General features: G+C 63.1%; 52 protein-coding genes and 4 tRNA genes (2 of these 56 running past the window's edge). 19 read left to right on the top strand and 37 right to left on the bottom strand.

Annotated features, from left to right (window positions below; genetic code table 11):
* The 10 genes from BLW56_RS06520 to BLW56_RS20355 all read right to left on the bottom strand — a co-directional run.
* Positions 1–399, bottom strand: partial view of a FecR family protein gene (locus BLW56_RS06520; RefSeq protein WP_093509775.1) — the beginning only. It extends 720 nt beyond the left edge of the window; the window shows 399 of its 1119 coding nt (coding positions 1–399); its start codon is at positions 397–399; its stop codon lies off the left edge, out of view.
* Positions 399–971, bottom strand: a complete 573-nt coding sequence (locus tag BLW56_RS06515; protein WP_177175857.1) for an RNA polymerase sigma factor — start codon at positions 969–971, stop codon at positions 399–401. The genes BLW56_RS06520 and BLW56_RS06515 overlap by 1 nt, the downstream gene beginning before the upstream one ends.
* A gap of 265 nt (positions 972–1236) precedes the next feature.
* A complete protein-coding gene (locus BLW56_RS06510; RefSeq protein ID WP_093509773.1) occupies positions 1237–2190 on the bottom strand; it encodes a LysR family transcriptional regulator in 954 nt (317 codons plus the stop codon).
* 18 nt (positions 2191–2208) lie between these two features.
* Positions 2209–2706 (bottom strand): hypothetical protein, encoded by a 498-nt coding sequence (locus tag BLW56_RS06505; RefSeq protein WP_177175856.1) that lies wholly within the window; start codon positions 2704–2706, stop codon positions 2209–2211.
* Positions 2707–2753: 47 nt separating this feature from the next.
* Positions 2754–3104, bottom strand: coding sequence for a hypothetical protein (locus BLW56_RS06500; protein WP_093509772.1), 351 nt, complete (start codon positions 3102–3104; stop codon positions 2754–2756).
* Positions 3105–3138: 34 nt separating this feature from the next.
* Positions 3139–3594, bottom strand: a complete 456-nt coding sequence (locus BLW56_RS06495; protein ID WP_093509771.1) for a helix-turn-helix domain-containing protein — start codon at positions 3592–3594, stop codon at positions 3139–3141.
* A 198-nt stretch (positions 3595–3792) separates the two neighbouring features.
* Complete coding sequence (locus BLW56_RS06490; RefSeq protein ID WP_256203326.1) at positions 3793–5526, bottom strand: type IV secretion system DNA-binding domain-containing protein; 1734 nt, start codon at positions 5524–5526, stop codon at positions 3793–3795.
* Between the two features lie 77 nt (positions 5527–5603).
* Positions 5604–5679, bottom strand: a tRNA-Ile gene (locus BLW56_RS06485).
* Between the two features lie 9 nt (positions 5680–5688).
* A tRNA-Ser gene (locus BLW56_RS06480) sits at positions 5689–5773 on the bottom strand.
* 66 nt (positions 5774–5839) lie between these two features.
* Entirely contained in the window at positions 5840–6031 is a 192-nt protein-coding gene (locus tag BLW56_RS20355) for a hypothetical protein (RefSeq protein WP_143043398.1), read from the bottom strand.
* 56 nt (positions 6032–6087) lie between these two features.
* On the opposite strand from BLW56_RS20355, the gene BLW56_RS06475 reads away from it, so the two are divergent.
* On the top strand, positions 6088–6345 hold the full coding sequence (locus BLW56_RS06475) for a helix-turn-helix domain-containing protein (protein ID WP_143043397.1): 258 nt from the start codon (positions 6088–6090) through the stop codon (positions 6343–6345).
* Positions 6346–6412: 67 nt separating this feature from the next.
* Here BLW56_RS06475 and BLW56_RS06470 read toward each other — a convergent pair whose 3' ends face one another.
* Complete coding sequence (locus tag BLW56_RS06470; protein WP_177175855.1) at positions 6413–6898, bottom strand: hypothetical protein; 486 nt, start codon at positions 6896–6898, stop codon at positions 6413–6415.
* 38 nt (positions 6899–6936) lie between these two features.
* Complete coding sequence (traA, locus tag BLW56_RS06465; protein WP_093509768.1) at positions 6937–9366, bottom strand: Ti-type conjugative transfer relaxase TraA; 2430 nt, start codon at positions 9364–9366, stop codon at positions 6937–6939.
* Positions 9367–9533: 167 nt separating this feature from the next.
* Between traA and BLW56_RS06460 the strand changes: the two genes are divergently transcribed.
* The 3 genes from BLW56_RS06460 to BLW56_RS06450 all read left to right on the top strand — a co-directional run bounded on the left by BLW56_RS06460 (position 9534) and on the right by BLW56_RS06450 (position 11463).
* Positions 9534–10730, top strand: coding sequence for a DUF6161 domain-containing protein (locus BLW56_RS06460; RefSeq protein WP_143043395.1), 1197 nt, complete (start codon positions 9534–9536; stop codon positions 10728–10730).
* A 147-nt stretch (positions 10731–10877) separates the two neighbouring features.
* Positions 10878–11174 carry a conjugal transfer protein TraD gene (locus BLW56_RS06455; RefSeq protein ID WP_093509766.1) on the top strand — a complete coding sequence of 99 codons (297 nt, stop codon included), beginning with the start codon at positions 10878–10880 and terminating at the stop codon, positions 11172–11174.
* Between the two features lie 46 nt (positions 11175–11220).
* Complete coding sequence (locus BLW56_RS06450) at positions 11221–11463, top strand: conjugal transfer protein TraD (protein WP_093509765.1); 243 nt, start codon at positions 11221–11223, stop codon at positions 11461–11463.
* A 354-nt stretch (positions 11464–11817) separates the two neighbouring features.
* Here the strand turns inward: BLW56_RS06450 and BLW56_RS06445 are convergent, their stop codons facing one another.
* The 10 genes from BLW56_RS06445 to BLW56_RS06405 all read right to left on the bottom strand — a co-directional run bounded on the left by BLW56_RS06445 (position 11818) and on the right by BLW56_RS06405 (position 18866).
* Positions 11818–12516, bottom strand: coding sequence for a lytic transglycosylase domain-containing protein (locus BLW56_RS06445; RefSeq protein WP_256203325.1), 699 nt, complete (start codon positions 12514–12516; stop codon positions 11818–11820).
* Entirely contained in the window at positions 12501–13073 is a 573-nt protein-coding gene (locus BLW56_RS06440) for a S26 family signal peptidase (protein ID WP_256203324.1), read from the bottom strand. Before BLW56_RS06440 ends, BLW56_RS06445 begins: the two co-directional genes overlap by 16 nt.
* Positions 13070–13339 carry a helix-turn-helix transcriptional regulator gene (locus BLW56_RS06435; RefSeq protein ID WP_093509764.1) on the bottom strand — a complete coding sequence of 90 codons (270 nt, stop codon included), beginning with the start codon at positions 13337–13339 and terminating at the stop codon, positions 13070–13072. Before BLW56_RS06435 ends, BLW56_RS06440 begins: the two co-directional genes overlap by 4 nt.
* A gap of 208 nt (positions 13340–13547) precedes the next feature.
* Positions 13548–14087 (bottom strand): DNA -binding domain-containing protein, encoded by a 540-nt coding sequence (locus tag BLW56_RS20600; RefSeq protein ID WP_218140494.1) that lies wholly within the window; start codon positions 14085–14087, stop codon positions 13548–13550.
* Positions 14002–14367, bottom strand: a complete 366-nt coding sequence (locus tag BLW56_RS21040; RefSeq protein WP_371262208.1) for a transcriptional regulator domain-containing protein — start codon at positions 14365–14367, stop codon at positions 14002–14004. Before BLW56_RS21040 ends, BLW56_RS20600 begins: the two co-directional genes overlap by 86 nt.
* Positions 14368–14484: 117 nt before the next feature.
* On the bottom strand, positions 14485–14778 hold the full coding sequence (locus tag BLW56_RS06425) for a hypothetical protein (protein WP_143043393.1): 294 nt from the start codon (positions 14776–14778) through the stop codon (positions 14485–14487).
* Between the two features lie 186 nt (positions 14779–14964).
* Positions 14965–15441, bottom strand: coding sequence for a MucR family transcriptional regulator (locus BLW56_RS06420; RefSeq protein WP_093509761.1), 477 nt, complete (start codon positions 15439–15441; stop codon positions 14965–14967).
* A 181-nt stretch (positions 15442–15622) separates the two neighbouring features.
* A complete protein-coding gene (locus BLW56_RS06415; protein WP_093510821.1) occupies positions 15623–17356 on the bottom strand; it encodes a ParB/RepB/Spo0J family partition protein in 1734 nt (577 codons plus the stop codon).
* Positions 17357–17460: 104 nt separating this feature from the next.
* Positions 17461–17877 (bottom strand): DUF2958 domain-containing protein, encoded by a 417-nt coding sequence (locus BLW56_RS06410; RefSeq protein WP_093509760.1) that lies wholly within the window; start codon positions 17875–17877, stop codon positions 17461–17463.
* Complete coding sequence (locus BLW56_RS06405; RefSeq protein ID WP_093509759.1) at positions 17874–18866, bottom strand: ArdC family protein; 993 nt, start codon at positions 18864–18866, stop codon at positions 17874–17876. Before BLW56_RS06405 ends, BLW56_RS06410 begins: the two co-directional genes overlap by 4 nt.
* Positions 18867–19566: 700 nt before the next feature.
* On the opposite strand from BLW56_RS06405, the gene BLW56_RS06400 reads away from it, so the two are divergent.
* Positions 19567–19827, top strand: coding sequence for an HNH endonuclease signature motif containing protein (locus BLW56_RS06400; RefSeq protein WP_218140493.1), 261 nt, complete (start codon positions 19567–19569; stop codon positions 19825–19827).
* A gap of 39 nt (positions 19828–19866) precedes the next feature.
* Here the strand turns inward: BLW56_RS06400 and BLW56_RS06395 are convergent, their stop codons facing one another.
* Together BLW56_RS06395 and BLW56_RS06390 are read right to left on the bottom strand one after the other, a co-directional pair.
* Positions 19867–20289, bottom strand: coding sequence for a sigma factor-like helix-turn-helix DNA-binding protein (locus tag BLW56_RS06395; protein ID WP_093509757.1), 423 nt, complete (start codon positions 20287–20289; stop codon positions 19867–19869).
* A gap of 84 nt (positions 20290–20373) precedes the next feature.
* A complete protein-coding gene (locus BLW56_RS06390; protein ID WP_305809695.1) occupies positions 20374–20838 on the bottom strand; it encodes an Lrp/AsnC family transcriptional regulator in 465 nt (154 codons plus the stop codon).
* A gap of 108 nt (positions 20839–20946) precedes the next feature.
* Between BLW56_RS06390 and BLW56_RS06385 the strand changes: the two genes are divergently transcribed.
* Complete coding sequence (locus BLW56_RS06385) at positions 20947–21183, top strand: DUF6356 family protein (RefSeq protein WP_093509755.1); 237 nt, start codon at positions 20947–20949, stop codon at positions 21181–21183.
* Here BLW56_RS06385 and BLW56_RS06380 read toward each other — a convergent pair.
* On the bottom strand, positions 21176–21712 hold the full coding sequence (locus BLW56_RS06380; RefSeq protein WP_177175853.1) for a hypothetical protein: 537 nt from the start codon (positions 21710–21712) through the stop codon (positions 21176–21178). The genes BLW56_RS06385 and BLW56_RS06380 overlap by 8 nt on opposite strands.
* A 16-nt stretch (positions 21713–21728) precedes the next feature.
* Here BLW56_RS06380 and BLW56_RS06375 point away from each other — a divergent pair, with 16 nt between their 5' ends.
* Positions 21729–23414, top strand: a complete 1686-nt coding sequence (locus tag BLW56_RS06375; protein ID WP_177175852.1) for a recombinase family protein — start codon at positions 21729–21731, stop codon at positions 23412–23414.
* Positions 23415–23667: 253 nt separating this feature from the next.
* On the opposite strand, the gene BLW56_RS06370 is transcribed toward BLW56_RS06375, so the two are convergent.
* Positions 23668–23742, bottom strand: a tRNA-Gly gene (locus BLW56_RS06370).
* A gap of 159 nt (positions 23743–23901) precedes the next feature.
* Here BLW56_RS06370 and BLW56_RS06365 point away from each other — a divergent pair.
* Together BLW56_RS06365 and BLW56_RS06360 are read left to right on the top strand one after the other, a co-directional pair.
* Positions 23902–24813, top strand: coding sequence for a tetratricopeptide repeat protein (locus BLW56_RS06365; RefSeq protein WP_093509752.1), 912 nt, complete (start codon positions 23902–23904; stop codon positions 24811–24813).
* Between the two features lie 7 nt (positions 24814–24820).
* Complete coding sequence (locus tag BLW56_RS06360) at positions 24821–25471, top strand: LON peptidase substrate-binding domain-containing protein (RefSeq protein WP_093509751.1); 651 nt, start codon at positions 24821–24823, stop codon at positions 25469–25471.
* 4 nt (positions 25472–25475) lie between these two features.
* Here the strand turns inward: BLW56_RS06360 and BLW56_RS06355 are convergent, their stop codons facing one another.
* Together BLW56_RS06355 and BLW56_RS06350 are read right to left on the bottom strand one after the other, a co-directional pair.
* Complete coding sequence (locus BLW56_RS06355) at positions 25476–26141, bottom strand: sigma factor (protein WP_256203323.1); 666 nt, start codon at positions 26139–26141, stop codon at positions 25476–25478.
* Positions 26142–26269: 128 nt separating this feature from the next.
* On the bottom strand, positions 26270–27511 hold the full coding sequence (locus BLW56_RS06350; protein ID WP_093509750.1) for an FAD-dependent monooxygenase: 1242 nt from the start codon (positions 27509–27511) through the stop codon (positions 26270–26272).
* A gap of 124 nt (positions 27512–27635) precedes the next feature.
* Here BLW56_RS06350 and BLW56_RS06345 point away from each other — a divergent pair, with 124 nt between their 5' ends.
* The 4 genes from BLW56_RS06345 (at position 27636) to ribA (ending at position 32908) form a co-directional block, all read left to right on the top strand.
* On the top strand, positions 27636–29948 hold the full coding sequence (locus BLW56_RS06345; RefSeq protein WP_093509749.1) for an FtsK/SpoIIIE family DNA translocase: 2313 nt from the start codon (positions 27636–27638) through the stop codon (positions 29946–29948).
* A 107-nt stretch (positions 29949–30055) separates the two neighbouring features.
* The gene (locus tag BLW56_RS06340) at positions 30056–30706 is read left to right on the top strand and encodes a LolA family protein (RefSeq protein WP_371262207.1); all 651 of its coding nucleotides are present in this window, start codon (positions 30056–30058) and stop codon (positions 30704–30706) included.
* Between the two features lie 355 nt (positions 30707–31061).
* Positions 31062–31856, top strand: coding sequence for an exodeoxyribonuclease III (gene xth / locus BLW56_RS06335; protein ID WP_093509748.1), 795 nt, complete (start codon positions 31062–31064; stop codon positions 31854–31856).
* On the top strand, positions 31853–32908 hold the full coding sequence (gene ribA / locus BLW56_RS06330; RefSeq protein ID WP_093509747.1) for a GTP cyclohydrolase II: 1056 nt from the start codon (positions 31853–31855) through the stop codon (positions 32906–32908). Before xth ends, ribA begins: the two co-directional genes overlap by 4 nt.
* Positions 32909–32946: 38 nt before the next feature.
* Here the strand turns inward: ribA and BLW56_RS06325 are convergent, their stop codons facing one another.
* The 3 genes from BLW56_RS06325 to BLW56_RS06315 all read right to left on the bottom strand — a co-directional run bounded on the left by BLW56_RS06325 (position 32947) and on the right by BLW56_RS06315 (position 35460).
* Positions 32947–33753: a LytR/AlgR family response regulator transcription factor gene (locus tag BLW56_RS06325; protein WP_093509746.1), complete on the bottom strand. Its 807-nt coding sequence runs from the start codon at positions 33751–33753 to the stop codon at positions 32947–32949.
* Entirely contained in the window at positions 33750–34874 is a 1125-nt protein-coding gene (locus BLW56_RS06320; RefSeq protein ID WP_093509745.1) for a sensor histidine kinase, read from the bottom strand. Before BLW56_RS06320 ends, BLW56_RS06325 begins: the two co-directional genes overlap by 4 nt.
* A 64-nt stretch (positions 34875–34938) precedes the next feature.
* Positions 34939–35460 carry a winged helix-turn-helix transcriptional regulator gene (locus BLW56_RS06315; RefSeq protein WP_093509744.1) on the bottom strand — a complete coding sequence of 174 codons (522 nt, stop codon included), beginning with the start codon at positions 35458–35460 and terminating at the stop codon, positions 34939–34941.
* A gap of 125 nt (positions 35461–35585) precedes the next feature.
* Here BLW56_RS06315 and BLW56_RS06310 point away from each other — a divergent pair, with 125 nt between their 5' ends.
* Both BLW56_RS06310 and BLW56_RS06305 read left to right on the top strand, forming a co-directional pair.
* Entirely contained in the window at positions 35586–35921 is a 336-nt protein-coding gene (locus BLW56_RS06310; protein WP_093509743.1) for a CC_3452 family protein, read from the top strand.
* A gap of 190 nt (positions 35922–36111) precedes the next feature.
* Positions 36112–38205: a RelA/SpoT family protein gene (locus tag BLW56_RS06305; RefSeq protein ID WP_093510818.1), complete on the top strand. Its 2094-nt coding sequence runs from the start codon at positions 36112–36114 to the stop codon at positions 38203–38205.
* A gap of 3 nt (positions 38206–38208) precedes the next feature.
* Here the strand turns inward: BLW56_RS06305 and BLW56_RS06300 are convergent, their stop codons facing one another.
* The 5 genes from BLW56_RS06300 to gdhA are packed head-to-tail and all read right to left on the bottom strand — an operon-like array spanning position 38209 to position 49285.
* Positions 38209–42537 carry a hypothetical protein gene (locus BLW56_RS06300; RefSeq protein WP_093509742.1) on the bottom strand — a complete coding sequence of 1443 codons (4329 nt, stop codon included), beginning with the start codon at positions 42535–42537 and terminating at the stop codon, positions 38209–38211.
* Positions 42537–44468: a hypothetical protein gene (locus tag BLW56_RS06295; protein ID WP_256203322.1), complete on the bottom strand. Its 1932-nt coding sequence runs from the start codon at positions 44466–44468 to the stop codon at positions 42537–42539. Before BLW56_RS06295 ends, BLW56_RS06300 begins: the two co-directional genes overlap by 1 nt.
* A gap of 3 nt (positions 44469–44471) precedes the next feature.
* Positions 44472–46442, bottom strand: a complete 1971-nt coding sequence (locus BLW56_RS06290; RefSeq protein WP_093509741.1) for a heme-binding protein — start codon at positions 46440–46442, stop codon at positions 44472–44474.
* Between the two features lie 4 nt (positions 46443–46446).
* A complete protein-coding gene (locus BLW56_RS06285) occupies positions 46447–47880 on the bottom strand; it encodes a multiheme c-type cytochrome (RefSeq protein WP_093509740.1) in 1434 nt (477 codons plus the stop codon).
* 49 nt (positions 47881–47929) lie between these two features.
* Entirely contained in the window at positions 47930–49285 is a 1356-nt protein-coding gene (gene gdhA / locus BLW56_RS06280) for an NADP-specific glutamate dehydrogenase (RefSeq protein ID WP_093509739.1), read from the bottom strand.
* Between the two features lie 158 nt (positions 49286–49443).
* On the opposite strand from gdhA, the gene BLW56_RS06275 reads away from it, so the two are divergent.
* A complete protein-coding gene (locus tag BLW56_RS06275) occupies positions 49444–50394 on the top strand; it encodes a tetratricopeptide repeat protein (protein WP_093509738.1) in 951 nt (316 codons plus the stop codon).
* Between the two features lie 195 nt (positions 50395–50589).
* Here BLW56_RS06275 and putA read toward each other — a convergent pair whose 3' ends face one another.
* Positions 50590–53685 (bottom strand): bifunctional proline dehydrogenase/L-glutamate gamma-semialdehyde dehydrogenase PutA, encoded by a 3096-nt coding sequence (gene putA / locus BLW56_RS06270; RefSeq protein WP_093509737.1) that lies wholly within the window; start codon positions 53683–53685, stop codon positions 50590–50592.
* A gap of 97 nt (positions 53686–53782) precedes the next feature.
* On the opposite strand from putA, the gene BLW56_RS06265 reads away from it, so the two are divergent.
* The 3 genes from BLW56_RS06265 to BLW56_RS06255 all read left to right on the top strand — a co-directional run.
* Positions 53783–54253 carry an Lrp/AsnC family transcriptional regulator gene (locus tag BLW56_RS06265; RefSeq protein WP_093509736.1) on the top strand — a complete coding sequence of 157 codons (471 nt, stop codon included), beginning with the start codon at positions 53783–53785 and terminating at the stop codon, positions 54251–54253.
* A gap of 72 nt (positions 54254–54325) precedes the next feature.
* A tRNA-Gly gene (locus tag BLW56_RS06260) sits at positions 54326–54399 on the top strand.
* 548 nt (positions 54400–54947) lie between these two features.
* Positions 54948–56972: the start of an autotransporter-associated beta strand repeat-containing protein gene (locus BLW56_RS06255; protein WP_093509735.1), read on the top strand. It continues 13506 nt past the right edge of the window; only the first 2025 of its 15531 coding nucleotides appear in the window; its start codon is at positions 54948–54950; its stop codon lies off the right edge, out of view.

The following is a 56972-nucleotide window of genomic DNA, read 5'->3' as shown; positions in this document are numbered from 1 at the left end:
CAACGCGCTCATCGCGGCCCAGCGGACGCGCGGACGCGGGAACACACGAGGCTTCCCTTGCACCACCGCCTCATTTTCATTCGCGATCGCCGAACTTTCGAAAGCCGGAGATCCCGTGAATGGAACGACATTCGATACATCGCCCTCAACGGACGTCTCCGCAACCCGGACGGCCTCGGAACCGGACAAAGCCACCAATCGAGCCCGGAGCGAACCTTCACCAAGCTGGCGCGCGGTGCGCGCGGTGAGATCGAATGCGCTTTCATGACGCGGGTCTGCGTCAAGCCACACCTCAAGCGCGTCGAGGTCTGCGCCCGTCACCTCATCGCTCAGCGACAGCGCATACCATTCGCCGGCCTGCACGAGGATGGAATCATCAAGATGGAGCGACCGCGCCATTATTCCGTATCACTTTCATTGACCGCGTTGATCGCGATCGTACAGAGCGAGAGAGCCGAGGCCATCAGCTGACGCACCCGCGTTTCCGAGACACCCATGCGCCGCGAGATTTCGGCATAGGGGAGGCCATCAATGACATGCATCGTCATCACTTCGCGCCTCCTTTCATCCATCGCATCAAGCGTCGTCGCAACGATCGCCAGATGCTCTCTACCTATATAGACGCGCTCAGTATCGTAATTCGCAGGGGCGTCCCCCTCTTCCATTAATTCAACAATATCCAATGCGGAGTTTCTTACAGCCGTTCGGCGGCGTTGATCTAAAACATAATTGCGCGCGGAGACGTAAAGATAGGATTGGGGATCGGCGACATCTTCAGGCTTTGCGAGCTTGGAGAATTTCTCGAAGGCCGCCTGCACGGCTTCTTCGGGATCCGGCGGCCCCGCGCCGAACTGCCGTCCGACGCTGTTGACAAGGCTTTTCCACCATTGGCGGTAGGCAGCATCAATGGTTCGCTGCGACTGACTGTCGTGCGGCTCAGGCTCGAGCGGTTTCGAGTCCGGATTGCTCACCTCTGGTCCCTCCATCGCCTAGAAAGCCGATTTCGTCCACTTTGGCAATCAATCCGTAACAATTGAAACCAGTTTTGCCACATTTCCGCAACAGTGATGCCGCGATGCAACATTTCAAACAGCGAGCACTGGACCCACGACGTCGGGCATATTCAAGTCGCGCCGGTCTATTCGAGCCAGATCGAAAACGGCCATATGAATTGACGCTGCTTGGAGTGAATGACTTCGCACAGGCGCTGGGCGTCCTGCCGGAACTCCTATTTGCTCAAGCGGTTGCCGAAGCGGAATAAGCCTTAGCCCGATCTCGGATATTTCGGACAAGCCGGTGGCGGATCGGATTGTTGTCTCCTTGGTGCCAAATTGCTTCGATCGGAACGACAGCGCTGTCATCGGCAATGGGGACCGCAACCGTCCCCGCCGTGACGAGCATAGCAGATGGAAATGTCACCGTGACACCGAGTCCCATCGTTACGAGTTGGAACAGCGCGCCACGAGTCACCGCATGATGCCTGCAATCCAAAGGACGGTCACCCATACGGGACGATATAGCGCGGTAGCCGGTCATCTCGCCTTTGGATGACCCAAGAATGATGCGCTGCGTCGCGACTTCATCCCAAGTGAGTTGCTCGCGCTGCGCGAAGTGATGCGCGTCAGAAAGCAAGACGACCAATCGCTCCGACCAAAGACCCTCTTGAACCAGTGCAGGGTTACGAAGGTCGGTTAGAAAGGCTGTGAAGATGATATCGAGGTCGCCAGCGTTGAGTTGGCGATGGAGTTCCCCCGCCGAACTTTCGACCAAGCGCAGCGCGATGTCGGGGCATTCACGGATGAAATCGGACATCCCTTCTCTCAGCGGTCCGGAACAGATACCCGGATAGAATCCGATCGACAGCCGGCCGATCTGGCTCAGTGCAGCCGCAGCGGCGCGGGACGATTGATGATCAATAGTATGGAGCAGAGCGCGGGCCGTCGGCAGTACCGCTTCGGCGACTGGCGTCAGGCTCAACGGCGCGTTGCGACGCCGCATGAAGAGAGCAGCGTCGTATAATTCTTCCATCTTCGCAATCGCCTGACTGACTGCGGGTTGCGAGATTCCTAGCAAACGCGCGGCAGCAACGAAACTGCGGGTCTCGACCACTTTCAGGAATATCTCGATCTGCTGGAAGGTAGGTCGCAGTGGCGCTTGGACAGATGCGGGTTCATCGCGACTGGCACTCATGCTCCACTGCCTGCATAATCAAGCGCGCTCTCGTCCGAAAGGATGCCACAGCGATGTCCGATGCTGCGGTTCAAGAGGATGGCTCCAGTCAAGGTCACACCCTTGAGAACCGACGCGTAGCCGATGGCGGAAAGTTCCCACCGCTAGCGCAATGACCATAGGCCAACTCCAGGCGGTTACCATCACAACATAGGTCACGCGAATGATGTCGGGCTGAATGAGCTTCACGGCATGGGCGCCAACAGTTGCCAAATGAAGCGCAGTAACGAAAATTGGCCAACCACGATCGGCTCTCAAAGCTACGCCGAACAGAACGGCGAGCAAAAGAAGATCGATCAGGAAAATCCCGACCTCCATTTGGGAGAAGCGCAAGTCGGCATCGCTCCGTACCAGCGCTGACCCAAAGCAAGCCGCAAGCATAGCGCCCGCGGCGATGCGTTCGGGAGCGCCGCCCCGCCACAAGGCATAAGCGCAGGTTCCAACCAGCAGGATGAGAAAGATCGCGATGCGTAGCACCCTTTATCCCCTCCCTGCCGGTCGAACAGCGGAACGGCGCCATTCCGTCAAGCCGCGAAAGCTTGGGGGACGACAGTGAGTTCGCCGTTCGCGCGCGTTCGCGGACACGGATGAATGTCGCCGAACGCCTTCTCGAGTCCGATTTCCTTGACTACCGTGGGGGTCAAAGCATGCGCCTCGATGAAATGCTTGCGCGCATCGACACCGGCGGCGAGCGCCTGCACCATCTTGTCGAGCATTTCGGTGCCCACACTCATTGGCAAGTTCGCATCCTGCCGCGCCTTCAGCATTTCGGCGATGCAGACGGCGGTATCGGTCGCAGCCTGGTCGGTCGCCTGTTCGGCGGCCTGAAACAACGGCTGGATGGTGTCGAATGCGGCTTTCCTTTTGACGAACATATTATTCTCCTCGCCGCCTCCGGCGAGGAGGCGGCTATTTCCTGTACGGGGGGTCGGAAATGTCGATCCCATATCCGACGAAGATGCGGTTGATCGCGTCGGCGCCCACGAGGAGCGCGCCGGCGAGCGCTACCGCAGCGAAGGCTGTCGCCACGGTGAGTCCGATCCTCTGGAGGATGGTGAGATTGTAACGATTCCGAACGGCGCCGGTGGCGTCCGCCGAATCGGTATTGCTGTCGAGAACTGTGAACTCGACCCCAATTTGGTCGAGTACAATCGAATTGTCTGCTTCCGATACCGCGAGCAGGCGCGCTGCTTGGCGACTTGTCGTCACACCCAAGAGCCGCCGCGCACTTCGCAAATGTTCGTTGACGGTGTTGTATGAGAGCCCAAGATCGGACGCGATCTCCTTGGCCTGAAGGCCTCGCGCTATGCCGCGAAGGCATTGCCGCTGTCGCTCGCTCAAATCGATCACGCGATGGCGGTTCATGACCGGAAAAACACCGGCACGACCAAGTGGACGATCAACCCTTCAGATGCAGGTTCACTAGGGACGCCGGTTTCAGCAGGCAAAATATTCCCCACGGCCATGAGCCAGTAAATACATAGGATCCCCGAAAGAAGTCTGCGCCTGTTATTAATGACGCGCGGCAAGCAGAAATCAGAAGTCCTCAAATCTCGGCCCATATCAATTCATTGAATAGGGGAAGCGCACTCGGCGCCAGACCGGCGACCCCGCCCGTTTCAGGAATCCCTCCCTATCGGGAAGCTGCATGATCTCGCTCGGGAGCACGACCTCCTCAACCACTCGGCGCGGTTGCGTCGTCATCGACCGGCTAGTGTAGCGTCCCCACGATCGCGACCGGCTGATGTCCTGCCGCTCGACCTCGCGGCTGCCGATCAGGCGCGACGCCAGCTTCGCAGTGCCGCCATCGTCGCTGAGCCCCGAACGCAGCAGCAAGAAATTCCCGATATTCTCGACGATCGCCTCGGCACCATCGCCGTAAATCTGGCGAAGCTGCGCATAGGACTGGAAACCGATCGCGATGCACCCGCCAAATTTGCGGAGCCGGGCAAGCCCGTCCTTGAGCCCCTCGATCCGGCCCAGCGCATCAAGCTCGTCGATCTGGAACCAGATGCGGCGTTCGCTGGACGGTTCGAGCGACAACGTCTCGAGGATCGCAATATTCATCCAGCAGGAGGCGAGCCCCCGCAGCGCCGCGATCTGATTCGCCTGATAGGGAATCCAGAGCGAGCCTTGTCCCTCGCGTATCCATCGCCGGACCGAGAAAGGCTCGCCGCCCCGCTCGGCGATCAGGCGGAGATGTCCGACCGCTGGCGCGAGCGTCCCCAAGATAGACGCGAGCATCCGCTCGCCGCCGTCCTCGAAATAGCGCGCCGCCGGCGTCCCGGCACAAAGGTTACGCAATTCTCTGATCGGAGCCGACGAGAGCATTGTCACGAAGTCGTCCGAACTGCCGAGCTTCAGTGTCCAGAAATTCTCCATCGCACCGGCCAGCAATTGCTGCGCGTAGCTGATCCACTGGTCATGGTCGCCCTGTCCCATATGCGGAAGCAAGGATCCTGCGATGAAGGCGAAGTCGCTCGGCCGCTCGATCTCGCCGAGCAAATCCCATTTGGCGCAGCGCGGATCGAACGGGTTGAGGACGATATCTCCCGCCGCCCAATGGGCCTCCATCGCTGCTCCATCGGGATCAGCAACCAGATGGCGATCACCGCGGCGAAGGCTATCCGCCATCAAGGCGCGCAGCGCAGTCGACTTGCCTGAACCCGTCGCTCCGATCGCTGCGACATGCATGGCTTCGTCAACGCGACTCAACGTAATTCCCGCGAGCGCGACGTCGCTCCGCCTTCGCCAAAGATGCTGAAGGAGCCGTCCCGACCATCCGATCCCGAGCCGCGTGCCGCGCAAATGTTTTGGTTTCCGTGCCAGCGACGTCATGCGAGACCCGATCGCACCGCCGAGAAATCCAAGGGTCGCGGGCATCATCACCGCCAGCGGCCAGCTATATTCCCTGAAGTCTAGAAACAGCACGTATCCGAGCAGGCCTCCGCCACCCCACCCGAGCCCGGCATGCACAAAAGGCAAGACGCTTCGCTTATCGAACGCCTGGACAAGACCAATGGCAATTGCGCCGGGCAAGGTGGAGATCGCGAACCATCCGTGATAATTATGTGCTGCCAGCCAAGCCCAGCGCACGCTGACCCACGGCTCCAAAGTGCGACGATGCATCCAATGCTCCGCCACCAGATCGGCCATCTCGAAGCGGCTGCCTTGCGGGATCTGCAACTGGATCGCCGGCCAGCACCCGAAAATGGCGACGATGGCGAGTATGAGCGAAATCTGCTCGGTCAAAGGATCGGCGCCCGATCCATTACCCGCTGAGGAGTTGTAAGCCACCACCCCTTATCCCAAGCGACGACCGGCTTGGTCTATGGCCTAAATCTACGCTCAGCCATCCAAGAAAAGCGAGGAACTGGTGGGCCCGGCAGGACTCGAACCCGCAACCTAGCCGTTATGAGCGGCCAGCTCTAACCATTGAGCTACAGGCCCCACCAAATATGGTGCGGACGGCGGGACTTGAACCCGCACTGGATGAACCAGGCGGATTTCAAGTCCGCTGCGTCTAAGATATCGCCACCTCCGCACATGAGAATGACGTGCGAGAAGATCATTCGCGCAATCGGCAATCGCAAAATGTTGATGTCAGATGTCAGGTGCCGTGTGCATCATTCGGACAGAAGCCAACTGACGACGGAACGCCTAGGTCTTGCAGCGCCGTCATTGCAAGATCGAGGTACGCCACGACGATTTCCTCAGATGGAGATGTGAGCATATCTCGGGCAAGGACAATCAAACGCCCAGCCTCTCGCTGTGCCAAGCGCTCATTGCTATCAGCCGCCATATTCGATCTCCATATCGACTTATTCGATATCGCGTTTGTCGATTTATCGCAAGCCCATGGCAGGGGCGATCTATTCCGAAGCACAGAACTCGATCGCTGCTGCGTTGACGGCAGCTCGGCTAAAATCCGGGCTCAAACAAACCGAACTCGCCAAGTCGATAGGAAAACATCAATCCTATATTTCTGACATCGAACGGGGTCAGCGCCGGGTCGACTTGTTGGAATTCTATGCGCTTGCTCGCGCCATGAACTTCGAGCCAGCGGAGCTATATGCCGAAGTGACCAAAGACCTTCCGGCAGTGATCCAAGTCTGATTCATTTAGCCAATGGCCGCGAGTATGACGCGACAGCGCTAGCGGTCTCAAAAATCCGACGCGGGAACTATCCTGCTTCGACCTTACGAACTGCGATCTCATTTGCTTCGAGCACTGCAAGGCAGATCCGTATTTCACGCCAAGATCGTGGATCACATTGAGGCAGCATCTCTTGACAGAGCGGCCTGCCTTGGGCGCGCATCAGGTCGGCGACCGTCGCAAACTCGGAGGCCGAAAGGATCGAACGGCTGCGCCTACTGAGCGGCAACATTGCGACAATTGTCTCGGGGCGGACCTCATCCATTGTGCTCAGCCGTTCGCCATGGGGCAACCGATCCACCTGTGGACGAAGGTGCGACAGGCGTGCGGCTGAAATCCCCAACGCTGAAGCGATCTCAACATATTTAAGGCCCGAGGTGCGCAGATTACGGATCCGGAGCAAGCGATCATGATGCTCGATCTCAATTTCAGGTTGGAACATAATACCGCCAGAAGATGCTGATAATTTGAAGACGTGTTGCGCCAAGTTTTCCGCGCTGCCGCAGTCTTCCATTTACCCGGCGGTGACTCGCGCAATTCACCCGTTCCTCATTATCGTCCGGCATCGTGATCGCGACCTGACTTCAACCCCTGGTCAATTTTCGTATCCGCAGTCTGCGATATGGCTTGGCGCATCGATTCCGGGGTAGGTTTCGGCGCATCTACCCGAGCTCGAACCATCGCACGGAGCTTGTCAGCGAGCGTTTGCGGTTGCGACAAGGTTGACCCCGCCGATTCGATTGCGACGCCGTGCGGGCAGGTTTTCGTGGCGATTTCGGCGCGGCCCGAATGACCTCCTCGATAATCGAGCGCCATATCCTTCGGTCGCTCGCGCGACAGGGCACGCCGCAGCGCTGCATCATCGGCAAAATCATCGCGCCCATAATGAACGGCAGTCGCATCGCGGTGACGGCTGAGCCCCACATAGGTGCCGTGCGCATCGAGTCCCGGCGTCGCGAGAAGATGCGTATGATCGACCGTCATCCCCTGCGCTTTGTGAACGGTGACCGCATAGCCATGATCGACATGGCCATAGGATTTAAGATCGACATCAACGTGGCGCCCGTCGTCGAGCCGCACATTCAGCCTTTCGGCCGTGGCTTGCTCGACGGTGCCGAGCGTCCCGTTCTTCACTCCGAGACCCCGATCGTTGCGAAGGAACAATATCCGGTCCTCGGCACCGAAGGCTCGCTCGCCCCGCTCGGTCTGCACAATGACATCGGCTCCAATCTCGCCCGATGCCCGCCGCGTTTCGCGGGCCGCGTCGTTGAGCATATGAACCTCCTTGTTGAGATGAGTAAGAATGATGCGCGACGCGGCAGGTTCCAATCGCCGTTCGCTATCCCAGCGCGCGATCAACTCGGCGCGCGCCGCGTCGCGCGTGTCTGCGGCGACTACCATGCCAGCGTCCCGATAGCGGGCGAACGCCTCGCCCGTCCGCCCGGTTGCGAGAGCGCGCGTCGCCTCGCGCATCCACTCCGATTGCTGGCGCCGGATTTCGCCGATCTCGGCGGCACCATGACGCTCGGCGAGCATCCGGAACGCGGCGCCTGCCTCGATCGCCTGAAGTTGCTGGACGTCACCGACAAGCACGACCTTGGCGCCCGCACTCTTCGCTTCGGCTAGCACGCGTCCAAGCTGGCGCGTGCCGATCATCGCCGCCTCGTCGACGACCAGCACATCATGTCGTTCGAGCCTCTCGAAGTTCTTCGCCCAGCCATGTTCCAGGCTCGCGATCGTGCGCGACGATATTCCGGATCCCGCTTCGAGATTTTCCGCCGCGATCCCCGACAGCGCCGCGCCGCGCACGCGGTAACCCATCGCCTCCCAAGCATCGCGCGCTACGCCCAGCATCGCCGACTTCCCCGACCCAGCGTAGCCGACGACCAGCGACAGACCTTCGCTCCGGGTCACATGGTCGAGCGCGTGCAGCTGCTCGCCGCCAAGCTCCAGCTCGCGTTTCGCGGCATTGGCACAGGCGCGGCGCACACCATCGGCCGCAACGCCGTGCCGTGAAGACACCAGTGCATCGGCATGACGCGCCAGCGCGACTTCGGCGCGGAGCATCGAAGTCGTGGTGAAGCGATCCTCGCCGCGGGCGTCGCGCCCAAGCGCAACCAGATAGTCCGAACTGCGCATCGCCGACAGCACCGCTGCATATTGCTCGGTGCTGTCCGAATGCCGATGCGCGAACTTCGCAAGATCGCGGTGCGTGATGGTCGCCTGACAACGTGTCAACGCATCAAGACCGATCCGCGGATCAGCCACGATAGCCTCTCCGTTCGCGCGCGCGATCGCGCGATGATCCTCTTTGCGTTCACTCGCCTCGCCCTTGGCTTCACGCCGCATCGCCGCTGCACCGATCTTGTGCTGCGGTTCAAGATCGATGCCTTGCGCGGCATAGCTGCGATGATCGATGCGCGCGTCGATCCCGAGATCAGCGCATCGCTCGTTGACGTGGCTCGCCCATGCCCCGCGCCAATGCTGAAGCGACGCGGTCGCATTCCAGTCGCGCACCTTTGAGCCAAACCCACCGCCGTCCACTGAGCGCAGCGACAGCATGACATGCGCATGTGGCTTCGCCTCGCCATCAGCGCCGATATCCCAATGAACATTGAGATCGGCGATCATGCCGCGCGCGACGAACTCGCGCTCGACGAAATCGCGGGCGAGCGCGACGCCCTGTTCCTTGGCCATCTCGCGCGGGATCGCGAATTCCACTTCGCGGGCAAGCTGAGCATCCTTGCGCTTTTCGGCCGCCTCGACCTCGTTCCAGAGCGTTGCGCGATCCGACAGGCGCTCGGGCGCGCCCTCGGGCAGCATCACTTCGCTGTGCACGACGCCGGCTTTGTTCGAAAAGTCGTGGCTCCGGCCCAGCCGTTCGTCGTGCAGGCGTTCGGCCGCGCGATAGGCCGCAGCCGCCACGGCGCTGCGGCCCGCGGCGCGGGAGATGATCTTGGCCGAGAAATGATAGATCGCCATGACGGCAATCCATCTACACCATGCGTCGCGACGTCGGCACGACGTATAAGCGCGCTCTCCTACGCTCTTCCCCCTTCCTGTTTCGGCGCAGCGCCGGTTGTTTGGAATCCCGCCGCACCATCCTATATCCGCGTCACAAGCCGTGGGCACGGCAGGGGCGAGGATCGATGAGCGAGCCATTTTTTACGGTAAATCTGAGCGGCCAAGACCCGCTGATATTCATGAGCCGTCAGCAATTCTCACGCTGGTTTCACGAGGAGCACGCTCTTTGGAACTGGCTCTGGCTCGATGAAGCCGGCGAGTATTTGCAATCGACGCCGCCGGAACTCCGAACCATCTACAAGGCTTTCAGCGGCGGGGGCACGATTGTTGACGACATGAGTGAACAGGGTCTGGCGAGCCTGCGGACTTGGCAGAACAATCACCTGCCGGGCTCCGAGACCAATCTGTTCGTCAGTGCTTCGGCCAGGGGTCGGCGCGTCCTTTCAATTAAGGAGAGAGTCGGGATTGCCGAAGCGCGTATAGCCTATCGCTATTTGCGCTCGCCGGGAGAATGGCAGCAATTCATGGCGGATCCTACCACCCTGCGCGGCATGCTTCTCGCAGCCGACCCGGGTGCGATCGAGCCGACCGGGTTGATCCAGCAGTTGGAACAGGAGCGCACCAATTATCGCTCGGCAATCACCCGCATGGAAAATCGGGTGCGCGAGCTGGAACAGCAAAAGCGCGATCGCGAGGCTTCGCGGGCGCGGCGCGTGCGCGGAGTGGTGCACCGTCTGCGCCGCGCCGCACAAAGCAAGTCTGACGCGATAATCGATCATTTCGCGACAACATCCCAAGCGGCGATCGCGCGGATCACGGAGACGGAAGATCGATTTCGGACGCAGATGGAACTGGCCGCACCGGTGGATTATTGGAAAGCCAAATCTGCCGACCATGGGGCCGCCGAGCGTCTCTTGCTGAAGGTCACCGTCGGTTATTTCCTGGCGGCAGCGATCATAATCGGTGGGGCGGGATATCTCGCTGCGACGATCATCCTATCCCTCGAGGCGGGGGTCGACCGAACTCCCGTTTATCTGATCACGAGTGGTGCGTTGCTCGCGATCACGACGCTGGTGTTCTGGATCGGGCGCCTTGTGGTCAAGCTCTGGCTCAGTGAACATCATCTGCGTGTCGATGCCAAAGAGCGCGCAATCATGACACAAGCCTATCTCGCGATGAACGAAAACGGCAATATGGCGGAAACCGATCGGGCCATTATGTTGGCTTCGATCTTCCGGCCTGCGCCAGACGGCGTGGTAAAGGAGGAAGGGCCGCAGGACATCGGATTGCAGGCCATATTGTCACGGCTTCTCGTCAAATAATTCGTGCATTCCGAGCCGACGCAAGCTGCGCGTCAGACATTTGCGCCGCCCGTTATACGCCGGATTACGCATCGAATTTATTGCACCTTGATCGAGCTCGGAAGGCGCCCATGTCAGCGACGGTGGAGCGTTCGACGGAGTTACATCATGGCCAAGATGCGAGATTTCGATGCCGAGCTGAAGGCTCTCAGCGACCGCGCCAAATTGCTGAAGCAGCGCAAGGTCCAGCAATTTGGTGAACTCGTCGAAACGACCGGTGCCGACACGCTTGATCCCGAACTGCTAGCGGGCGCGCTGCTCGCCGCCGTGGCGACCAAGGACAAGGCGGTCACCGCAGAATGGAGCAAACGCGGCGCCGAATTTTTTCGCGCTCGCGAGCGGAAACGGGCGAGCCGCGATACTGCGCCTGTCGCTGGCGGCACGCCGTCTGGAGCAGGCACGTAACCGTGCGGAGTTGGCGAAGGCCCGCGCCGACAATCGGTCACGGGTCATGACACGGCGCGCCCGGACACGGCAGTTGATCGAACTGGGCGGGCTGGTCATGAAAGCCGGTCTCGCGCAAATCGCGGGTGATGATCGCGCGCTAATCTATGGTGCATTTCTGGAAATCGCAGCGCGGCTGCAAGAACCGAATGGCGATGCGCTGAGGGCCGACCTCCACCGGAGCGGCGCACGGGCATTAGCCGACGAGGCCAACATTGCATCATCTCGCATCGGTGTGTCGGAGCGATGAAGGCGGGATCGACAATGGCTGCAACAAAGAAAGCCATTGTCGATCCCATATTGTGAAGACGTATCTTTCCAGGAACGCCGCACAATGAAAGCTGGCAAGACCGGGGAGGCTTGCCATGTTTCACTCATTAAGACGCCGGGCCGCACCAAATCCGCACCCATCGATAACGATATTGCTGCCAAGGACCGCGCATACCGGCATCATAAAAAAGACCGGCGCCGCAATGCGGCGCCGGTCGAAGTTGTGCTTAGGCATCGTGGGTCGCTACGATGCAACAGCGCGCGCCAGGTCGAGCGCACGCTGCCCGCTTGTAAGACGTGCGGCCCGCGTCGTTCCGCACCTCCGACAAGCGGATTATTTTTCGCTGTTCCCGGTGCTTGGTTCCGACGCTTTCGCGAGCGGGAACAGGGAGATTCCCGCCGCCGACGCAGCGACTTCGGCCGCCCGCTCCGTCGATGCGTTCACGCCGCGCCCGCGACCGGCCATGAACAATGTCGCTTCCTGCCAGCGGGCGCGAGGCTGGCGGGAGGCAGCAGCCGATGGCGAACGTGGCGCGTGCGGCGCTCTTGTTAGACTGGCGGTGTAGAGCTGCGTTTCGCGCGGCAAGGGCGCCCCGGTCGCCACATGCCGGGCGTAGCGTGCAGGCCCGGCATTGTAGGCCGAATAGGCACCAGGAAATCCGAACTGGCGGGCCAGCTCGGCGAGATAGAGCGCGCCGCCGATCATATTCATGCGCGGATCCCACGGATCGGCACCGAGCCCATGTTTCCCGGTGAGATAGCGCCAGGTCGCAGGCATGATCTGCATGCAGCCCATAGCCCCCTTGTGCGACCGGGCGTCGGGTCGGCCCCGGCTTTCGACATGCATGACGCGGAGGATCGTCTCTGCGGCGAGCTGCGAGCGCTGCGCCGCCTCAACCGCATGGCGCGCGCACAGCGAAGCTGACGCGGCCACGGGCGAGGGTGAAGCGAAAACAGCGGTCGAAGACCATACCGCAACGAGACCGCCAGCAAGCAGCGCGAAGCGCGCGCGGCGCATCACGATCCCGTCCATATAGGGGTGGCACGGCCGATAATCGTGCCGCGGTCAACCGGCCCGAAATAGCGGCTGTCGAACGAGGTCAGGGTCGCGGGCGCGAGCAGGAAATATTCGCCCTGCCGAAGGGTGCGGCATCCCGACCAGCCCGGCAGCGGACGGCCGAGCCGGTCGGCGACGAGCGCGAAGGCGGCGGGCTCTCCGTCGATCTCGACGCGGCCGCCATAGCGGCAGACCTCGGCCCCCGCCGTCGCCACGATAGGCTTGAGGAGCGGCACGCCGGGACCGAGATAGCGCCGAAGCACCGCGAGGCGCTCGACGGACTCAGGAGGCCGCACCACGACCAGATCGCCAACGCGCGGCTCGGCGCGGGCGACATGATAGAGACCGACCGGCACGCTCGGCGACGCATTCCAGAGGAGCCGGATCGACGGCTCGAAGATGAGCGGGAGCGTCGCGAGCGCGAGTCCAGCGCCGGCGATGGTACCGAGACGGCGGCGCCGCGCGCGGCGCTCGCCGGGCATGTCGGTCCAGGGCGATTTGCGCGGCGTCTCGTCCTTGTCGCGGCGCGTCATCGCCCGCCTCCGGATGCGGGGTCGTCCGAGCGGCGGATCGCGGGCGGCACGGCCAGATTGTTGGGATCGGAGGTCGAGGCGCAGGCGCCGCGATCGGCCCAGGCGCGCAAATCCTCAAGACTGTAGATCACGCGCCCGCCGACCTTCCGATAGGCGGGACCGGTGCCATAGGTTCGGTGCTTTTCAAGTGTGCGCGCCGAGAGACCGACATAATGGGCGGCCTCCTTGGTGCGCAGATAGCGGGTATCCTTGATGATATCGGGCATATCGCCTCCTCGCGGGACTTCGGGTGAGCGCCCGCCCGGCGCGGCCGAACCGATTGAAGAGGGTCAGGCCGGGCGGGACGCGGCGATCATCGGCGCCGAAGGACGGGAAGGGGTGGCCGGAGACAGGGGGGATCGTCTCCGGCCACATCGCCGACACAGTAGCCCCGAGGGGGTGGGGCATAGGCGGACCGACGTCCGCCTGCCGCGTTCAGCGAGGGAGGGCTTTATAGCCGCCCGCGACGAGGCGCTGAGCGAGATCGGTGAGGCGGCGCAGGTCCGAACGGACCGAGCTGGCCCGCCAGTCTGGCGGCAGCTCGCCGCAAAGGATGGCGGCGATGTCGCGCAGCGACACGCCGTCCGTACGCGCATCGTGGATATATAGCATGGCGGCGTGACGCGCCGCATGGCGGAAAGGCGACGCGCGGAGCGGCGTGCCCAAGCCGATCGCGCGGTGGAACAGGGCAATCGCCGCCACGCGATCCGCGAACCGGCGATCGGGATGAAGATAGAGGCCGAAGGCACCACCGCGTCGCGGCGCGAGGCCTTCCGGCACCCAGAGCGCCAGCTCGGGTGCATGGCCCCGCCGAATGAGCCATGTCACGCCGCCCGGCGCCGCGATCCGGATGACCCGCTCTCCCCAGCGCTCAGGCAGGAAGGCCAGATCATCGACGCGCCGCGCCCATGGTGCGGGACGGACGATGGTCAGCATCGTGGCATCGATTTCGGGGAGCCAGCCGACCGGCGGCATGGCCGTCGCCGATATGTCCAGCGGCGGCGCGAAAGGTGAGCCCCCAAGAGGCCAACCTCCGTGCCAGGGGATGAAGACCGATGCGGACGAGCGGCCGCCGCGAGCGGGCGACAGTCGCGAGCGCGTCGGCGCTCGCCTGCCGGGCACCGCGCGAGGCGTCCGACCATAAGGCCCGAAAGTCCGGATTGCGCCGCAGCCACTCCCACGCAAAGCCGCGCGCGTCGAGCGCGCGGCAGGCGTCATAGGGCGCTGGAAGGCAAAAATTCTGATAGCCCGGCACAGCTGCTCTCCCGTCATCTGTCGGGGAGGATTATCTACATATGCGGCGGCATAGGCAATCAAGCGGGCGCTTATCGCGCCATAAGCGAGGCCGCCATTGCGCCTTCAAGGCATTGACCTAGAATGGAAAAGCCCGCCCGGCTTCCCGGGCAGGCGCGACGATCGGCGAAGCGAACAGACGCCGGGCCGGACCGGCACGCCATTCCTGGCCCCCGCGAACCAGAAGGGTTTCGGCGCCGACGAGTGCGATCACACCCGCGAACATCGCCCAGCCCGGAGAAACGCCCGCCGCCGAGGCGGCGAGTCCGCCAGCGAGGCCGCAGCCGAGCGGAAGCGCGCGGGCGGAGGCCGCGAGCAACAGATAGAAGAGGAAAGCCAGGCTGAAGAGGCCGAGCGGAAAAAGCAGGAGCATAGGCGTCGTCCATCCAGAGGGAAAGGACGCGCTTCCACCAACCACCGCAGCGCGGTTCAGATCATAGAGCATAAGGGCAGCGGCGAAAAGCCGCTGCCCTTATTCATTCGCCGCTTTCAGGACCGCCGGTTACCGCACCTGACGGCGGGACCGGCATTCAGCCCGGAAGAAGAGCGGCAATAGCGATCAGGCCGCCGTCTTGGGACGCCCGCGCCGCGCGGGCGCCGCTGCTGCCTTGGCGGCGGCGGGCTTACGGCCGCCGCCCCGGCCCTTCGAGCCGAGACCGATTTCCTTGGCGAGCGCGCGTCGCGTCTCGGCGTAATTGGGCGCAACCATCGGGTAATCCTTGGGCAGGCCCCATTTGGCGCGATAGTCGTCCGGGGTCATGCCATAGTTCGTCATCAGATAGCGGCGCAGCATCTTGAGTTTCTTGCCGTCTTCGAGACAGACGATGTAGTCGGGTTTCACCGACGTGCGGATCGATACCGCCGGCTCCTGCTTCTCGACCGGCGCTTCGACCGGGGTACCGAGAGCGGCGAGCGCGCCATGCACGCGCGCAATCAGCTCGGGCAAGTCGGCCATGGCAACATTGTTGTTCGATACATGTGCCGCGACAATATCGGCGGTGTAGGCCAGCAAATCTTCCTGCTTCTCTTCGGTCATGAGCAGTCTCCTTTTCGGGAGTGCGGCCTATCGGCAATTGCATGCCACCGCCATCGATATTTGCGGGACGCAAATCCCGCCGCCCGGCGGACGAAGCGGCGCATGGCGGCGCTTCATCGATGGCCGCATAAGCGGCGCTTATGCCGAAGAAAGGGCGGCGATAGCCGCCGCCCTCCCATCATCACGCCGCTTCGCGCTGTGGTTCCGGCTTGGCCTCCAGCGCAGCCACGCGGGCATAAGCGCTGACCGGACCGACGCCGCCGCGTTCCGTATAGGCAGCGGGTGGGAATGCCATCCACTTCGGCACCCATGGCGCAACCTTGGCGCGGCCATTGCTCCCGTCCAGATGATCGCGGATGATCGCTTTCAAGATGGCGCCCGTCTCTTTGGCATTGGCCGCCGCGACCTCGGCGCCGCCGACATCGGCGACGAGCGCGGTCAGCACCTCCTTGTCGCGCAGCCCTTCGAAGAAGGTGTCGTCGGCTTCCCAGTATTTGGTCATATCGACGCCGATCTGAAGCCCGACCGCCTCGACCGCATCGCACCCCGACCTCAGCGTCTCGCCCATGACGATCGCGATGGTGTCGAACACCGCCCGGTCGGGAAGCTCCATCAATCGCTGGAAAAGGCGGACAAGCGACACGGCTCCGTCGCCCGCTACCTTCGGTTTCTCGGGCGAGAACCCGAGCAGCGCCAGCACCGCGCGGCGCTTCTCGTCGAAGCGAACCTCGGCGGGCGAGGTTTCGACGCTCTCGCGGACATCATCGTCGCGCGTCATCTGCAACTCGGTGCGAACGATCCAGAGCGGCGACCCCGCGATGGCATGGGCGACCATCAAGCGCAGCGCGACATGCGGCTGCGAGGCCAGTTCGGCGCGCACGGCAGCATGACGATGAAGATCGACATAGGTCTGCATCCGCGAGGAGAGTTCGGGACGCGCGGCCTTGGGCTGCGCCTCCAGTTTCTCGCCCTTGTCGAGCCGCGCCGCTTCCTTCGCGGTGACATAGCCTTCGTGAAAATCGACCTCGCCGCTCTCGCGCACCTGAATATAGATGCGCCCGCCCTTGCGCTTCGCCGCCTTGCGATATTCCCAAGCCGAGAAATAGTCCCCGCGCGGCACGATGACGACATCGCTCCAGCCATCGCCGAGATAAGCCTCGCGCCGCGCGTCGATGGCGGCATTCTGCAAGGTCCAGAAGGCATCGCTGTCGGCAAAATAGCGCTCCTCGCCGAACAGATCGGCGATAATCGCAAGCCCGCTGGCCTCGGCGTCGAACAGCGCATGTTCGACCCGGATCGCGCCGCCACCGAACAGCCATGCCTTCAATTGATTGCCAGTCGGGCAATAGGCTTCGGCATCGTCGTGGAGTGCCAGCCATGCGCGCTGCTGCTTCTTGCTCGCCAGCGTGAGCAACCGGACGGTCGCGCCCTGTATTTCTTCGCGGGCATAGAGGCTGCGGATACGCGGCAAAAGATTGCCGAGCGCGAGGATGCGTCTGACCATAGCCTCGGCCATTCCGAAGGTCATCGCAATCTCGGTGATGCTACGGCCTTCCCTGACGAGCCGCGTATAGCTTTCCCACTGCGTCACTTCGTCGGCATCGCGCCGCGCGATATTCTCGATCAGCGAGGCTTCGAGCGCGGCGGCATCGTCGCCCTCTTCGAGGATCGCACAGGGCAGCGGCTCGGAATGGCCGCTTTCGTCCGCAACAATCGCCGCCGCCGTGAAGCGCCGCGCCCCCGCGACGATCTCAAAATGTCCCGCCTCGCAATTGGGCCGCACGATCAGCGGCACCAGAACGCCGCGCGCGCGGACGGTCGGCAGAATGTCCGACACGTCGGGCGCCTTTTTGGCGTAGCGCATATTGGTCTTGCTGATCGACAGCTTGCCAAGGTCGATAAAGTCTAGTTTCATGTGCATAACCTTTCTTCGGGAAGGTGCCGGTCCGTCGCGATTTCCAGATTGGGCGGACCGGCCTCAGAATGACGGCAAGACGCGCCGCCAGCGTCTGCCGCCGCCTAGTCAGGCTTCGGAAGCTCGGTGCGCGCGGCGCTAACGCCGCGCTGGAACAGGGTTGCGGCGACGAGGATCGATCCCGTGCGGCGCGACCATGTCGCCCATGTCGACAGCGGCAATCGGCTCTCGAAATGAAGGTCGCGCTCGATGTGGAGACCGAAGGGCAGCCGCACCGACCCGAGTTCGCAGAGGCTGAACGAGCCGAGTTCGGGCGTTCCGAACCCGAGGTCGGCCAAGCCGAACAGGGTGTCGCCATCTTCGGCCAACTCGGTGGCCAGCCATGTCGCGGCACCGACCGGATTGAAGAATTTGGCGAGCGGCACGAAATCGGGTTCGGCCAATCCTGCCATGACGGCAGAGCGGCGCGCCTCGTCATTGGCGCGAAGCGCGGTGCGAAGGTCGGGGGTTAGGAGGATCATGCTGCCAGCCTCCCCGCTTGCGCCTCATTCTCGCAAGCTCCCTCCGGCGCCTCCATCCGGGCAAGCAACCAGTCGGCGGCCTTGCTCGCAAGGCTGGCGGCGCGGAAGATCGCGCGATTATCCTCGCGAAGCACCTCCAGCCATGAGCCGATATAATCGGCATGACGCACCGTCGGCGCGAGCCCGAGCGAGGCGCAAAGGAAAGCGCTGCCCATTTCGGCAACCAGTTCCTCGCGCGCATAATCCTTCGAACCGAACGGATTCAGCAGCTTGCGGTCCAGCCGCGAGGCGTGGCCCGTCGCATGGGTCATTTCATGCAGCGCGGTGCGGTAATAGTTGATCTGCTCGAAGAAAGCTGGCTGCGGCGGCACCTGCACATAATCTTGGCTCGGCACATAAAAGGCCTTGTCGCCCCCGACCCGAAATTCGACACCCGATGCGGCGATCACCGCGTCGGCGACGGGGACGATTTCGCGCTCGGGCAGTGGGGCCGGATCGATCCCGATCCCGGCTCGAAGCCCCTCGCACTGCGCGACATTGAAGACGGTAAAGCTTTTGAGGAACGGCACCGCGCGCGCCGCATCGCCATCCTGCGCCGCCCGTGCCGCCTCGCCCTTCGGAATGAAGCGATCGGCATAGACGACGGTCGTCCCGCGCTCGCCCTTCCGAACATTACCGCCCGCCTCCAGCGCTTGCCGGAAGGTCAGCCAGCCCTGCGAGGGATACCCTGCCTCGATCACCGCGCCCCAGAGGATCAGGATATTGACGCCCGAATAAGTCCGCCCCGTCACCGCGTTGCGCGGCAGCGCGGCCGATGCGCCGCCGCCCGCCACATGCGCGGCCTTCCACGGCTGCACCCAAGGCAGGCGCCCAGCTTCGAGTTCGGCGATGATCTTGTTCGTGACCGCATCATAGAGCGACGCGCGCGGCGCGCTCGTTCTCGCTTCACGGCGGCTCGGCCTTGCACGGCGTTTCGGTTGGACAGGCATATTTCCTCCATTCCCGCCCCAAATCCCACAGGCCTCCCGGCGGAGCGGGGATGGGCGGCGAGATGCGACCTGCAGGGCGCGGCCATCGAGGCGGGCGGAACCGAAGGCCGCAGCGAAGCGGAGGAGCCGGCAAAGCCGGCTTGCAGCCCGCCGGGCCGCGCCCAGAGGGGAGCGCCGGCCAGCAACGCGACTGTCGGAAGGCCCCGCGAACACGCCGCCGCGCGGGGCGCGGCGGCATCGAAAGGGTGTTGCGGGGTGTCCCCGCAAGAAGGGGTAGGTCGAGCCCCATGGGAACCATGGGGCTGGACCTCAGGGGAAAGCGTTCCCCTCATGCTACCGAACAGACATTGTCCCACCGTGAGACCAAGCATCACCCGCGGCCCGCTTGTCGATCAAGGAATGACCAGATAATATTCGCAGGCGGGCCGGCTGCATCAGCACCGGCGGATATGCCAGGAGGCTATCCCGCGCCCTCGGCATCCAGGAGGAGCCGAGACTGGCCGCTGACGGACTGCGGGGTGAGGAGTTTAACCTCGTCCAGCGCGAGCCAAAGGCTTCCAATCGAGGGGCGGCAACCGGAAGGGCCGCTGCGCATCCGCTTTGACCTCATTGTCAGAGCGAGATCATGTGCAATCTATCGACCCTTCGTAATGAAGCCGCCGCAAAGCAAGATTGGCGCTGCCATTATTGCCGCCAACCGATGTGGAACGACGACCCGGCCGCGGTCGCCGCCCGATATGGGATCACCCTCAAGCAGGCCCAGCATCTGAAGGTCACAGCCGAGCATCTGGTCGCACGGCAGGACGGCGGCACCGACACGCCCGATAACATCGTCGCTGCCTGCACCTATTGTAACGATCGCCGCCACCGCCGCCGCAGCCCTCTGTCTCCCGAAGACTATGCCCGCAAGGTCCGCGACCGACTCGCCAAAGGCAAGTGGCACCGCATGCGCCTGACGTAGCCGACACGGCTACGATGCCAGGCTGAACCCGGTCGCGCTTCAGCCCGGGCCCTGCCGATGCTCGTCGAGCAGCGCGAAGATCTCGTCCAAGGTCCGGCGACTGCCATTCGGAACGCTCAGAAACTCAACCTCGAACGCTCGCCGATCCTTGCCAGCGACATCGCCGAGCGTTCTGATCCCGGCCATCTCCAGCGCTTTTCGCGCCCGCCGGCTGATCGGTAGCCGGGACACCGGACTTGCCAGGCTCAACTCTCCGACAGGCAGGAGAGGTATATCTTCCCGAAGCCGCTCGGCCTGAAAATAGAGCTGCCGCGCCCGCGAGGCAGTCACGCCAAGCCTGTCGCCGATCTCCCTGTAAGTGAGTCCCTGCCCGCGCAGTTCGAGAACATGGTCGCGGCGCTCGGTCGGAGACGGGAATATAGGCGTCGACATGGTTTTCCTCTTCGGCGCGCTATCCGTCACCAGACGTTTGGGACACGGCCGACCGCAACTTCCACAGGCAGGCCCAATTGCCTAGTCCCCCGAACCGGGGATGATATGCGCGATCTAGAGCGGCAAATGTGTCGTGCATTTGATCTGCTCCATCGCGAAAGAGGAGCTGACGTCGAAGATCGAGTTGCTCTTTATCAGCCGCTTATAGATGCGGTCATAGTCGGCGATGTCCTTGCAGACCACCTTGAGCAGATAGTCCACCTCTCCGCTCATCCGGTAGAATTCGACGACCTCGGGGATCGCGGAGATGGCCGCAGCGAAATCGGTAAGCCAGCTATCCTGATGCTGGCTCGTCTTCACCGCCACGAAAACGGTAACGCCAAGATCGAGAAGGTCGCGATCGAGAATGGCGACTCTCTCCCGGATATAGTTCGCATCTTCCAGCCGCCGTATCCGCTTCCAGCACGGGCTCGACGACAGACCGACCGCTGTTGCGACATCCGCGAGCGAGCGCGAAGCATCGCGCTGCAGCTCGCCAAGGATCTTGCGATCGATATGGTCGATTGAAATTTTCTCCACACATGGCCTTTCAAAGCAGATTGTCATCGCATTTTGATCGAACGACAGAATCTTTGAAAGCCTTTTCCTCAGCACACGATCTATACCGCTCCCTACAAGGAGGGCCGAATGATCCGTCGCATTTTCACCGCACATCCGGCCTCGGTCGGCGAGAGCTACGGCGCCCACTTCTTCCACGCGCTTTCATTCGCGGCGGCGATGCTGGCCGGAACAATCGCCTGCTTCATACACGCACTCATTCCGTCGCTGTTCGAGAAGACGGGAAGCCGAATCATAACGCGGCTCCATGACCGGATGGTCGTGAACCGTGCGCGTTTGTCGGCGCGGCCGGACCCGATCAACTGACGGCCGAACCGCCTTCCGCGGCGTTCGATTTCACGTCCGCCGCGGCTTTCCCGCCGCCTTGTAAATTATCGAGTAGCGCGAGGATCTCATCCAGCCCGGCCCGGTCACCGCTTAGATCCATATAGCGATGGATCATTTCAGCGCGCCCGATCGCCAATATCTGGCCAAGCGTTGCGAAGCGCGCGCAGCGAAGATTGTTGATGGTCCGGCATTTGAGGGGCAGCCTCGATACGGGGCTCGTCATACCGAGTTCGGCAATGGGCAAGGGCGGCATTTTCAGCCGAATTCGCTCCGCCTTCAGATAAAGCTCGCGCGCCCGCGATGGCGATATCCCCAATCTTTCGGCGATACCCTTAAAGGTCACGCCCTCACCGCGAAGCTGAAGAACATAGTCGCGACGCGCGGCAGGACTGGAAAAGGTTGGGGCAGACATTGAAGCCTCCTCTTTCCAGCTCCGAACGATCGATATCTGCTGGGGGTGGTGGATGACTGTTTTCCGCTGCCCGAACGACTTTTCCAAGACGACCAAATGGAGGGGGATTTCAATGTCCGAGAGTTCGGAGCAATATCTCGTGCCCGTCGCGCAATATCTTCGAATGTCGAAGGACCACCAGCGCTACTCGATCCGCAATCAGGCGCGCGCGATTTCAGCCTATGCCGCGCAACATGGGCTGAATGTCGTCAAAACCTACACCGATCCGGGCGAGAGCGGGTTGACATTACGCGAGCGCCCCGGACTTCAGGCCCTCTTGTCTGATGTGATAAAACCCGAGCGTATCTTCGAACGGGTACTCGTTCTCGACGTGAGCCGTTGGGGGCGCTTCCAGAACCTCGATCAGGCAGGGCATTATGAGTTCATCTGCTTCGAGGCCGGCGCTCCCGTCATCTATTGCGCAGAGCTGTTCGAGAATGACGGCACGCCCGTCATGGCACTTCTGAAACAGATCAAGCGCCTGCAGGCTGCGGAGTTCAGCCGCGAGCTTTCGGGAAAAGTGCTTCACGCCCAGCTTCTACAAGCGAAGATCGGGCACAAGGTCGGCGGACCTCGGCGGTTCGGCTTCGAACGTATGCTCGTCGACGAGCATGACTGGCCGATCCAGATATTGAAGCGCGGCGAGAGCAAGGCGCTCAACAACCAGCGAGTCGTCTATGTCCGGGGGTCCGATGCGGAGGTGAAGGTCATTCGCGACATCTTCACCTGGTACACGCGGGACCGAATGAGCCTGCGGCAGATCGCAAAGCATCTTAACGAACTGCAGATTCCGGCGGGCGATCGCCCGACTTGGAGCGAGAACATTGTACGCCGTATATTGTCCGACGAACTGGCCCTCGGGATTTACGTGTTCAACCGCCGCACCCAGAGGCTAAAATCCAAGTCACGGAAAAACCCGCCCGAAGCCCTGATCAAAACGAAAGTGACCGACCCGATTGTCAGCCGCGTCCAATTCGACAGCGCAGCGCGGCGTCTTAAAATTCGGCGGCATGGCGTTTCCCCTGAAGAGAATTTGGCCGCTGTAGCCCGCCTGCTGCGGTCCAAGGGATATCTCACCGGGAAGCTGATCGACAAATGTCCCTATACTCAGAGTACCACCGTTCTGCGGAGGCAGTTCGGCTCTATCCACCGGGTTTACGAGTTGGTCGGCTACCAACCGGAAGGTTGGGTACGCCAGCGGGGCGGCCGCCCGCCTTTGACCAAGGATGACATCCTCGCCCGGTTACGCCGACTTCACGATCGCGTCGGCTATGTGAATGAGCATGTGATTAACGACGATCCGTCGGTGCCCAGCGTCAGCGTGATCCAACTGCATTTCGGGAAGCTGACCGAAGCCTACAGGCTTGCGGGTTTGCCTTATGGACGGACCGAACTGCAACGGCTCGGACATGAAAGACTGAAGGCCAAAAGCAAAGGGAAGCCGATCCGAAGCTCGCCCACGCGATGGGCCGAACTTCTCAGCCGGTTCAGCGACGACGATTTGCTTGACTGTCTTCGGCGTCTCCACAAGCAGCATGGCTATGTCACCGCACAGATCATCCGTGAAGACGATCTTTCTCCCACGCCGCTGCTCTTCGCCCGGCGCTTCGGAACACTTTTGAACGCCTACGCACGCGCGGGCATAGAAAATCGGCGGTTCGCAATTTGGAGTCGAGCCGGGAAGATGAGAGCGGCTGTGACAAGAGCAAAAAGGCAGACGGCGCAACCGGACTTGCCTGATCGGCAAGACAATCGCTGACGCTGGTCAAAACGGTTGCGCCAACAGCTTTATAAGGCGCACGCCCTCAAAGTGGATGGCAAATGCTGGCGTCCCTGAGGCTAGACACATGTATGGCTGAATGAAGCTGCAGTGGCCTTTTCAACGCCGATCCGCACCCATCACACGAATTTCCGTGGTTGCCAGGTGTTTACCAGTGGCGCGAATTCGCATTCAGCAACCAGTGCCGAGGCCAGCAATGGCCTTCCAAGTCACTGAAAATAAGCTGGAAAACTGGAGCGGGCGAAGGGATTCGAACCCTCGACCCCAACCTTGGCAAGGTTGTGCTCTACCCCTGAGCTACGCCCGCTCTGGCGGCTGGAAACCGGTCGGTTCCAGCGGGTGAGGCGGGCGATTAGCACCGGCTTTTTGACTCGGCAACCCCTGATTGTGCATTTTCTCCGAAGGGTTGGCATATTGCCCGAAATTCCCACATAAGTGGGCATATCGATAACAAGGAGCTTTCCCCGTGGCCACGCTTGGTCTGAACCCCTCTGAAAAGGAAGCCGTCGAAGCTTTCCGCCGCGACGTCGTCGAACCGTCGATGACCAGCCTCGTGATTCTCGATTTCTGGGCCGAATGGTGCGGCCCCTGCAAACAATTGGGTCCGGTGCTCGAAAAGGTCGCCGCCGATTATGCCGACAAGGGCGTCGTGTTGGTCAAGGTCGACGTCGATGCGAATCGCTTCATCGCGGGTCAGTTCCAGGTCCAGTCGATTCCGACCGTCTATGCGATCTTTCAGGGGCAGCCGGTTGCCAATCTGACCAACGCGCGCACCGAAAGCCAATTGAAGACAATTCTCGACCAGCTCCTCGCGCAGCTCCCCATCCAGAGCGAGGCGACCGCGCGCGCGGTCGAGATCGCCCCGCTCATCGAAATGGGGGACACCGTCCTTGCCGAAGGCGATGGTCCGCGCGCGGCGAGCATCTTTGCACAGATCCTCGAAATGGCTCCCGATAACCCCGCGGCGCACGGAGGGTTGATCCGCGCGATGCTGCTCGCAGGCGATGTCGAGGGCGCTCAGGCCGCGCTCGCCACGGTTCCCGCCGAAATCGCCGACGACCCGTCCGTCGTGCAGGCTAAAAGCGCGCTGGCGCTTGCCGCCGATGCGCCCGACGCCGGTGAGCTTACGGCATTCGAAGCCGCCGTCGCCGCGAACCCGGACGATCATCAGGCGCGTTTCGATCTTGCGAGCGCACAGATCGGCGCGGGCCTGCGCGATGCGGCTACCGACAATCTGCTCCACATCGTCGCGGCCGACCGCGAATGGAACGAAGGCGCCGCGCGGGCCAAGCTGCTCTCGCTGTTCGAAGCCGTTGGTCTCGAAGACGCCTGGGTCGCGGCGCAGCGCCGACGCCTGTCGCTGATTCTGTTCGGTTAGAGCAACCATGGCCGATACTGCGCCTTTGACCATTCAGCGGATCGCGATCTTTCCGCTCACCGGTGCGGTGCTGTTTCCCCGGCTTCACCTGCCGCTCCATATCTTCGAGCCGCGCTATTCAGCGATGGTGCAAGAGGTATTGGCGCGCGACCGGCAGATAGGGATGATCCAGCCGCGGCAGCTGCCCGGCGAAGAGGACCGCGAACCGCCCGCGCTCTACGATGTCGGTTGCGTCGGCCGCATCGTCGATGTCGAGGCGCTCGACGAGGGGCGCTTCAACCTCGTCCTCGAAGGCGTTGCGCGCTTTCGCGTCCGCCGCGAACTCGACGTCACGACGCCGTTCCGGCAGGTGGAGGCCGAGATCGAGCTCGAGGCTGAAGACGATGCGGTGCTGGCGAGCATCGAGCGCGCGCGCCTTGAGCGTGAGGCCAAGCGCTTCGCGGCGCGGCAGGGCTATGTCGTCGATTGGGATTCGGTCGGACAGCTCGACGACGCCACGCTGGTCAACGGCATCGCGCAGGTCGCGCCGTTCGATGCCGCCGCAAAACAGGCGCTGCTCGAAGCCTCGCCGATCGATGCGCGCGCCGAACTTGTCGTCCAGCTGATGCAGTTTTTCGGCCGTTTCGACGGCGACGATGGTCGCGCCACGCTCCAGTAGCAGCTCAGTGAAATTTGCGGATCGGCGCGTGGTGCACGATGTCCGCGAGCGCGCGCCGCACGATATGGCGGTCGCTTTCGCGTAGGCGTTCCGCAGCGTCGCGCACCATCAGATGGTGACGGACAAGCTGCTTTTCGGTTGCAAGCCGGGTTTCCATACGGCTTTCTTCGCCACGCGAACGGCCCAGTTTCGCGCGTCGACGGCATGCCCAATCCTCGACCAGACGATCGGCAAGGCGCTCGGCGAGATTGTCGGCGGCGCCCTGTTCGGTCGCATCCTGGGCGGCCGGATCGACCAGCCAGGCATCGGCGCCCTCTTCCTCCAACGCGTCGAACGACAGCGTTGCAGTGACTTGCCGCCGCCCGGCACACCGCTGGTCGCCGTGCAACCGGTGCCTGAGTGCCTGCAATTCGGCGCGAAACTGCCAGTTCACATAGGTAGTAAAGCGCGCCCGGGCCGGATCATATCGTTCGGCGGCTCGATGCAGCGCGATCGCGCAGACCTGTGCTGCGTCCTCGGCGACGTCGGTCAACCCATAGTTGCGCGTGAAATAGCGGATACGCGGCGCCGCGAGCGTCGAAAGCCGGGCGAAGCTGCGATCGGCCTGCGCGCGCGTCCGTGCACCGGGCGCCGCGTCGAGTGCGGTCAGCGCCCCGATATAGTCGGTCACCGCTGTTTCAAGTGCGTTGCTTTTTGTCGACATGGTCCGCCCCCGATCGTCTGCGGCATGGTTGCCGCAACGACGGGGATAGGACTTCATGCTTAGCGGCGGGCTGCCGACGCTCTAAGTGGTAATACCTAGATTTCAGCGCCCGCGAGCAGGCGCGGCAGGTCGCCGGCCTCACCGCGTGCTTCGTCCATGAAGAAGCGCTTGAGCATCGGCATCCGCTGGACCGCGCCAAGCCCGGTGCGGCGCACCGCGGCGGCGGTACGGCCGGGAATGCCGAACAGGCGGGTAAGTCCGTCGGTCGCGAGGCTGACCATCATATTGTCGAGCCCGCGCCAGCGCTGATATCGCGCAAGCAGCGCGGCATCGCCAAGGTCAAGCCCGAGCCGCGCGCCCTCAACGAGCACTTCGGTCAGTGCCGCGACATCGCGCAGGCCGAGGTTGAGTCCCTGGCCCGCGATCGGGTGGATGCCGTGCGCAGCATCGCCGACCAGTGCGATACGGTCGGCGACGATCGATGCGCTGTGATGAAAGCCGAGCGGATAGGTCATGCGCGGCGCGACCAGTTCCATCGCACCGAGAACACCCCCAGCGCGCTTCTGCAGTTCGGCAATGAAGCCGCGCTCGCCGAGTTTCGCGAAGCCTGGTCCGTCCCTTTCGGATACCGTCCAGACAAAGGCCGAACGGTGCCGCCCCTGCGGATCGTCGACGAGCGGCAGCAGCGCGAACGGCCCCGATGGGTAGAAGATTTCGTGGGCGACATTGCCGTGCGGCTTTTCGTGCGCGACCGCACCGATCATCGCATGATGATGGTAAGACCAGTTCGCGATGCTGAATCCTGCGGCATCGCGCGTCGGCGAGCGGCGCCCTTCGGCGACGATCAACAGCGGCGCGGCGAGCCGTGTCCCGTCGGCGAGCGTCAGCACGGCACCATGTGCGTCGATCTCGCGCGTCACGACCGCCGCAGGCATAAGCAGCCTGACCAGCGGCGCGTCGGCCAATCCGGCGGCGAGCGCAAGGCGAAGCTGACGGTTTTCGATCATTGTGCCGAGCGGGGGATCCTCATCGGCGGTGATAAAATTGAGTTCGCCGCCGCGGCCGCTGTCGGGCGCACCATCGCCGACCTTGATGGCACGGATCGGGCAGCCATGCCCGCCAAGGCGGTCGGCGATACCCAGCACCTCGAACATCTGCCAGGTCGCGCTGGCGATTGCCGATGCGCGGCCGTCGAATCCGGGCGCGATCGTCGCCACCGGGTCGGCAGGATCGACGATCTGGACCGACAGGCCATGATGGGCAAGGGCGAGGGCGAGCGTCTGACCCACCAGACCGCCACCCGAAATCAGGACATCGCTACGCAGCGTTTCACTCATGCCTTCGCCCTAGCGTGCGGCGGAGCGGTTGGAAAGGCTGTGGGCAGGCCGGGGGCCGCGCTTGACGGCGAGTCCGCCCCATGCGCATATCGCCGTGGTTAAACGACAGGGACCGGATAAGAGCATGGCTAGCCGCAAGGCCGCACCCGTAAAGGCCGATTGGCGCACCGTTTTCCGCCAGAGTATCGCGCGATCGCTCGTGATCGCCGCGGCGGTGGCGCTCGGGCTCTTCACGCTGTTTCTCGCGCTCGCGCTGGCCACTTATGACAGCACCGATGCGGCGCTGAACACCGCCGCGCACGGCACCGCCGCCAACTGGATGGGCAGCGCCGGGGCGTGGTTCGCCGACCTTGGCCTATCGATCGGCGGAGTCGGCTTCGCGCTGCTGCTGCCGCTGCTCGGGATCATCGCCTGGCGGCTGTGGCTCGGCGAAGAGCAGCCTTACTGGCCGCGCCAGCTAGCATACAGCTTCATTGGCATCCTGCTCGTCGGTCTCGGCGCCGAACTCTGGGCGCCGGCGACGAACGCCCCGATGCCCGCGGGCTGGGGCGGGATCATCGCGTTGCTGTTGGGCGGAGCGATCACCCCGCTGTTCGCGCAGGCGGGCGAACCGGCAGCGGCGCTGATCCGGTTTGCAACCATCTTGCTGCTCATCGGGCTTGGACTGTGGCTCGCATGGCGCGCGCTGCGGCTGAACAAGGGTTGGGCCTCGCGCTTCAAGCTGCCGGCGGCCGAGGGGAGCCGCGTCGTCGAGCCCGTTCGCGTATCGAGCGAAGAAGCGAAGACCCCGAACCTGATGGAGCGTGTCGTGCGCCCGCGTGCCGTCGCCGAACCCATCGACCGCGCGCCGCCCGAAATCGCCGATCCCGCCGAACGCACCGCTCCCTCGAAGCCCAAGGCGAAACCACAGACCGAGCTGTTCACCAATTATCAGTTGCCGTCGATCGACCTGCTCGCGCCGCCCCCGCCGGGACCGACCGGACAAATCGACAAGGCGGGGCTGGAACGCAACGCGCGCCTGCTCGAATCAGTGCTTGAGGATTTCCAGGTCAAGGGTGTCGTCACCGCGGTTCGCCCCGGCCCCGTCGTGACCATGTACGAACTCGAGCCCGCGCCGGGTACGAAGGCCAGCCGGGTGTCGAACCTCGCCGACGACATCGCGCGCAACATGTCGGCGCTGTCGGCGCGTATCGCGCCGATTCCGGGTCGCACCGTGATCGGCATCGAACTGCCCAATGCGCACCGCGAGTCGGTCGTGCTGCACGAGATCATCGGCAGCGCGCTGTTTCAGGACCAGACCGGTGCACTGCCGATCATCCTCGGCAAGAATATCAGCGGCGATGCGGTGATCGCCGACCTGGCGCCGATGCCGCATCTGCTGATCGCGGGTACGACGGGTTCGGGTAAGTCGGTCGGGCTCAACGCGATGATCCTGTCGCTGCTCTATCGCCTCGGTCCCGATCAGGTGAAGATGATCATGATCGATCCCAAGATGCTGGAACTCAGCGTCTATGACGATATTCCGCATCTGCTCGCCCCCGTGGTGACTGAGCCCAAGAAGGCGATCCGTGCGCTCAAATGGGCGGTCGAGCAGATGGAGGACCGCTACCGGATGATGTCGTCGCTATCGGTCCGCAACCTCGCCTCCTACAATGACAAGGTGCGCGGCGCGCTCGCCAAGGGCAAGTCGCTCGGGCGCCGCGTCCAGACCGGCTATGACCCCGACACCGGCCAGCCGGTCTATGAGGAAGAGACGCTCGATTATGCGCCGCTGCCGCAGATCGTTGTCGTGGTCGACGAACTCGCCGATTTGATGATGACCGCGGGCAAGGAAGTCGAATTCCTGATCCAGCGGCTCGCACAAAAGGCGCGCGCGGCGGGTATCCACCTGATCCTCGCGACGCAGCGTCCGTCGGTCGACGTCATCACCGGCGTCATCAAGGCGAACCTGCCGACGCGCATCAGTTTCAACGTCACGTCGAAAATCGACAGCCGGACGATCCTTGGCGAAGCGGGCGCCGAGCAGCTGCTGGGCAAGGGCGACATGCTCTATGTTCCGGGAGGCAAGCAGATCACGCGTATTCACGGGCCCTTCGTCTCCGATGATGAAGTGCGCGCGGTCGCCGATCACTGGAAGGGGCAGGGGCGGCCCGACTATATCGAGAGCGTCACCGAGGATCCCGAGGATGGCGGCTTCGCGATGGAAGGCGCTCCGGCAGGCGGGGACAGCGCCGAGGACCGCATGTATGCCAAGGCGTGCCAGATCGTTGTCGAAAGCCAGAAGGCGTCGACCAGCTGGCTCCAGCGGCAACTCCGCATCGGCTACAACAGCGCAGCGCGCCTGATCGAGCGGATGGAGGATGAAGGGCTGGTCAGCCCCCCCAACCATGTCGGCCGCCGCGACGTGCTGACAGACCAATATGGCCAGCAACGTTGAGGAACCATTGCGCGCTTCGCGACTTGAACAACGCCTGACGACAGGTTCAGCGCGGGTTCAATGCCGGGCTGCGATGACCGGCCGCCCTGTTTGAAAACGAGAGACTGATGATCCTGAAGACGAATATGATCCGCCTCGCCGTCTGCACGCTCGCGCCGTTGGCCGCTGCCGGCCTCGCCCTCGTGGTACCGGCGATCGCCCAGTCGTCGAATGCACTGGCATCGGTGCAGTCGCACTTGAAGTCGACAAGTTCCATGACCGCGGAGTTCGTGCAGACCGACCGCAACGGCCAGCGGCTGACCGGCCAGCTCACCCTGAAGCGCCCGGGCAAGATCCGCTTTCAGTATCAAAAGGGCGTCCCGCTGCTGATCGTCGGCGACGGCAGTTCTTTGACGATGATCGACTATGAAGTGCGTCAGGTTCAGCGTTGGCCGGTGAAGAATTCGCCGCTCGGCGCGCTGCTCGACCCCGATCGCGACCTGACGAAATATGCGAAGGTTCTTCCCACCGGAAACGGCGACGTGCTGAGCGTCGAGGTCAAGGATCCGAAGCGCCCCGAATATGGCACGATCACCATGGTGTTCGTGCGCGACGGCGCGGCGCCCGGCGGGCTTCGCTTGCGCGGTTGGGTGGCGCTCGATTCACAGAACAACCGCACACGAATCGACCTCAGCAACCAGAAGTTCAACGTGGCGGTCGCCGACTCGGCCTTCAAATGGACCGATCCGCGGCCGAAGCAGCGCGGCCGCGTGGGCTGACAAGGAAGCCGTCGCTGCGTTTGAAATGAGCGCGCCGAATTCGGGAAAGGGATTCGGCGCCTTTTCCAGACCAACGGACGTCTCGTATCGACGAACTGCAGGAATGGCGCAGGAACGCCGATTTTGTTCAGCTTGGCGACAGGGAGGACCGTCTATTTCAAATCTCGAAGGCGCCAACACGGCCCCCGGATTTGGGTTTCCCCCTGTTGCCCCACCCGGACTGCCAGGCACCTTCATTCAAGAGCGTGACGAACGCTGACCTTGAACCCCCGTTCCACCGCCCCTGGGACGGGGGTTTAATTTGTCCGGCGCATGGGACATTGCGCGCCCCGACGTGCGCCGATAGAGCCACCGCATGACTCGCACCAGCATCGCTTCATGGAACATCAACAGCGTTCGCGCGCGCATCGGAATCGTCGAAAAATTCCTGCGCGAGGAAGCCCCTGACATTCTGTGCCTGCAGGAGACCAAGGTCGAATGCGGCCTGTTCCCGCCCGAGATGTTCCGGCGGCTGGGATATGAGCATATCGTCACCCACGGCCAGCGCATGCACCATGGCGTCGCCATCGTCAGCAAGCAACCGCTGACCGACGTGCGCAAATATGACTGGCAGGCCAACGGCGAAGCACGGCATGTGGGTGTGACGCTGCCGTCGGGCGTGCGGCTGGACAATGTCTATATTCCCGCTGGCGGCGATATTCCCGACCGCGAGCTTAATCCCAAGTTCGGGCAGAAACTGGATTTCTTCGGCCGTATGACCGAATGGTCGGACGCACTCGCCGACACGCCGACGGTGCTGACGGGCGATTTCAACGTCGCGCCGCTCGAAAGCGACGTGTGGAACCACAAGGCGCTGCTCGACGTCGTCAGCCATACGCCGATCGAGGTCGAAACCCTCGCGCGTCTGCGGGCGGCATCGAACTGGGTCGATCTCGGGCGCCATTTCGTCCCCGCGCCGGAGCGGCTCTATACATGGTGGAGCTACCGCGCGAAGGATTGGGAGGCGTCGAACCGCGGCCGACGGCTCGACCATATGTGGGTCACGCCCGACCTGATGCAAAAGGCGGTGTCGCACCGTATCGTACAGCCCGCGCGCAGTTGGGAACGGCCGTCGGACCATATCCCGCTGATCACCGAGTTCGACTTTTGAACAATGTCGGCGCCCGGAACGCCGCGCGCGCGATCGATGCCTTGCGGCGCGGCTGGCCGTTTCGCCTGACCGGCCCTGACGGCATACTCGATCTGCTGGCGGTCGAGAGCGCCCACGATGCCGCACTGGCCGAATTTGGCAGCCATGACATCTTGCTGTCGGGCGAGCGGGCTGTGACGCTCAAACTCACCAACCAGCGTGTCGCCGCCACGCCCGGGCCGGTGCGCCTCGCGAACGCCGCCCCGGTTGTTGCTGCGGCGCTCGCGATCGCCGATCCTGCACTGGATCTCGCCAATCCGCTCAAGGGCCCCTTCCACACCGTCGCTACCGGCGGCGAGACGGCCGCGGCCATTGCGATGACCATGGCGCGCCACGCCGGCCTGCTCCCCGCCTTCTTTGTGCGTCAAGCGGCGGGCGACGCCGAAACCGCGTGCAGTGTCGAAAATGTCGCCGCGCTGCTCGATCCCGTCCGCCTTGAAATCGCGGCGAGGGCGAGGCTGCCGGTCGAAGCCAGCGAAAGCGCGGAGATCGTCGCCTTCCGGTCGCCCGAAGAGGCGTCGGATCATGTCGCGCTCGTCATCGGAAAGCGCGACGGCAATCCGCCGGTCGTGCGGCTGCACAGCGAATGCCTGACCGGCGATGTGCTCGGCAGCCTGAAATGCGATTGCGGGCCGCAACTCCATGCGGCGCTTCACGCGATGGCCGACGCGCCGTGGGGCGTGTTGCTTTACCTCAGGCAGGAAGGCCGCGGCATCGGCCTCGTCAACAAGCTGCGCGCCTACGCGTTGCAGGATCAGGGCTATGACACGGTCGACGCCAATCTGCGGCTCGGCTTTCCGGCCGAGGCGCGCGATTTCGCGATTGCGGGACGGATGCTGGAACTGCTGAACATCCCCCAGATTCGGCTGATGACGAACAATCCAGAGAAGGTTGCGCGGCTCGAAAAAGAGAGTGTCGAGGTCGTCGAGCGGATTCCGCTGGCGCTGCCGACGAACAAATATAACGAGCAATATCTTGCGACGAAGCGCGATCGCACGGGACACCAGCTCTAAGGAAAAAGGCGCCAGACGATGCCGGCGCCTTCGTCAAATCAATGCACGAAGCGCGCGACGACGTCGCGATAGCTGCGGCTGACTTTTACCTGCGCACCCGAACCCAGCACCAAAAAGCATTCACCGTTGGTGTGCGGTTTCACTTGCTTGACCTGTGACAGGTTCACGATCGTCGACCGATGAACGCGCTGGAAATTGCGCGGATCGAGGCGCTTTTCCAGATCTTTCATCGTTTCGCGCAGGATCAGGCTGTTGTCGGCGGTGTAGATGCACATATAATCGCCTGCGGCGTCGATGCGTTCGATGCTGTCGACATCGACGCGGAAAATCTGGCCGCGATCCTTGATGTTTATCATCTTTTCATAGCGATCGGCCGCGTGCGCATCGGGGGCGACCTCGGCATCATAATCCTCGACCGCTTCGGGCGCGACTTCCGCCAGCACGGTCTTGAGCCGCTCGACCTCGGCCGCGCCGCGCTTTTCGGCGAGGCGTTGCCGCACGCGATCGAGGGCATCGGCCAGCCGCTCGGGCTCGACCGGCTTTACCAGATAATCGACTGCCTGCGCCTCGAAGGCGCGGATGGCATGGTCCGAATAGGCGGTTACGAACACCACCAGCGGCGGCTCGACCTCCATCAATCCCTGGATCACCGAAAAGCCGTCGAACCCCGGCATCTGGATGTCGAGGAAGACAAGGTCGGGCTTGTGGGTCTTGATCTTTCTGATGGCTTCCCGGCCATTTTGCGCGGTGTCGACTACCTCGACGTCGGAATGCGGTTCCAGCCGCAATTGCAGGCCTTGGGTGGCCAATTTTTCATCATCCACAAGGATGGTTCTGATCGTCATGTTCTCTCGGTTCCAATCGTCATTTGCCCATCGGGCTGGAACGGAAACTCGATAACCACCGTGAATCCACCCTCAGCGCCCACATGGACATCGAACCGGTGCTGATCGCCAAAAGCCTGCGCCAGCCGGTCCCTGATATTGGCTAAACCCACACCGGTCGATTCCGTTGCAAAGCCAGTGGTGGGGTCGGTCGTTTCGGCTGACAATCCCGCGCCGGTGTCGGACACGGTGATGCGAACATTTTGACCGGCCAGTTGTGCAGAAAGCGTGATATCGGCGCCTTCTTCCTGCGGAGTCACTGCATATTTGATCGCATTTTCGATCAGCGGCTGGAGCAGAAGCGAGGGTAAGCGCGCGCGCGAAACGGCGGGGTCGATCGCAAAATGGGGTCGCAATCGCTCCTCGAAGCGCATTTTCTCGATGTCGAGATAGAGCTTCAGCGTCTCGATCTCCTGCGCCAGCGTCACTTGTGCGGTCGGTTCGTTCGCGAGCGTGTAGCGCAGGAACGCCGACAGGCGCGATAGCATGGCGTTCGCGGGTTCAGCCTGTTTCAGCAGCACGAGCGTCGAAATGCTGTTCAGCGTGTTGAAGAGGAAGTGCGGGTTGAGCTGGTAGCGCAGCATCGCGAGCTGCGCGGACGCCGCCTGCGCCTCGAGCCGCAGGACACGGTCATTCTGTTCCTCGAGCTGGAGGAAATAGTTGATCGCGAAATAGAGCGCCGACCAGGCCGCGAGCGAGGTCGCATCAATATACATGGCGCCGAGCAGCAGGCTGGTGAAACCCGCCTCGCTCGCCGGGTTCTGGATCTGCGCGACCCATGCGTCGATAAACGCCCACAGCGCGGTCGCCACCCCCGCCAAGCCGAAACTGACACCCCACATCAAAAGCGGACGGCGGTTGATCAATGCACGATAACAGGCCGACAGGATAAGCGTCAGCGAAAAGCCGGTGATCGCCGAAATCATCTGCGGGATCAGGAAGGTGAAGGCCTGGCCATTGGCGAGCCCCGACACCCCGCGCAGGCCGAGCCATGCGGCCCAGCCCAATATCTGCAGGTTCCAGAAAGCCCGGACCTTGTTGTCGAAAAAGGGCCCCGGCGAAGACAGTCGGAAAAGCGGCATAGGGGTCTGCGTGATAGTGATGATCAGTCGCCGCGCGGGCGATATCGGAAACCGGCGCAGCCGATCATTCGGCGGCCACCGGCGTCAGTCCGGCGTCGCTGCGCACGCGTGCCTGACCGAGCGGCTGGAGTTCGGCGCGATGCTTCCACAGCAATTCCTTGTAACCGATCACCCGGCCGTCGTGCGCGGTCAGCGTTACCGGCCCGATCGGCTGTTCGTCGCGCGCATCGACCAGAACGGGGGTCGAGGGCACACCCGCGCCCCATTTTTCGCCCCACTGGCGCAGCGCGATCATCGCGGGGAGCAGTTCGATGCCCTTTTCGGTTAACTGATACTGCACCTTGCGACGGTCTTCGGCCATCACTTCACGCGCCATGATGCCATGGTCGACCAGCCGTGACAGCCGGTTCGACAATATGTTGCGCGCGATGTTCAGCTCCTGCTGAAATTCCTCGAAATGATGAACGCCGTTAAAGGCCGCGCGCAGGATCATGAACGACCATCGCTCGCCCATCGCTTCGAGCGCCAGCGGCAGGGCGCAATTGCCCCCATCCATATCGTTCAGCAGTTCGCGTAATTTTCCCATAACCAATGCCCTAACGTAAAATCGCCCCGTGCGCCAAAAAAATATAGGCTCTCCGTTGCATATCGCAACTTAAAGTCTAGGGAGCGTTTCGCAACCTTTCGGTTGCGCAAAAACAGGAGGTCCAGATGCCCATATTCAAGCTTTCTCCCCTCGCCCGGTCGTTCGCGCTGACCAGCCTCGCGCTGATCGGCGGCTTTGCATTTGCATCATCGGCCGCGACCGCAGCCGGCGGCGTCTATTATCGCGCCGAACTGGCCAGTCCGGCGCCCGAAGCACGCTTCGTTGCGCGCGACGTCGTGTGGGCTTGCACCGGCGCCGGCTGTGTTGCGAGCCAGGGAACGAGCCGTCCGTTGATCATGTGCGCGGCACTGGCAAAAAAAGCGGGCCCGGTGGCGAGCTTTACCGCGGGCGGCAAGGCGCTCGAAGCCGACGACCTCGCGCGCTGCAACGCCGCGAAGTAATTCGCCAGAAGCCTTTGAAAGCCAACGTGCTCCGTCCGCCTCGCGGGCTGCGCACGGCGGCTTTTCTGCATCTTTTTCGGCGGCGCGAACGATGCTTCCAAGCCGCTTTATCAAAGTTGCCGATCTCGTGCGGTTTCACGCAAGCAAATTTCGCATTGCAATATTGCCTGCATGAACGACATTGGACGCGATGCTGAGGCAATATGAACTTGTCGAGCGCGTGCGCGCTTATGATCCCGACGTCGATGAGGCGCTGCTGAACCGCGCCTATGTGTTTACCGTCCAGAAGCACGGCAGTCAGAAGCGCGCCTCGGGCGACCCATATTTCAGCCACCCGGTCGAGGTGGCCGGGATTTTGACCGATCTCCACCTCGACAGCGAGACGATCGTCACCGCGCTGCTTCACGACACGCTCGAAGACACGCTGACGACGCCCGAAGAGATCGAACGTTTGTTCGGTGCGGATGTCGGCCGGCTCGTCGATGGCGTCACCAAGCTTTCGAAGATCGAGGCACAGACCGAAAACGAACGCGCCGCCGAGAATCTGCGCAAATTCCTGCTCGCAATGTCCGATGACATCCGCGTGCTGCTGGTCAAGCTCGCCGACCGGCTGCACAATATGCGGACGCTGCACTTCATCAAGAATCCCGAGAAGCGCCGCCGCATCGCGAAGGAGACGATGGACATCTATGCCCCGCTCGCCGAGCGGATCGGCATGTATGAGTATATGCGCGAGATGCAGTTGCTCGCGTTCAGCGAACTCGAGCCCGAAGCCTATGCGACGATCACCGGTCGCCTCGCCAAACTGACCGCAGGCGGCAAGGACAAGGTCGCCGGTATCAGCCGCGAGTTCAAGGAATTGCTCGCCAAGAATGGCATCGAGGCAGACGTTTCGGGGCGCGAGAAGCATCCCTATTCGATCTGGCGCAAGATGCAGGAACGCCACGTCAGCTTCGAGCAGGTGACCGACATCATTGCGTTTCGCGTCATCACTCCGACCGACGCCGATTGCTATGCGGCGCTGGGCTTGTTCCACCGCAAGTGGAAAATGGTCCCCGGACGCTTCAAGGATTATATCTCGACGCCCAAGCGCAACGGCTACAAGTCGTTGCACACGACGATCATGCACCAGCAAAATATGCGGATCGAAATCCAGATCCGCAGCGTGGGTATGCATCAACAGTCGGAATTCGGCCTCGCCGCACACTGGGCTTACAAGCAGGGCGGCAGCACCCCCGACGGACAGGCGGGATGGATCCGCGACCTCATCGAGATCCTCGAACAGACGCACGATCCCGAGGAGTTCCTGGAAAACACCCGCATCGCGATGTATCAGGATCGCATCTTCGCCTTCACCCCGAAGGGTAGCCTGCATCAGTTGCCCAAGGGCGCAACCCCGGTCGATTTCGCCTATGCTGTCCACACCGGGCTCGGCGATCGCACGGTGGGCGCCAAGGTCAACGGGCGGCTGGTCCCACTGCGGACCCAGCTTTCGAACGGCGATACGGTCGAAATCCTGTCATCGGACAAGCAGACACCGCAGCCGGCATGGCTCGGCTTTGCGGTCACCGGCAAGGCGCGCGCGGCTATCCGCCGCCATGTAAGGTCGAAGGAAAAGGTTGAACTCGCGGCCCTCGGACGCAAGATGTACGATGAGATCGCACTTCGCTTGCCAAACAAGGTCGGCGACAAGGCGCGGATCGCAGCCCGCGAGCGGTTGAAGATCGATGACGATACCGCGCTTTATGTCGCAATCGCGAAGCAGCGGATCACCGACAATGCCCTGCTCGAAGCGCTCGTCCCCGGCATCACCGCCGAGATGAAAACCAAACCCGGCAAGCTCGTGCAGGGCGCTGCGGTGTCGATCGCGGGACTGACACCGGGCGTTGCCTATCAGCTTGCCGACTGCTGCCACCCCGTCCCGGGCGATCGCATCGTCGGCCTGTCGCGGCCGGGCGAAGGGATCGAGGTGCATGTCATCGACTGCCCGCGGCTCGCCGATGGGATCGACGCCGATTGGATCGACCTTCGCTGGCAGGAAGACAGCGAGGGCGGCAACGCGCGGCTGTGTATCGTGATCCTCAACGAACCCGGCACGCTCGCCGAAATGTCAGGCATCCTCGCCGCCAATTCGGCGAACATCACCAATTTGCGCCTGTCGAACCGCGAGGGCGGTTTCCACACCTATGACGTCGTCGTCGAGGTGCGCGACGTCCAGCATGTGATGCGCATATTGTCGGCGCTGCGCGCGTCCGACACGGTGGTTCAGGCCGAGCGGCAGTAGCCTCTAGTTTGTGTAGAGCAGCGGGGGTCGCCAAGCGTTCTGGTCAACCTCGTCGCTGACCTTGTAGACCATGCCCTTGCTGTTCAGGAACAGCTTTTCCATCTCCGGCCGCGTAAACGGCCGCGAGCCGACGCGGCCGAACACCGCCATCTGGCCGCCCGTCTCGTCGACCGCGCGGTCACGGTCGAGACCCTTCGACAGCGCCAGCGCGGGTGACGGCGTCTTCGCCCACGCGATCAGTTCGGGGGTCGGTTTCGGCGAAAAGCCATAGAGGCCGGGATTGTCGGGGCTGGTGAGCTGGAGCACCTTGATGCCATTCCGCCCGTCGGCGACATAACCGAACAGCGAGGCGTTGGTCGATGCGACGATCACATCCTCGGCGTCATTGAGTATTCCGCCGAAGGTCAGCCCCGGCCACACGATCGGCGCCGCGGGTCGCGTCACGTCGACGATCACGAGGCCGTCCGACTTTGCTGCGACATACATATAGGTGCGCGCCAGATAGATTTTCCGGGCATTGGCAAGGCGAACCGTGCCCGACGGCACCGCGACCGGCTGCGCCAGATTCGTGACGTCGAACAGCTTCACGCCTTCGGCATCGGTCACCCAGAGGTAGCGGAATTGCACCGCGCTCGCGCGCGCGTCGGTCAGCGGCAGCTGCGCCGTGACGTTGGGCTGAAGCGGCGTCGACAGGTCGAGCACGACCAGCCCCGCATCGGTGGTGATATAGGCCATGCTGCCGGCGAGCGTGATGTGCCGCGCGCCGGCAAGCACATTGCCCTCGTTCCACGTCAGCGCGCGGCGGAACTTGTTGTTGCGGAATTCGCCGTCGGCCAGCGTGTCGATGTCGACGAGAACCAGCCCTTCGACGCTGTCGGTGATCACCGCGTAGCGGTAGATGTCGTGCATCACCTGCTCGTGGTTCTCGGGGAAATTCTTCACGATATTCTCGTTGCGCGACACGCTGATCGGCTGTGTCGTCGCGATTGCCATGCAGGTCGCATTCTTCGTCTTCACATGCGTATCATGGCCGAGCGCCGAGAAGGGCGCGCGGATGATGCGTTCGGAGAAGCCCTTGTTGCCGATCGACGCGATATCATAGACGCGGAAGCCGCCCTTGCCCTCGGCGACGAACATATACTCGCCGCGTTGCTGCAAACAGTTCACGCGGCCGCCCGTGCCCTGAACGATATTGGCGAACTCCTCGAGTGCGTGGGTTTCGCCCGAACCCTTCTTGTCGAAGGTCTTGCCGCGCACCCAATTCTTGAGCTCGCGCCCATTTTGGTCGACGTGCAGTTTCCAATAATCGGGATAGGCATATTTCTGGAGATAGCTGCCGATCACCGCCTGCGGTTCGTCCCATTCGGTGACGCGCGTCGCCTGGAAGCTGTTTTCCTGACCCGACCAGACGTTCAAACCGACGAAATTGACGAAATTGGTGCCGAGCAGATTGAGCTGCGCCATGATCGCGTTGTTATCGTCGGCAGCGGATAGATGGCAGTCGCTGCACTGCTTGGTTTCGGAACGGCGCACCGTGTGCGGGAAATGCGGCGCGAAGGCCTGGCTCGAATAGCCCGCCGACGAGATCGGCGGTTGCTGCACATAGATGCGCTCGCGGTTGATGTTCGTCGACGACAGCACCAGCGCCGATGTCGAACGCACCGGCGTGATGATGCCGCGCGCCTCGCCATTCGGGCCGGGTTCGCCGGGCTTGGTCAGCTGGTGCCGGCCGAGCTGGAACATCTCGTCGCGCGCCACCTGCGGGTTGTAGGTCGCGAAATTGCGCGTTTCCTCGCCCTCGAAATGGTGCATCTTGGTCTTCCAGTTCGCCTCGATCGGCAAATGGCAGCCGCCGCAGCTTGTCGTCCATGACAGGTGACAGGTGAAGCAGGTCATCTTGTCGTCGCCGTGTGCGCGATCTTCCTTCGCGATCCCCGGCCCCCATTCGAACTTGCCGTCCTCGGCGCCCGCGCGCGCCATCAGCTTGGCCCGCGCCGCCTTGGCGTTGAAATGCGGCCCCGGCGTCACTGCCTGTTTGACGAGGCTGACCTGCCATTCGAGCTTCGGATCGACGATCGAACGCTGGATCAGCCCGATGACTTCGGCATCGTCATTATACTGGAATTCGAAGCGGCGGCGCCCGTCGGGGTTACGCAGCAGCGCCAGATTATTGCCCTGCGGCCGCGCCGCGACGTTCGAGGTGAGCAGGTTCGGGAAAGCATCCGCCGTTCCGTGGCAATCCTTGCAACTGATTTCGACGGCGTTGGCGACCTCACCCTGGATATAGCCATTACCATGGCTGTCCTGCGCGAAGTGACAATCGGCGCACTGCATGCCCTTTTCTGCATGGATGTCCATCATATGGACCGCCTTGCCGGGGTTGAGGCCCGGTGGCACGAACTTGCCCTCGACACCCGGCCGGCCCGGATCGGCGCTCGACAGGCAAAGGTCGCGCTCCTTCGGATCGGTGTAGTGGCTGCAGCTCTTGCGCCACTTCTCGGGATCCTTGGGATCGATGATGTTCGCGGTGTCGGTACCATAGGTCGACATATTGCCGTCGGCGGTCAGCAGGTTGCCGTTCCGGTCGCGTTTGAAGATGCCGCGGAAGTTCCAGCCATGGCCGTGATAGTCGGCGAACTGCGTATCCTTGTTGCTGTCGTTGACGTCATAGACGTCGCGCAGGAATTCGACATCGGCCCATAGCCCGCGCGTCGCCGCCCCCTCCGGATTGCGTTCGAGCACCTGATGCACTTCGGCGGCGGTCGGATAGCGCTGCTGCTTGTATTTCTTCTGATACTCCTCGTCGCTCATCCCCGGCGGACGCGGCGCAGTGTTGTCCGGCCCCGGCCACATCTGCGGCGCGTCGGACTCATAATCCCACATCGTATAACCGAGGTACGAGTTCAGGAAGATATTCGGCTGGTGCATGTGGCACGACATGCACTGTGAGGTCGGGATCGCACGGGTGAACGCATGGCTGATTGGATGCCCCGATTCGCGGCGCTGGCGCGGCTCGCGCACCGGCGCTCCCGCCGCTGTGGCGGCCGGATCGATCAGCGAGCCATGTCCGGTCCCGCCGACATAGCCGTCGTCGGGCGCCATGTGTGATGCGCCCGCATGACCGCCGCCCGCAGGCTTCTTTTCCGTACCATGGGCGTCGCCGGCCCACAGCTTTTCGCGGATCGTCGGATCTACGGTGTCGGTTTCGCCATCGCGGCCGAACTTCGCATAGGTCAGGCTGTGCCGCGGCTCGCGATCGTTGGCGTAGACGACATGGCAGCCCGAGCAACCCGAATGGCGATAATCGCCGGGCTGGTCATTCGTCCCCATGAACCACGAAAGCGGATCGTTGAGGCGCGTCTTGTGGATGTTGAGCACAGGAATCGACACGCGCAGCCCGGTGCCGGGACCGCGGTTCGACTGCTTGAGGTCGGGGCGACCGGGTTCCTCGAGCCGCTGGATGCTGCCCGTCGGGTTGGGCAGGCCGATTTCGGGGAATTGCGTGTTGATGTTGCGCCCGCCGCGTTCGAACACGCGGAACACATCGCCCGGCGGCAGCACGCTCCAGCGCGGCAGTGGGTACATTTTGGCGAGCGCACCGCGCTTCTTTTCTTCGTCGGTGAGAATCTTGTCGAAGCCGAAGCTCGGCTTGCACGCTTCCTTATACTCTTCGGCACTCAGCCGCGACGAGGGCGACAGGATGCACGCGGGCTCGCCGGTGCGCGTATAGGCTTCGCCGAAGATGTAATTCTTATAGGGGACGATGCCGTTGTTATACGCCGCGCCGCCCCACAGCATCGCGCCGGTCGACATCATCGACCGCTCGGTCGCCTCGATCACCTCGAGATGGCACGCACCGCACGCCTCGCGCGCGACGCGATAGTCGCTGGGGTTCACAAAGCGGATGAATTCGGGCGATTCCTTGTTGAGCAAGGTGTAGCTGCGCTGCGGATTCGCCGAGCTGTCGTGCCACGCGCCGGGCAGCGTCGGTTGCGGATGCGCGAGCTTCATCACCGCCTTGTTGGTCGGATGCTGGTAGCCAAGGCTGGGCGTGCCGCGCTGGCTGGCGTCGCCGCCGTGGCAGTCGGTGCAGCCGAGCTTCACCGCCGGCGTCGCGTGCATCGACGGCTGGTCGGTGCGCGTGTGGCAGCTGTAGCAACCCTCCGATTTCGCGCTGACATCGGCGTCGTTTTGCTCGCGCGGCGCGGGCGGCGTAAAGCGATATTCGATCTTGAGCGGCTTCTCTTCTTCGGCCGCGCGAACGACGCTCGCGCCAAACGCCGCGCACATCGTCACGAAAGCAAGCAGGGCGAAGAGTTTGCGCAGCAGCATCAGAAACTCACGATCACATTGGCGAGGATCGACACATAGGCGTCGTTCTTTTTCTTGTTATCGAACAGATCCTTGAACCCCTTACCCGGCAGCAGTACCGCGCCGCTGAGGCGGCCGACGATGTTCTGCGTCGCCTTCGGTCGCCAGATCGTCGCGACCGACAGGTCGAAGCCGATATCCTTGGGGATCGATCCTTCGGTGCGTAACGCCTGCAGGCTCGACGTATTTTCGAACCAGAGATGGTTGAAATTGGTGCTGACGCGAAATTCGGGAGTCAGGTCGAAATCGGCACCCGCGCCGATAAAGACGGTGCCGGGATTGTTGAAATTCGACTGCCCCTCTTCCTTCGACGAGCGCAGCGAATTCAGGATCCCATTGCGGCCATTGATCGAAATGACACGCCCGCCGCCCGCAAAGGGGATCGTCTGGCGGATCCAGTAGCTGGTGTCGGCACCACCGAAGATCGGATTCTCGAAGATCGCGTCGAAGCCGCCCTCGGTATTATTGTAAGGGTTACCATCGCCGGTCGCGTATAGTCCGGAGAGGCGGAAACGCATCCAGTCGTGATCATAGCTCAGTTCGACCGCGCCGAATCCCGCGCGGATTTCGGCGGGTTTACTGGTGAAAAAGCTGTTCCGGTCCTCGCCCAGCGCGGCATAGAAGCTGGCGGTGACGTTGATTCGGCCGATCCGTCCATCGGCGCTGTACCCCAGATAGACGACGTCATATTCGCGCCCGCGCAGGTCGCCGAGCAGCGCGGGCCGCACCGGGAAACCATTGTGGTCGATCTGCACGTCATTCTTTTCGCGGTTCATATTGTAGGTCGCGCTGATCTGGCTGGTCAGCCCGACGAACGGGAAATCCTGGCGATAAAGATTGCCGGTGAAGATGAAATCGCTGCGCGGGGTCTGCGTGATATCGTTGAGGCCGCTGTTCGTGTCCTTTTCGAGCCGCCAGAAAGCCGCGAGATTATATTGGAAACGGTTGTTGTCGCGGTTGCCGAACAGGCGGATGCCAAGCTGGCTGTCGTTGAACAAGAATCCGCGGAAATCGCTCTGGAATGGCTGGATGCCGACGCGGATCGAATAAAAGTCATAGCGGTCGGACGTGTTGCCGAGATGCTTGTCGACGAACAATTCCTGCACGCCGAGGAACGAGTCATAGCGATGGCTCGCCTTCGATGGGCGCACGTCGAGCACGCGCCGTTCGGGCACGTCGACATAATTGGCCTGATAAGCGAGCGTGACACGATATTCGAGGTCGGGCGGTTTGAATGCGGTCGACCCCTTGATCAACGCGGCGCCCGCGATGATCGTCTGCGCAAAGACGAAGCTGCGATCCTTGCCGAACACGTCGAGGCTGCCCGGCCGCTCGGTAGTCTGGACCCCGACGGGGATTGGGAAAGTACGCGGTTCGAACACTGTGTCGGACACCGCATTGGCGACGAAGAACCAGTCGTCGCCCTTGATCGGCAGCCATTTGACCTTGCTTCGGTCGATCGCCCGGTCGCCCTTGTAGGTGTTCTGGTGATAAGGATCGAACCAACGTTCCTTGACCACGCCCAGCGTCTCGATCAGGCGCCAGCGATCGGGGACGGGGAGCTGGTCCTCCATCCCCGGAAAGGCCTGCGGCGGCGGCGGACGCAGTGCGCCGACATTATCCTGGCTCAAGGCGTCGGGCAGGTCGGGGCGATAGCCGGGACGGCGGCGCCCCTCGATGATATCGGTTACGAGGTCGTCCTTGACCATTTCCTGCCAGTCGACCGGCGGCGGCGGAGGGATCAGTTCGTCGGCGGGCTGCGCGGCGGGCGCAGCGTCGCCCGCAACCGGCGGTCCCTCGGGCGCGGGTGGCGGCGGCGCGACATCGGCTCCCGGCGCGCCCTGCGCCGCGAGTGTCGCGATGATCGGCCAAAGGCTGCCCCCCGTCATCATCGCCTATAGACCGTCGCAGACATTCTGGTTCGCCGTGTCGAGGAACGGGGCGAAAGGACAACTGATATAGCGCAGGCGAACCCCGGCGCCGACATTGACGACGACATTGTCGGACCGGATCGCTTTCGGCGCATTGCCGATGCCGCCGACGCGGGCGCCGCCGTTATGCGCCCCGAGGAAGCTGATCATGTCGTCCTGATCGATACCGTCGCCCGACACGCCAATCGCGCCGACCAGCTGATTGCCGCGATAGATGGGGACCGATCCCGGAAAGATCTGGATGCCGTTCTGCAGCCTGTTTTGCCCCGGTGCGACGTCGGGCAAGGTCGTGCAGCGTGCCGGCGTATCGGTCGGGCTGGCGCCGGAGACGAAGCCCAGATGCGCGCCGAGGTTGCCGATGATCAGGGCCGATTGCAATCCGGTCGAGAAGGGATTGAACTGCGCGATCGGGCGCGACAGCGGACCTTGCGGGCGGCCGACTTCGCCATCGGGGAAATAGGGCCGCGACAGATTCCCGTTCGCGCGGTCGGAAAAGGCGATCGTTCCGGTGAGCGCGGCGGGATTGTTCAGGAAGGTCCGCGTCGCGGTGACGAACTGGCTGACGTCGGCGCTGGCGTTCGCGTTCAGCTCGGTTCCCGCCTGCGCGCCCGAGAAAAAGGCGGCGGTACGCGCCTTTTGCAGGGACACATCGGTGCCGAAGATCGGCGCATCGGGCGAGCGGACGATGCCAAGCACCGCGCCGTGCGTGTCGACGATGCTGATCGTCACTTGCGCGCGGCTGTCGAGTGGGCGGCGAATTTGCGCGCGCGTTCGGCTCATGATGGTGAAGGCGTCCTCGAGCACTGCGCGTGCCTCGGCCAGCGTCAGCGGTGCGCTGTTCGTCGCTCCGTCGGTCCCGGCGCGGAGCGGATAGCGGTTCGTGCCGCTGCCGTCGGTCAGGACGAACGCATCGCGGTTGGAAAATTCGGCGGCGTTCGAGGCGCGGACACCCGACGCTTCGCTGCCATAGGCGACCCCGGCTGTCACCGCGGCATTGGCATAGCCGATCACCGCGACGAGATTTCCGGCGACGCCGTTGAGGCTCGCGAAACTCGCGCCGCCGTTCGACATCACCCCGGCAAAGGTCGCGTCCGAAAAGCGCAAGCTGGTTCCGTCGACGGTGATCTTGTCGGCGGTGATCGTCGAGGGCGCCTCGAACCCGCGCGTTCCCGCCAGCGCGATGAACTCCTCGGGATCATTGTCGATATCGAGGATATTGGGATCGCTTCCATAGACGCCGTCGCCCATCACCCCGATACCGCCGACGAGCACACCATTCTTGTAGAGCGGTAGCCCGCCCGGATCCGCCGCGAGGCCGAGCGGCGAGCGCTTGGGGCCGATCAGCGCCGCGGCGCCCGGCGCCCCGAAGCGCGCCGACAGGTCGCTGCACGGCAATTGGCTGAACTGCACGCCGAACAAGGGCCCGCTTTCGAGGCCGACAGTGGTCGGCGCGGGCGGAAAATGTTCCTGGACGATCTGGCTTGCGGTGCGGGTCGAGAAGGCGTTGCCGCCGCTCGACAGATAGGCGCCGGTCACTGCCTTTGCGATCGCGCCGCCCTCGGCGGGGAAGGTGACATTCTGCGCGTCGATGTTCATGCCGTTGGGCGCCGATGCGGTCGTCGCTGTCGCGCGCGCACCGTTCATGCGGAAGACGCCGAGCACATTGCCGACACGGTCGGTTACCGCGATCACCGACGGCAGATTGCGTGCCTGCGCTTCCGATATGGCCTGCGCGAGTACGCGTTCGACGTCCGCCGTGGTGAGCGCCTCGGCAGCAGGCGGCGTGTAGACCGTTGTCGGCGTGGGTGTGGGCGTCGGGGTGGGCGTGGGGGTCGGGGTTCCGCCGCCGGCTCCGCCGCCACCGCAGGAGGTGAGCAGCAGCGCCCCCATCGCAGCAAAGGCGGCCGAACGGAAAAGATGGGTCTTGCTCTGCATGATCTTACCGAAGCGCCCCGATCGAGCGCACCGCGCTGCCGAACGACGCCTGGAATTCGGACGGTTTATAGGCGTTGGGATCCTTTACCGCTGCATAAGCGCGGTCGATGTCGCCGCGGATGCCTGCCGCTGCGCCCACCGTTACCCGGCCCGACGACACCATCGCGTTGAGAAGCGTATCGACCCCCATCACAGCCTGCTGCGACCCCGAATAGTCGGTGTAGCGATCGCTGATCGCTTTCGCCGAAATCGCATCGACCATCGCGAACGCGTCGGCGCCCGAGAAACTCCGCGATGCGAACGCCGATTTCAGCGCCGCGACCGTCTGCGACAGCTGCGCCGCCGCAGCGACCGCGCTTTGCCGGTCGGTCGCCATCGCCTTGTGGAAGGCCGCAGTGCGCGCCGCGAGCTGGTCGGCGAGCGCTGGCGCGGCCAGTCGCGCTGCAGCGGCGAGCATGATCAGGTTTTCGTCATTATAGGCCGGCATGCCCTCGGGAAGATTGCGCCCCGGATTGTCGAGCCCCGTGCGCACCGGCTTCGCCTGATCGAAGATACGGCGATGGCAGCTATGACAATCGAGGAAATAGAATTCGGGGAACATCCCCTCGGTCCCGCGCCGTGTCTGGAACAGCGCGAGGCTGCGTTCGATCGCTGTCGCTTGTCCGACCGCCCACATCTGAACATGATCGGTGCGGCGGTTTGCGGCGCCAAACTTGCGCCAGCCATAGTCGGCATCTTCCTGGTGATGCGCCTGCAGCGACGAAAAGAGATCGAGTTCGAAGCTGATCCGCGGATGGCCCGCGGCCATGATGCGGTGCGTGACGAACTGGCCGTCGCCCGCCGAACCGAAGTGACAGTCGACGCACACGCCTGCGCGCACCACCGGATCCTCAAGCTTTTTCAGGCCGGCCGACAGATTGGCGAGATGCTTGTCGCGCATTTCGCGGTCGGGATCGGCGTTGGTTCCGACCCCGGCATAATGGCTGGCCAGCCAGCCGCCCGCGGGACCATGGCAGGATTCGCAGCCGACGCCGTCCTCGGCGGGCACCGCCCGCGCCGTCCCGGCGGTGCTGTGACAGCCGAGGCACATCTGCGCCTTCGACGGGTCGCCGATGCCGAGGTTGCGCGCGATGAACTGGCTGCGGTTGTTGTTGAGCACCGCCCAGGCGCGGCTATGCGCGCCGCCGGGGGTCGATGGCTCCTGCCATTTCATCAGCTCGTCCTGACGAACGACGGTGCCGTCGCCCTCCATCCGGCCATGGCAGGTCGATCCGGCACATGAGGCGACGCCGGTGTAACGCGCGCCGCTTTCGCCCTGCGAGCGGGCAGGGGGAGCGAAGACGAACGCCGCGATGGCGAGCGCGAGCAGCATCGCCGCCAGAGCGGCAAATGCCGCCCAAGGCCGATCGCCGCGCTCTTTTCCAGCGTGCGTGGTCATTCGCAGAACCCCTTTTCCCCAACCCGGCGCTTTTACGCCTTGGGCCGATTTACACTACCCCAAAAGCCAGCATCGCGTCGGCGACTTTCTTGAAGCCGGCGATGTTCGCGCCCTTCACATAATCGATATAGCCGCCACCGCGGTCGCCATAGGTCAGGCAACTCTTGTGAATGCCGTCCATGATGTCTTTCAGCATCTGCTGGAGTTCGGCTTCGCTCCAGCTCCGACGCCCGCTGTTCTGGCTCATTTCAAGGCCAGATACCGCAACACCGCCAGCATTGGCCGCCTTGCCCGGCGCAAACATGATCTTCGCATCCTTGAAGACATGAACGCCTTCGAGGTTCGTCGGCATGTTGGCGCCCTCGCTGACTGCGATACAGCCGTTGGCAACGAGCGCCTTGGCATCGTCGCCAAGCAACTCATTCTGCGTTGCGCAGGGCAGCGCGACGTCGCATTTGACGCCCCACGGCGTTTTGCCCGCCGTGAAGCTCGCACCCTTGAACTCGTCGCAATATTCCTCGATCCGGCCACGACGATGCGTCTTGTGCGTCTTCACCCAGTCGATCTTTTCCTGCGTGATGCCGTCGGGATCGTGGATGAAGCCGCCCGAATCGGACAGGGTCAGCACCTTGCCGCCAAGCTGGACGATCTTTTCTGCCGCGTGCGTTGCGACATTGCCCGATCCCGAGATAACAGCGGTCTTGCCGACCAGACCCTGGCCCTTTGCCGCGAGCATGTTGGCGAGGAAATAGACCGCGCCATAACCCGTCGCCTCGGTACGGATCAGCGAGCCGCCCCATTCGAGGCCCTTGCCGGTGAGCACGCCGGTAAACTCGTTGGTGATGCGCTTGTACTGGCCGAACATGAAGCCGATTTCGCGGCCGCCCACACCGATGTCGCCCGCGGGCACGTCGATGTCGGCGCCGATGTGGCGATAAAGTTCGGTCATGAAGCTCTGGCAAAAGCGCATGATCTCGCGCACACTCTTGCCCTTGGGGTTGAAGTTCGACCCACCCTTGCCGCCGCCCATCGGCAGCCCGGTCAGCGCGTTCTTGAACGTTTGTTCGAACGCGAGGAACTTCAGCACGCTTTCGGTCACCGACGGATGAAAGCGGATGCCGCCTTTGTACGGACCGATCGCGTTGTTGTTCTGGACACGCCAGCCACGCTGGACACGGATATTGCCGTTATCGTCCTCCCAGCAGACGCGGAAAGACACGACCCGGTCGGGTTCGGCAATGCGCCGCAAGATCTGCTGCGCATGATATTCTTCCTTGTCGGCGATGAAATCGAAGATGTCTTCCGACACTTCCTGCACCGCCTGCACGAACTCGGGCTGACCCGGGTTGCGCTTTTTCACGCCTTCCATGAACGTCGAAAAGTCGACGTGATCCGAAACTGCCATGCACCCCTCCCCTGTATGACTGGGAAAGCCGGTGCGACCCCTGACGATTTTATCGTTGACCGACCTTATATGCCAAAGGCTACACCATCGCCAAGCAAAGGCAATATGACAGCGCGCACAGTCCGTATTTTTTCGTGCGGCGCAAAAGAGGGGCAAAGATGAGCGAGAGCAACGAGATGGCCAAGGGAACGGGCCGCGGCATGACAGGTACGAACCGGGCGATATTGGTCGCGGCTTTCATTCTGTTGGCAGCCGCCATCGGCTATGCAATCTGGCGCGATTCCGCGTCGTCCGGCGCCAATACTTCCGCCGCAAACATCGCCGAGCCCACCGATCAACTCGCCGAACTGGAAGCGCGCACGAAGCGCGAACCCGGCAGCGCCGAGGCATGGACCGCGCTTGGTGCGGCCAAATTCGACATGAGCGATTTCGACGGTGCAGCCACCGCCTATGAAAAAGCTGTCGCCCTTTCACTCGAATCGGCAGGCCTCTGGTCGGCGCTGGGCGAGGCGCGGGTGATGGGAAGCGACAGCGACCCGATGCCCTCTGCCGCTCTCGAAGCTTTCAACAAGGCGATCGCGCTCGACGCCAAGGATCCGCGCGCGCGCTATTTCCTCGCGGTGAAAAAGGATATTGGCGGCGACCACAAGGGTGCGATCGAGGACTGGTTCGCGCTGCTCGCCGACACGCCGCAAGGCGCGCCGTGGGAAGCGGACCTGCGCCGCACGATCGAGCAGGTCGGGCAGATTCACAAGATCGACGTCGCTCAGCGGCTCGCGAGTACGCAGGCCCGGCCGCTGACCGCCAACGAGATGCCGGTCGCGGCGCGCGCGATTCCCGGCCCTAGCCGAGCCGATATGGAGGCGGCATCGCAGCTCCCCAAAGGCCAGCAGGACCAGATGATCGAGGGCATGGTGAGCGGGCTCGAGGCCAAGCTGAAAGCCAATCCCGCCGACGTCGACCGCTGGATCATGCTGATGCGCAGCCGGATGACGCTGGGCGAAACAGCGAAGGCTGCGCAAGCGCTGAAGGACGGGATCGCCGCCAATCCGGCGGCGGCAGCGCGATTGAAGGCACAGGCGCAGCTACTGGGTGTGCCGGGGGCGTGATTTTGAACGGGTAGATGAGCTAAAAACCGCTAAAAACAGTTGCACATCGCATGGCAAAATATAGGTTGCCCCCACTGCGGGGGGCAACCAGAACATAAGGTCGCCGCGGTAAAAGCCGCGTGACGCTTTCGGACGTATCGCCTGGGACAGCCGTCCACTCTGTATCAGGCCTCGCGGTCCATCAGAAAAACTGCCTCAGCTTGCCATCAGCGCCGCATTGCCCCCCGCCGCGGTGATGTCGGTCGAAATCGACTTCTCCTCGGCAAAACGATGCAGGTAGTGCGGACCGCCAGCCTTGGGGCCGGTGCCCGACAGGCCGCGACCGCCGAACGGCTGCGAGCCGACGATCGCGCCGATCTGGTTGCGGTTGACATAGACGTTGCCGACTTGCGCGCGCGCCGCGATATGCGCGGCAACGCCGTCGATGCGCGTGTGGACGCCGAGCGTGAGGCCATAGCCCGAGGCGTTGATCGCATCGATGAGTGCATCGAGTTCGCCGCCCTTCCATGTCGCGACGTGAAGCACGGGGCCGAAAATCTCGCGCTTCAGATCGGTGACATGATCGAGCCGGATCGCCACCGGGGGAACGAAATGGCCAGCGGCGGGCAAGTTCGTGCGGCCCGCCTCGGCAATTACGCGGCCCGCGGCGCGCGCCTCGGCGACATAGGCGGCGATGTTCGCCTGCGCCTCGTCGTCGATGATCGGGCCCACGTCGGTCGCGAGGATCGAAGGATCGCCGACATTGAGTTCGGCCATCGCGCCCGCGACCATCTCGATCATCGTGTCGGCGACATCTTCCTGCACGCACAGCAGGCGCAGCGCCGAACAGCGCTGGCCCGCCGACTGGAAAGCCGAGGCGACAGCGTCGCGCGCAACCTGTTCGGGCAGCGCGGTCGAATCGACGATCATCGCGTTCGCGCCGCCCGTTTCGGCGATCAAGGTCGCGATCGGGCCGTCGCGCCCGGCGAGGCTGCGGTTGATCATCCGCGCGACCTCGGTCGAACCGGTGAAGGCGACGCCGATGATGTCATTGTTGCTCGTCAGCGCCGCGCCGACGGTCTCGCCGCGGCCGGGGAGGTAATGCAACACATCGCCGGGAATGCCAGCTTCGAGCAGCAGTTCGACCGCCGCGTGCGCGATGAGCGGGGTCTGTTCGGCGGGTTTTGCGAGGACGCTGTTGCCTGCGGCGAGCGCCGCCGACACCTGTCCGAGGAAGATGGCGAGCGGGAAGTTCCACGGGCTGATGCACACGAACACGCCCTTGCCCTCAAGCATCAACTCGTTGCGTTCGCCTGTCGGGCCGGGGAGCGCCACCGGATAGGTGAAATCGGCACGCGCCTGCGCCGCATAATAGCGCAGGAAATCGACCGCTTCGCGCACCTCGGCAACCGCATCGACCAGCGTCTTTCCCGCCTCGTCGATCGCGAGGCCGAGGAAAAGCGCGTCATGCTCCTCGAGCAGGTCGGCAGCGCGTTCGAGCCGCTCGGCGCGGAAGGCGCCGCCAGCGAGGCTCCAGTCGCCTTGTGCTTTGCGGGCAGCCGCGACGGCATCGGCAACGGTGGCGGCATCGGCCTCGATCACCTGCCCGACGACGGCGCCGGTTGCGGGATTGCGTACCGCCTCGACCTTGCCCTGTCGCGGAACACCGCCGACGATCGGCGCCGCGACAAGATCGCTCCGCCGCGCGGCGCCGATCGCCGAAACGAGCGCTTCGGGCACGCCCGGCTCGCCAAGATCATAGCCGCGCGAATTGCGCCGGACGGGGTTAAAGAGTCCGAGGCCCGTCGCGATATTCGACGGTGCGGCGCTCGCGACGCTGCGCGGATCGACCGCAAGCTGCTCGGCGGTGACGCCAGGGTCGGAGAATTGATGCACGAAGCTGGAGTTCGCGCCATTTTCGAGCAGGCGGCGGACGAGATAGGCGAGCAGGTCGCGGTGCGTGCCGACGGGTGCATAGACGCGCACTGGGCGCGGTGGCGGGAACAGCGCAACGAGCGCGTCATGCGCGCCCTCGCCCATGCCATGTAGCCGTTGCAACTCGTAATCGGCGCCCGCGAACAGTTCGGACACAAAGGCGAGCGTCATCGCATTATGACTCGCGAACGCCGGATAGATGCAATCCTGGCAATCGCGCAGCAGCTGGGCGCAGCGCATATAGTTGAGATCGGTGTGGAGCTTTGCCGTGAACACCGGAAAGTCGCCGAGCCCCATCGTCTGCGCGCGCTTGATCTCGGTATCCCAATAGGCGCCCTTCACGAGCCGCATCGAAAGCTTGACCCCGCGCCCCCGCGCGCGGTTCGCGAGCCAGTCGATCACCGCCGGCGCGCGCTTCTGATACGCCTGGATCACGATGCCGAGCCCGGTCCAGTTGTCGGCGATGCCCGCGTCGATCAACGCGGCGAACACGTCCATATGCGGCTCGAGCCGATCGCTTTCCTCGGCGTCGATCATCAGCGGGATGTTCACCGCGCGCGCCGCCTTGGCGAGTTCGATGACATTCGGGATCAGCTCGTCGCGAACGCGCGCGGCCTGCAGATATTCATAGCGCGGGTGAAGCGCCGACAGCTTGATCGAAATGCCGTGATTGGCGTGCGGGTCGCCCGGCTTCGCGGCCTTGCCGATGCGCGCGATGGCATTGGCATAACTTTCATAATAGCGCTGCGCGTCCTCGGCGGTGCGCGCGGCTTCGCCGAGCATGTCAAAGCTCGCAAGTTCGGACTTCTCCTTGTCGGCGCGCTTGACCGCAGCGTCGATCGTCTCGCCCATCACGAATTGCTGGCCCAGCATCTTCATCGCAGCGAGCGCCGCCTGGCGAATCACCGGCTCGCCCGAGCGGCGGACCATCGACTTGAGCAAGGTCAGCGGGTTAGCCCGGCTGCCCATCGCGTCGAGCATCAGCGTCGCCGAGCCGAGCGAAAGGCCGCGCGACGACAGCGCGACGATCAGCGGGCTGTCCTCATCCTCACCGTCCTTCCAGTGGCGTCCGGCGATCTTGTCGCGGATCAGCGCATTGGCGGTCGCATTGTCCGGCACGCGCAACAGCGCCTCGGCGAGGCACATCAGAACGACGCCTTCCTCGGTCGAGAGACGATAGCGGTTCATCAGTTGCGCGACGAGCGTCTCGCGCTCACCCTCGGCCTTAGCCTTGCGAATCAGTTCGAGCCCGCGCCGCGTCACGGCGTCGACGCTGGCCGAAGAGGTGGCAAGAGCGCTACGCAGCTCGGCGACAATGTCGGATTCGCTGCGGCGGGCGAGGGCGCGGATGGGCGCGCGGTCGGGGCTTTGGGTCATGGCGCCTGATATCATATTGGCGCAAGTCGATCCGACTTGTTTTGGCGCGATTGATATATGAATTGACCAAGTTTGCGATCAATCCTAGTCGATATGAATGAAAAATTCCTCTTCCACAGTCGAACTGGATGAATTCGACCGCAAGATCCTCGCGATTCTGGGCCGCGATGGGCGGATCACCTTTACCGAACTCGCGTTACAGGTCGGGCTGTCGAAAACACCGTGCCAGCAGCGCGTGAGGCGACTTGTCGACAGCGGGCTGATCGTGGGCTTTCGCGCGATCGTCGATCCCGCCAAGGTCGGGCTCGACCATGTCGCGTTTACCGAGGTGAAGCTGTCGGACACGCGCGAGGAGGCGCTCAAACAGTTCAACACCGCAGTCCGGCAGATTCCCGAAGTCGAGGAGTGCCACATGATCGCGAGCAGCTTCGATTATCTGCTCAAGGTTCGCACACCCGACATCCGTCGCTATCGCATCGTCTTGGGCGAAAAGATTTCGAGTCTGCCGCATGTCGCAAGCACCTCGACCTTCGTCGCGATGGAAACGATCTGCGAAACGGCGCGCTGAACTTTCACCGTCGGCAAGGATTGACCCGCAGCGCGGATAGCGGCAAAGGCCGCCTATCGGCCGTTGCCGAGTGCGGGTGTAGCTCAATGGTAGAGCTTTTGCTTCCCAAGCAAGTGACGAGGGTTCGATTCCCTTCACCCGCTCCATCTTGCCGAAAACTTATATGGAACCGGCTTTCGCTCGCCAACGCAGGCGTGAGGTTCGTGCACGGCCGCCGATGACGTCCCGGCAACTTCGGCCGTCTTTTTCACAACGCATTTGACGACGTGACACCGGCCTCAGTCTTTGATGCGGATACCGTAACATACGCTGATTTACGGTGAGTCGGTAATTAATTGAAAACCATTATTTTGTAGCCCGCAGCTGTTCTCTGTCGGGTGTTCCGATGGGGCGATCTGGCGCTGTTTTCCGCGATGACCCGCTTCGGCGGCGGAGGCAGTGTGGTTGGGCAGATTGGGCGGCCTTCAGGGGGCGCATGACAATCGAAACGGTGCCGCCCGCTCTCTTGCGGCTGCGCCGGAGCCAGGGGGTCGTCGAATGAGCAGAGGTCGCGTGTTTTCTCGCGCTATACCCGGTCGGGGCGTCCCGCCCGGCGCTCCTATTTCAAAATTGCGCCCTGTCGCCGTCAAATAATCAGCCAGCCCATTGTCCCCCTCGCCTCTCCCGGCGGGTTTTTTGCGTTCGAGGATATGCCATGACCGATAAGAGGATGCTCCGCCGCGACGATCGGAACGCGAAAGTGCGTTCGCGGCGCCTTCTCTGCGGCGCTTCGCTTGCGGCCGTACTCGCGTGCGCGCCGATCGCTGCGCATGCCGAAGACCGGTACTGGGACGCCAATGGAACCGCTGTGGGTGCGGGTGGCACCGGGACATGGAACCTCGCGAACCTCAACTGGAGCCCCAATGGCGACGGGGTCAGCGGCCCCTTCGTTGAGCCCTGGAACAATGGCGATCTCGACAATGCGGTGTTCGGCGGCACGGCGGGCACCGTGACCGTGGGCGCGCCGGTGACGATCGGCAATATTACCTTCAGTTCAGCGGGCTATGTCCTGAGCGGTGGCACGATCACCTTGGGGACGTCGGGCTCGACGATCACGACCGCGACGGGGATCAGTACGATCGATTCGGTTCTCGCCGGGGCGAACGGTCTGATAAAGGCCGGCAATGGCGCGCTGGTCCTGAACGGCGCGAACAGCTTCACGGGCGATATCAATATAAATGCCGGCAGCCTTTATGCGGGGGCTGACAGCGCGCTGGGCGCGTCGGGCAACGGCATTTTCACCGCGGCCGCCTCGAATGTCCGATTGTCGATTGCCGGTGCGAGCACGTCGCGGATCGTGACGATCGGCAACGGCGGCAATTTGATCCTTGAGGGAACCGGATCGGGCGCCGCCCGCATCCGGGGCAATGGTTCGGTTCAGCTTGCCGCCAGCGGCATCACGATGAGCAACAATCTCAGCGATTATACGGGCCGCACCGTTTTTCAGGGCTGCAATGGTACATGTTCGACCCGATTCACCTCGATCGGCAATCTAGGTGAAGCGAGTTCGCTCGGCGCGCCGGTGACGGTCGCCGACGGAACGATCATCTTCAACCAGTCCAGCCAGTATAGTGACAGCATCATCTATCTCGGCGACGGCGACAGCTCGAACCGCAACTGGGATATCAACGGCGATGCGGGGCTCGTCCGCAATCAGGGCACGGGAACGCTCGAAATCACGGGCGACATCGATATTTCGGCGGGTGGCGGATTTTACGCAGAGAACGCAGATTTCCGTCTGCTAGGAATATTGAGCGGTGGCAATTATGCTTTCAACGCCTCGGCCGGGCGCCATGTTCAGCTGGGTAACGCAAACACCTTCACTGGCGTGGCGGCGCTCGCAGGCGAAATCCGCGTCGGCAAGCTCGCTGATATTGGCAGCGAGAGTTCGCTCGGCGCGGGCACGACCATCAGTCTCATCAGCGGGACGCTCAGCTATGGCGGCGCCGGCGATGCCAGCAATCGCGAATGGCTCGTCAATGGTCCCGCCAATGCAATTCAAAACAACGGCAGCGGCGCACTGAACCTGTCGGGCGCGCTTGTCTTCAACGCGGCGAGCCCCAACCCCGACACGCTGACGCTCGGCGGTAGTTTTGCGGGCACCAACATCTTCTCCGGCGTCATGTCGGGCAACGGCAATCTCGTTGCGGATGGCGCGGGCACATGGGTGCTGGGCGGCGCCAATGTCCAGCGGGGCACCGTGACCGTGAACGGCGGGACATTGCGCGCGGGCATCGCGGGGGCATTCGGTGCCGCGACCGGTTTCATCGTCAACGGCGGTACGCTCGACTTGGGCGGATTCGACCTCGTCGCGCCGTCGCTTACGGGAAGTGGCGGAACGGTTTCGCTCGGCGCGCAGACGCTGACGGTCGATGCCAAGACGGCGCAGGTCTTTGGCGGCAGCATCATCGGCAGCGGCGGGCTCAGGAAAACGGGGGCAGGCTCGCTGACCCTGACGGGCGCGAACAGCTACACCGGCGCGACGACCGTCGGCGGCGGTCGGCTCGGGCTCGATTTCTCGGGCGCGGGCGGCCCGGTCAACAACATCGTGTCGGCATCCTCGGCGCTCGTCCTGACGGGCGGTACGCTCGAGGTGGTCGGTGCGGCGGGCGAGACCAACAATCAGAGTTTCAACGGCCTGACAGTCAGCGCGGGCAGCAACACCGTCCGCGCGGTCAGT

Origin of the sequence: Sphingopyxis sp. YR583 (genome assembly GCF_900108295.1) — a bacterium.
GTDB lineage: Bacteria > Pseudomonadota > Alphaproteobacteria > Sphingomonadales > Sphingomonadaceae > Sphingopyxis.
Note: the sequence above shows the minus strand (reverse complement) of the source record. Positions and strands in the feature narration are given on the sequence as shown.

What these genes read in the sequence shown, in the direction of transcription:
- BLW56_RS06290 (WP_093509741.1), bottom strand. Translation starts at nt 46,442, where the DNA reads ATGCAGAGCAAGACCCATCTTTTCCGTTCGGCCGCCTTTGCTGCGATG.
- BLW56_RS06400 (WP_218140493.1), top strand. Translation starts at nt 19,567, where the DNA reads ATGTGGAACGACGACCCGGCCGCGGTCGCCGCCCGATATGGGATCACC.
- BLW56_RS06340 (WP_371262207.1), top strand. Translation starts at nt 30,056, where the DNA reads ATGATCCTGAAGACGAATATGATCCGCCTCGCCGTCTGCACGCTCGCG.
- BLW56_RS06455 (WP_093509766.1), top strand. Translation starts at nt 10,878, where the DNA reads ATGGCCAAGATGCGAGATTTCGATGCCGAGCTGAAGGCTCTCAGCGAC.
- BLW56_RS06360 (WP_093509751.1), top strand. Translation starts at nt 24,821, where the DNA reads ATGGCCGATACTGCGCCTTTGACCATTCAGCGGATCGCGATCTTTCCG.
- BLW56_RS06510 (WP_093509773.1), bottom strand. Translation starts at nt 2,190, where the DNA reads ATGAGTGCCAGTCGCGATGAACCCGCATCTGTCCAAGCGCCACTGCGA.
- BLW56_RS20600 (WP_218140494.1), bottom strand. Translation starts at nt 14,087, where the DNA reads ATGCCGCCGGTCGGCTGGCTCCCCGAAATCGATGCCACGATGCTGACC.
- gdhA (WP_093509739.1), bottom strand. Translation starts at nt 49,285, where the DNA reads ATGGCAGTTTCGGATCACGTCGACTTTTCGACGTTCATGGAAGGCGTG.
- BLW56_RS06435 (WP_093509764.1), bottom strand. Translation starts at nt 13,339, where the DNA reads ATGCCCGATATCATCAAGGATACCCGCTATCTGCGCACCAAGGAGGCC.
- BLW56_RS06410 (WP_093509760.1), bottom strand. Translation starts at nt 17,877, where the DNA reads ATGATCCTCCTAACCCCCGACCTTCGCACCGCGCTTCGCGCCAATGAC.
- BLW56_RS06405 (WP_093509759.1), bottom strand. Translation starts at nt 18,866, where the DNA reads ATGCCTGTCCAACCGAAACGCCGTGCAAGGCCGAGCCGCCGTGAAGCG.
- BLW56_RS06350 (WP_093509750.1), bottom strand. Translation starts at nt 27,511, where the DNA reads ATGAGTGAAACGCTGCGTAGCGATGTCCTGATTTCGGGTGGCGGTCTG.
- traA (WP_093509768.1), bottom strand. Translation starts at nt 9,366, where the DNA reads ATGGCGATCTATCATTTCTCGGCCAAGATCATCTCCCGCGCCGCGGGC.
- BLW56_RS06495 (WP_093509771.1), bottom strand. Translation starts at nt 3,594, where the DNA reads ATGAACCGCCATCGCGTGATCGATTTGAGCGAGCGACAGCGGCAATGC.
- BLW56_RS06345 (WP_093509749.1), top strand. Translation starts at nt 27,636, where the DNA reads ATGGCTAGCCGCAAGGCCGCACCCGTAAAGGCCGATTGGCGCACCGTT.
- BLW56_RS06385 (WP_093509755.1), top strand. Translation starts at nt 20,947, where the DNA reads ATGATCCGTCGCATTTTCACCGCACATCCGGCCTCGGTCGGCGAGAGC.
- BLW56_RS06315 (WP_093509744.1), bottom strand. Translation starts at nt 35,460, where the DNA reads ATGGGAAAATTACGCGAACTGCTGAACGATATGGATGGGGGCAATTGC.
- BLW56_RS06300 (WP_093509742.1), bottom strand. Translation starts at nt 42,537, where the DNA reads ATGCTGCTGCGCAAACTCTTCGCCCTGCTTGCTTTCGTGACGATGTGC.
- BLW56_RS06275 (WP_093509738.1), top strand. Translation starts at nt 49,444, where the DNA reads ATGAGCGAGAGCAACGAGATGGCCAAGGGAACGGGCCGCGGCATGACA.
- BLW56_RS06445 (WP_256203325.1), bottom strand. Translation starts at nt 12,516, where the DNA reads ATGGACGGGATCGTGATGCGCCGCGCGCGCTTCGCGCTGCTTGCTGGC.
- BLW56_RS06470 (WP_177175855.1), bottom strand. Translation starts at nt 6,898, where the DNA reads ATGGAAGACTGCGGCAGCGCGGAAAACTTGGCGCAACACGTCTTCAAA.
- BLW56_RS06475 (WP_143043397.1), top strand. Translation starts at nt 6,088, where the DNA reads ATGGCAGGGGCGATCTATTCCGAAGCACAGAACTCGATCGCTGCTGCG.
- BLW56_RS06450 (WP_093509765.1), top strand. Translation starts at nt 11,221, where the DNA reads ATGACACGGCGCGCCCGGACACGGCAGTTGATCGAACTGGGCGGGCTG.
- BLW56_RS06285 (WP_093509740.1), bottom strand. Translation starts at nt 47,880, where the DNA reads ATGACCACGCACGCTGGAAAAGAGCGCGGCGATCGGCCTTGGGCGGCA.
- BLW56_RS06310 (WP_093509743.1), top strand. Translation starts at nt 35,586, where the DNA reads ATGCCCATATTCAAGCTTTCTCCCCTCGCCCGGTCGTTCGCGCTGACC.
- BLW56_RS06320 (WP_093509745.1), bottom strand. Translation starts at nt 34,874, where the DNA reads ATGCCGCTTTTCCGACTGTCTTCGCCGGGGCCCTTTTTCGACAACAAG.
- BLW56_RS06305 (WP_093510818.1), top strand. Translation starts at nt 36,112, where the DNA reads ATGCTGAGGCAATATGAACTTGTCGAGCGCGTGCGCGCTTATGATCCC.
- BLW56_RS20355 (WP_143043398.1), bottom strand. Translation starts at nt 6,031, where the DNA reads ATGGCGGCTGATAGCAATGAGCGCTTGGCACAGCGAGAGGCTGGGCGT.
- xth (WP_093509748.1), top strand. Translation starts at nt 31,062, where the DNA reads ATGACTCGCACCAGCATCGCTTCATGGAACATCAACAGCGTTCGCGCG.
- BLW56_RS06500 (WP_093509772.1), bottom strand. Translation starts at nt 3,104, where the DNA reads ATGTTCGTCAAAAGGAAAGCCGCATTCGACACCATCCAGCCGTTGTTT.
- BLW56_RS06425 (WP_143043393.1), bottom strand. Translation starts at nt 14,778, where the DNA reads ATGCTCCTGCTTTTTCCGCTCGGCCTCTTCAGCCTGGCTTTCCTCTTC.
- putA (WP_093509737.1), bottom strand. Translation starts at nt 53,685, where the DNA reads ATGACCCAAAGCCCCGACCGCGCGCCCATCCGCGCCCTCGCCCGCCGC.
- BLW56_RS06375 (WP_177175852.1), top strand. Translation starts at nt 21,729, where the DNA reads ATGTCCGAGAGTTCGGAGCAATATCTCGTGCCCGTCGCGCAATATCTT.
- BLW56_RS06415 (WP_093510821.1), bottom strand. Translation starts at nt 17,356, where the DNA reads ATGAAACTAGACTTTATCGACCTTGGCAAGCTGTCGATCAGCAAGACC.
- BLW56_RS06325 (WP_093509746.1), bottom strand. Translation starts at nt 33,753, where the DNA reads ATGACGATCAGAACCATCCTTGTGGATGATGAAAAATTGGCCACCCAA.
- BLW56_RS06440 (WP_256203324.1), bottom strand. Translation starts at nt 13,073, where the DNA reads ATGACGCGCCGCGACAAGGACGAGACGCCGCGCAAATCGCCCTGGACC.
- BLW56_RS06295 (WP_256203322.1), bottom strand. Translation starts at nt 44,468, where the DNA reads ATGATGACGGGGGGCAGCCTTTGGCCGATCATCGCGACACTCGCGGCG.
- BLW56_RS06460 (WP_143043395.1), top strand. Translation starts at nt 9,534, where the DNA reads ATGAGCGAGCCATTTTTTACGGTAAATCTGAGCGGCCAAGACCCGCTG.
- BLW56_RS06265 (WP_093509736.1), top strand. Translation starts at nt 53,783, where the DNA reads ATGAAAAATTCCTCTTCCACAGTCGAACTGGATGAATTCGACCGCAAG.
- BLW56_RS06420 (WP_093509761.1), bottom strand. Translation starts at nt 15,441, where the DNA reads ATGACCGAAGAGAAGCAGGAAGATTTGCTGGCCTACACCGCCGATATT.